The organism is Pseudomonas sp. NFR02, assembly GCF_900119375.1.
Lineage (GTDB): Bacteria > Pseudomonadota > Gammaproteobacteria > Pseudomonadales > Pseudomonadaceae > Aquipseudomonas > Aquipseudomonas paracarnis.
In genome coordinates this window covers 383,517-438,092 of record NZ_FPJJ01000005.1, presented here as the reverse complement: position 1 = coordinate 438,092, position 54,576 = coordinate 383,517, and the positions used below count along the sequence as shown (strand labels likewise).

60 protein-coding genes (2 of these 60 running past the window's edge) are annotated in these 54,576 nt (G+C 59.8%); 26 read left to right on the top strand and 34 right to left on the bottom strand.

Annotation, left to right across the window (positions count from 1 at the left end; translation table 11 throughout):
- Together BT199_RS17980 and BT199_RS17975 are read left to right on the top strand one after the other, a co-directional pair.
- Positions 1 to 816 carry the 3' portion of a diguanylate cyclase gene (locus BT199_RS17980; protein WP_072435200.1) on the top strand. Its footprint begins 243 nt before the window's first position, so the window shows 816 of its 1,059 coding nt (coding positions 244-1,059); its start codon lies off the left edge, out of view; the stop codon is at positions 814 to 816.
- A 263-nt stretch (positions 817 to 1,079) separates the two neighbouring features.
- Entirely contained in the window at positions 1,080 to 2,399 is a 1,320-nt protein-coding gene (locus BT199_RS17975; RefSeq protein WP_020303112.1) for a methyl-accepting chemotaxis protein, read from the top strand.
- Positions 2,400 to 2,424: 25 nt separating this feature from the next.
- Here the strand turns inward: BT199_RS17975 and BT199_RS17970 are convergent, their stop codons facing one another.
- Positions 2,425 to 3,309 (bottom strand): LysR family transcriptional regulator, encoded by an 885-nt coding sequence (locus BT199_RS17970; protein WP_014719618.1) that lies wholly within the window; start codon positions 3,307 to 3,309, stop codon positions 2,425 to 2,427.
- Between the two features lie 80 nt (positions 3,310 to 3,389).
- Here BT199_RS17970 and BT199_RS17965 point away from each other — a divergent pair, with 80 nt between their 5' ends.
- Entirely contained in the window at positions 3,390 to 4,097 is a 708-nt protein-coding gene (locus BT199_RS17965) for a CTP synthase C-terminal region-related (seleno)protein (RefSeq protein WP_014719619.1), read from the top strand.
- Entirely contained in the window at positions 4,094 to 4,414 is a 321-nt protein-coding gene (locus BT199_RS17960) for an antibiotic biosynthesis monooxygenase family protein (protein ID WP_019819298.1), read from the top strand. The genes BT199_RS17965 and BT199_RS17960 overlap by 4 nt, the downstream gene beginning before the upstream one ends.
- Before the next feature lie 130 nt (positions 4,415 to 4,544).
- Here the strand turns inward: BT199_RS17960 and BT199_RS17955 are convergent, their stop codons facing one another.
- A complete protein-coding gene (locus BT199_RS17955; RefSeq protein ID WP_014719621.1) occupies positions 4,545 to 4,868 on the bottom strand; it encodes a DUF2025 family protein in 324 nt (107 codons plus the stop codon).
- A gap of 232 nt (positions 4,869 to 5,100) precedes the next feature.
- On the opposite strand from BT199_RS17955, the gene BT199_RS17950 reads away from it, so the two are divergent.
- The 3 genes from BT199_RS17950 (at position 5,101) to BT199_RS17940 (ending at position 7,793) form a co-directional block, all read left to right on the top strand.
- Positions 5,101 to 6,228, top strand: a complete 1,128-nt coding sequence (locus BT199_RS17950; protein WP_014719622.1) for a glycerophosphodiester phosphodiesterase — start codon at positions 5,101 to 5,103, stop codon at positions 6,226 to 6,228.
- A 94-nt stretch (positions 6,229 to 6,322) separates the two neighbouring features.
- On the top strand, positions 6,323 to 6,628 hold the full coding sequence (locus BT199_RS17945) for a PepSY domain-containing protein (protein ID WP_014719623.1): 306 nt from the start codon (positions 6,323 to 6,325) through the stop codon (positions 6,626 to 6,628).
- Positions 6,629 to 6,773: 145 nt separating this feature from the next.
- On the top strand, positions 6,774 to 7,793 hold the full coding sequence (locus tag BT199_RS17940) for a transporter (protein WP_014719624.1): 1,020 nt from the start codon (positions 6,774 to 6,776) through the stop codon (positions 7,791 to 7,793).
- A 292-nt stretch (positions 7,794 to 8,085) separates the two neighbouring features.
- On the opposite strand, the gene BT199_RS17935 is transcribed toward BT199_RS17940, so the two are convergent.
- The 3 genes from BT199_RS17935 to BT199_RS17925 are packed head-to-tail and all read right to left on the bottom strand — an operon-like array spanning position 8,086 to position 10,750.
- A complete protein-coding gene (locus BT199_RS17935) occupies positions 8,086 to 9,060 on the bottom strand; it encodes a 5-oxoprolinase subunit C family protein (RefSeq protein ID WP_072435199.1) in 975 nt (324 codons plus the stop codon).
- Positions 9,057 to 9,935 carry a 5-oxoprolinase subunit B family protein gene (locus BT199_RS17930; RefSeq protein WP_072435198.1) on the bottom strand — a complete coding sequence of 293 codons (879 nt, stop codon included), beginning with the start codon at positions 9,933 to 9,935 and terminating at the stop codon, positions 9,057 to 9,059. The genes BT199_RS17935 and BT199_RS17930 overlap by 4 nt, the downstream gene beginning before the upstream one ends.
- Before the next feature lie 56 nt (positions 9,936 to 9,991).
- Complete coding sequence (locus BT199_RS17925; protein WP_072435197.1) at positions 9,992 to 10,750, bottom strand: 5-oxoprolinase subunit PxpA; 759 nt, start codon at positions 10,748 to 10,750, stop codon at positions 9,992 to 9,994.
- Positions 10,751 to 10,999: 249 nt separating this feature from the next.
- Here BT199_RS17925 and BT199_RS17920 point away from each other — a divergent pair, with 249 nt between their 5' ends.
- Complete coding sequence (locus tag BT199_RS17920; RefSeq protein WP_014719628.1) at positions 11,000 to 11,917, top strand: LysR family transcriptional regulator; 918 nt, start codon at positions 11,000 to 11,002, stop codon at positions 11,915 to 11,917.
- Here BT199_RS17920 and BT199_RS17915 read toward each other — a convergent pair.
- Positions 11,914 to 12,810, bottom strand: coding sequence for a LysR family transcriptional regulator (locus tag BT199_RS17915; protein WP_020303117.1), 897 nt, complete (start codon positions 12,808 to 12,810; stop codon positions 11,914 to 11,916). The genes BT199_RS17920 and BT199_RS17915 overlap by 4 nt on opposite strands.
- A gap of 106 nt (positions 12,811 to 12,916) precedes the next feature.
- Here BT199_RS17915 and BT199_RS17910 point away from each other — a divergent pair, with 106 nt between their 5' ends.
- A complete protein-coding gene (locus BT199_RS17910; protein WP_072435196.1) occupies positions 12,917 to 13,675 on the top strand; it encodes an SDR family NAD(P)-dependent oxidoreductase in 759 nt (252 codons plus the stop codon).
- Positions 13,676 to 13,686: 11 nt separating this feature from the next.
- On the opposite strand, the gene BT199_RS17905 is transcribed toward BT199_RS17910, so the two are convergent.
- Complete coding sequence (locus BT199_RS17905; protein WP_014719631.1) at positions 13,687 to 14,124, bottom strand: multidrug/biocide efflux PACE transporter; 438 nt, start codon at positions 14,122 to 14,124, stop codon at positions 13,687 to 13,689.
- Positions 14,125 to 14,212: 88 nt separating this feature from the next.
- Here BT199_RS17905 and BT199_RS17900 point away from each other — a divergent pair, with 88 nt between their 5' ends.
- Positions 14,213 to 15,067 (top strand): LysR family transcriptional regulator, encoded by an 855-nt coding sequence (locus tag BT199_RS17900; protein ID WP_072435195.1) that lies wholly within the window; start codon positions 14,213 to 14,215, stop codon positions 15,065 to 15,067.
- Positions 15,068 to 15,176: 109 nt separating this feature from the next.
- On the opposite strand, the gene BT199_RS17895 is transcribed toward BT199_RS17900, so the two are convergent.
- Genes BT199_RS17895 through BT199_RS17880 form a run of 4 tightly spaced genes read right to left on the bottom strand, consistent with a single transcriptional unit; the run spans position 15,177 to position 17,702 of the window.
- Entirely contained in the window at positions 15,177 to 16,388 is a 1,212-nt protein-coding gene (locus BT199_RS17895) for an RNA polymerase sigma factor (protein WP_072435194.1), read from the bottom strand.
- Positions 16,385 to 16,861, bottom strand: coding sequence for an SRPBCC family protein (locus BT199_RS17890; RefSeq protein WP_072435193.1), 477 nt, complete (start codon positions 16,859 to 16,861; stop codon positions 16,385 to 16,387). Before BT199_RS17890 ends, BT199_RS17895 begins: the two co-directional genes overlap by 4 nt.
- Before the next feature lie 25 nt (positions 16,862 to 16,886).
- Positions 16,887 to 17,240, bottom strand: coding sequence for a YciI family protein (locus BT199_RS17885; protein ID WP_072435192.1), 354 nt, complete (start codon positions 17,238 to 17,240; stop codon positions 16,887 to 16,889).
- 42 nt (positions 17,241 to 17,282) lie between these two features.
- On the bottom strand, positions 17,283 to 17,702 hold the full coding sequence (locus BT199_RS17880; protein WP_072435191.1) for a YybH family protein: 420 nt from the start codon (positions 17,700 to 17,702) through the stop codon (positions 17,283 to 17,285).
- A 145-nt stretch (positions 17,703 to 17,847) separates the two neighbouring features.
- Between BT199_RS17880 and BT199_RS17875 the strand changes: the two genes are divergently transcribed.
- Complete coding sequence (locus BT199_RS17875; RefSeq protein WP_014719637.1) at positions 17,848 to 18,339, top strand: GNAT family N-acetyltransferase; 492 nt, start codon at positions 17,848 to 17,850, stop codon at positions 18,337 to 18,339.
- Between the two features lie 66 nt (positions 18,340 to 18,405).
- On the opposite strand, the gene BT199_RS17870 is transcribed toward BT199_RS17875, so the two are convergent.
- Entirely contained in the window at positions 18,406 to 18,888 is a 483-nt protein-coding gene (locus tag BT199_RS17870; RefSeq protein WP_014719638.1) for a GyrI-like domain-containing protein, read from the bottom strand.
- 195 nt (positions 18,889 to 19,083) lie between these two features.
- Here BT199_RS17870 and alaC point away from each other — a divergent pair, with 195 nt between their 5' ends.
- Complete coding sequence (alaC, locus tag BT199_RS17865) at positions 19,084 to 20,295, top strand: alanine transaminase (RefSeq protein WP_032895593.1); 1,212 nt, start codon at positions 19,084 to 19,086, stop codon at positions 20,293 to 20,295.
- Between the two features lie 153 nt (positions 20,296 to 20,448).
- Here the strand turns inward: alaC and BT199_RS17860 are convergent, their stop codons facing one another.
- Both BT199_RS17860 and BT199_RS17855 read right to left on the bottom strand, forming a co-directional pair.
- Complete coding sequence (locus BT199_RS17860) at positions 20,449 to 21,801, bottom strand: GntP family permease (RefSeq protein ID WP_014719640.1); 1,353 nt, start codon at positions 21,799 to 21,801, stop codon at positions 20,449 to 20,451.
- A gap of 84 nt (positions 21,802 to 21,885) precedes the next feature.
- Positions 21,886 to 22,419, bottom strand: coding sequence for a gluconokinase (locus tag BT199_RS17855; protein WP_014719641.1), 534 nt, complete (start codon positions 22,417 to 22,419; stop codon positions 21,886 to 21,888).
- Positions 22,420 to 22,644: 225 nt separating this feature from the next.
- Here BT199_RS17855 and BT199_RS17850 point away from each other — a divergent pair, with 225 nt between their 5' ends.
- The 7 genes from BT199_RS17850 (at position 22,645) to BT199_RS17820 (ending at position 28,516) form a co-directional block, all read left to right on the top strand.
- Positions 22,645 to 23,676 (top strand): HTH-type transcriptional regulator GntR, encoded by a 1,032-nt coding sequence (locus BT199_RS17850; RefSeq protein ID WP_175556213.1) that lies wholly within the window; start codon positions 22,645 to 22,647, stop codon positions 23,674 to 23,676.
- 396 nt (positions 23,677 to 24,072) lie between these two features.
- Positions 24,073 to 24,306, top strand: a complete 234-nt coding sequence (locus BT199_RS17845) for a DUF6124 family protein (RefSeq protein ID WP_072435189.1) — start codon at positions 24,073 to 24,075, stop codon at positions 24,304 to 24,306.
- Between the two features lie 248 nt (positions 24,307 to 24,554).
- Positions 24,555 to 24,968 carry a hypothetical protein gene (locus tag BT199_RS17840; protein ID WP_072435188.1) on the top strand — a complete coding sequence of 138 codons (414 nt, stop codon included), beginning with the start codon at positions 24,555 to 24,557 and terminating at the stop codon, positions 24,966 to 24,968.
- A 142-nt stretch (positions 24,969 to 25,110) separates the two neighbouring features.
- A complete protein-coding gene (locus tag BT199_RS17835; protein ID WP_072435187.1) occupies positions 25,111 to 25,743 on the top strand; it encodes a glutathione S-transferase family protein in 633 nt (210 codons plus the stop codon).
- 196 nt (positions 25,744 to 25,939) lie between these two features.
- Complete coding sequence (locus BT199_RS17830; protein ID WP_072435185.1) at positions 25,940 to 26,380, top strand: hypothetical protein; 441 nt, start codon at positions 25,940 to 25,942, stop codon at positions 26,378 to 26,380.
- Between the two features lie 126 nt (positions 26,381 to 26,506).
- Positions 26,507 to 27,922 carry an MFS transporter gene (locus BT199_RS17825; RefSeq protein WP_072435183.1) on the top strand — a complete coding sequence of 472 codons (1,416 nt, stop codon included), beginning with the start codon at positions 26,507 to 26,509 and terminating at the stop codon, positions 27,920 to 27,922.
- Positions 27,923 to 28,054: 132 nt separating this feature from the next.
- The gene (locus tag BT199_RS17820; RefSeq protein ID WP_072435181.1) at positions 28,055 to 28,516 is read left to right on the top strand and encodes a hypothetical protein; all 462 of its coding nucleotides are present in this window, start codon (positions 28,055 to 28,057) and stop codon (positions 28,514 to 28,516) included.
- A gap of 112 nt (positions 28,517 to 28,628) precedes the next feature.
- Here the strand turns inward: BT199_RS17820 and BT199_RS17815 are convergent, their stop codons facing one another.
- The 4 genes from BT199_RS17815 to BT199_RS17800 form a co-directional block, all read right to left on the bottom strand.
- Complete coding sequence (locus tag BT199_RS17815; RefSeq protein WP_371914267.1) at positions 28,629 to 29,537, bottom strand: aliphatic sulfonate ABC transporter substrate-binding protein; 909 nt, start codon at positions 29,535 to 29,537, stop codon at positions 28,629 to 28,631.
- A complete protein-coding gene (locus tag BT199_RS17810; protein WP_371914265.1) occupies positions 29,443 to 30,114 on the bottom strand; it encodes a sigma-70 family RNA polymerase sigma factor in 672 nt (223 codons plus the stop codon). Before BT199_RS17810 ends, BT199_RS17815 begins: the two co-directional genes overlap by 95 nt.
- 108 nt (positions 30,115 to 30,222) lie before the next feature.
- Positions 30,223 to 31,014 carry a phosphate/phosphite/phosphonate ABC transporter substrate-binding protein gene (locus BT199_RS17805; RefSeq protein ID WP_014719651.1) on the bottom strand — a complete coding sequence of 264 codons (792 nt, stop codon included), beginning with the start codon at positions 31,012 to 31,014 and terminating at the stop codon, positions 30,223 to 30,225.
- Positions 31,015 to 31,023: 9 nt separating this feature from the next.
- A complete protein-coding gene (locus BT199_RS17800) occupies positions 31,024 to 31,953 on the bottom strand; it encodes a fatty acid desaturase (protein WP_072435179.1) in 930 nt (309 codons plus the stop codon).
- Positions 31,954 to 32,255: 302 nt separating this feature from the next.
- Here BT199_RS17800 and BT199_RS17795 point away from each other — a divergent pair, with 302 nt between their 5' ends.
- Positions 32,256 to 32,684 (top strand): GNAT family N-acetyltransferase, encoded by a 429-nt coding sequence (locus BT199_RS17795; RefSeq protein WP_019819336.1) that lies wholly within the window; start codon positions 32,256 to 32,258, stop codon positions 32,682 to 32,684.
- Positions 32,685 to 32,704: 20 nt separating this feature from the next.
- Here the strand turns inward: BT199_RS17795 and def are convergent, their stop codons facing one another.
- The 3 genes from def to BT199_RS17780 all read right to left on the bottom strand — a co-directional run bounded on the left by def (position 32,705) and on the right by BT199_RS17780 (position 34,557).
- On the bottom strand, positions 32,705 to 33,244 hold the full coding sequence (gene def / locus BT199_RS17790; RefSeq protein WP_014719654.1) for a peptide deformylase: 540 nt from the start codon (positions 33,242 to 33,244) through the stop codon (positions 32,705 to 32,707).
- The gene (locus BT199_RS17785; protein ID WP_014719655.1) at positions 33,241 to 34,191 is read right to left on the bottom strand and encodes a YihY/virulence factor BrkB family protein; all 951 of its coding nucleotides are present in this window, start codon (positions 34,189 to 34,191) and stop codon (positions 33,241 to 33,243) included. Before BT199_RS17785 ends, def begins: the two co-directional genes overlap by 4 nt.
- A gap of 180 nt (positions 34,192 to 34,371) precedes the next feature.
- Complete coding sequence (locus tag BT199_RS17780; RefSeq protein ID WP_003193737.1) at positions 34,372 to 34,557, bottom strand: CsbD family protein; 186 nt, start codon at positions 34,555 to 34,557, stop codon at positions 34,372 to 34,374.
- A gap of 201 nt (positions 34,558 to 34,758) precedes the next feature.
- Between BT199_RS17780 and BT199_RS17775 the strand changes: the two genes are divergently transcribed.
- A complete protein-coding gene (locus BT199_RS17775; RefSeq protein WP_034134348.1) occupies positions 34,759 to 35,136 on the top strand; it encodes a hypothetical protein in 378 nt (125 codons plus the stop codon).
- 162 nt (positions 35,137 to 35,298) lie between these two features.
- Here the strand turns inward: BT199_RS17775 and fadD1 are convergent, their stop codons facing one another.
- Complete coding sequence (gene fadD1 / locus BT199_RS17770) at positions 35,299 to 36,990, bottom strand: long-chain-fatty-acid--CoA ligase FadD1 (RefSeq protein ID WP_014719656.1); 1,692 nt, start codon at positions 36,988 to 36,990, stop codon at positions 35,299 to 35,301.
- A 381-nt stretch (positions 36,991 to 37,371) separates the two neighbouring features.
- The gene (gene fadD2 / locus BT199_RS17765; RefSeq protein ID WP_054918241.1) at positions 37,372 to 39,060 is read right to left on the bottom strand and encodes a long-chain-fatty-acid--CoA ligase FadD2; all 1,689 of its coding nucleotides are present in this window, start codon (positions 39,058 to 39,060) and stop codon (positions 37,372 to 37,374) included.
- Positions 39,061 to 39,279: 219 nt separating this feature from the next.
- On the opposite strand from fadD2, the gene BT199_RS17760 reads away from it, so the two are divergent.
- Both BT199_RS17760 and BT199_RS17755 read left to right on the top strand, forming a co-directional pair.
- On the top strand, positions 39,280 to 40,224 hold the full coding sequence (locus tag BT199_RS17760) for an alpha/beta hydrolase (protein ID WP_072435177.1): 945 nt from the start codon (positions 39,280 to 39,282) through the stop codon (positions 40,222 to 40,224).
- Positions 40,225 to 40,280: 56 nt separating this feature from the next.
- Positions 40,281 to 40,751, top strand: coding sequence for a MaoC family dehydratase (locus tag BT199_RS17755; RefSeq protein WP_003193747.1), 471 nt, complete (start codon positions 40,281 to 40,283; stop codon positions 40,749 to 40,751).
- Positions 40,752 to 40,886: 135 nt separating this feature from the next.
- Here BT199_RS17755 and BT199_RS17750 read toward each other — a convergent pair whose 3' ends face one another.
- Positions 40,887 to 41,354 (bottom strand): ferritin-like domain-containing protein, encoded by a 468-nt coding sequence (locus BT199_RS17750; RefSeq protein WP_014719659.1) that lies wholly within the window; start codon positions 41,352 to 41,354, stop codon positions 40,887 to 40,889.
- Positions 41,355 to 41,558: 204 nt separating this feature from the next.
- Between BT199_RS17750 and BT199_RS17745 the strand changes: the two genes are divergently transcribed.
- Positions 41,559 to 41,795: a DUF3820 family protein gene (locus BT199_RS17745; protein WP_003193750.1), complete on the top strand. Its 237-nt coding sequence runs from the start codon at positions 41,559 to 41,561 to the stop codon at positions 41,793 to 41,795.
- A 10-nt stretch (positions 41,796 to 41,805) separates the two neighbouring features.
- Complete coding sequence (locus BT199_RS17740) at positions 41,806 to 42,981, top strand: aminotransferase class V-fold PLP-dependent enzyme (protein ID WP_072435175.1); 1,176 nt, start codon at positions 41,806 to 41,808, stop codon at positions 42,979 to 42,981.
- 203 nt (positions 42,982 to 43,184) lie between these two features.
- Here BT199_RS17740 and BT199_RS17735 read toward each other — a convergent pair whose 3' ends face one another.
- From BT199_RS17735 to zwf, 3 genes are read right to left on the bottom strand one after another with little or no spacing between them, the layout of a single operon-like run.
- Entirely contained in the window at positions 43,185 to 43,850 is a 666-nt protein-coding gene (locus BT199_RS17735) for a bifunctional 4-hydroxy-2-oxoglutarate aldolase/2-dehydro-3-deoxy-phosphogluconate aldolase (protein WP_072435173.1), read from the bottom strand.
- Between the two features lie 17 nt (positions 43,851 to 43,867).
- Complete coding sequence (pgl, locus tag BT199_RS17730; RefSeq protein ID WP_019819352.1) at positions 43,868 to 44,581, bottom strand: 6-phosphogluconolactonase; 714 nt, start codon at positions 44,579 to 44,581, stop codon at positions 43,868 to 43,870.
- Positions 44,568 to 46,034: a glucose-6-phosphate dehydrogenase gene (gene zwf, locus BT199_RS17725; protein ID WP_014719663.1), complete on the bottom strand. Its 1,467-nt coding sequence runs from the start codon at positions 46,032 to 46,034 to the stop codon at positions 44,568 to 44,570. Before zwf ends, pgl begins: the two co-directional genes overlap by 14 nt.
- Positions 46,035 to 46,254: 220 nt before the next feature.
- Here zwf and BT199_RS17720 point away from each other — a divergent pair, with 220 nt between their 5' ends.
- Positions 46,255 to 47,115, top strand: a complete 861-nt coding sequence (locus BT199_RS17720) for a MurR/RpiR family transcriptional regulator (protein ID WP_169856377.1) — start codon at positions 46,255 to 46,257, stop codon at positions 47,113 to 47,115.
- Positions 47,116 to 47,228: 113 nt separating this feature from the next.
- Here the strand turns inward: BT199_RS17720 and BT199_RS17715 are convergent, their stop codons facing one another.
- From BT199_RS17715 to BT199_RS17685, 7 genes are all read right to left on the bottom strand, one after another.
- Entirely contained in the window at positions 47,229 to 48,074 is an 846-nt protein-coding gene (locus BT199_RS17715) for a D-hexose-6-phosphate mutarotase (protein ID WP_072435214.1), read from the bottom strand.
- Between the two features lie 97 nt (positions 48,075 to 48,171).
- Positions 48,172 to 49,518 (bottom strand): carbohydrate porin, encoded by a 1,347-nt coding sequence (locus BT199_RS17710; RefSeq protein WP_003193760.1) that lies wholly within the window; start codon positions 49,516 to 49,518, stop codon positions 48,172 to 48,174.
- 85 nt (positions 49,519 to 49,603) lie between these two features.
- Positions 49,604 to 50,764 (bottom strand): ABC transporter ATP-binding protein, encoded by a 1,161-nt coding sequence (locus BT199_RS17705; protein ID WP_072435172.1) that lies wholly within the window; start codon positions 50,762 to 50,764, stop codon positions 49,604 to 49,606.
- A gap of 2 nt (positions 50,765 to 50,766) precedes the next feature.
- A complete protein-coding gene (locus BT199_RS17700; protein WP_003193763.1) occupies positions 50,767 to 51,612 on the bottom strand; it encodes a carbohydrate ABC transporter permease in 846 nt (281 codons plus the stop codon).
- A complete protein-coding gene (locus tag BT199_RS17695) occupies positions 51,605 to 52,513 on the bottom strand; it encodes a carbohydrate ABC transporter permease (protein ID WP_003193765.1) in 909 nt (302 codons plus the stop codon). The genes BT199_RS17700 and BT199_RS17695 overlap by 8 nt, the downstream gene beginning before the upstream one ends.
- Before the next feature lie 181 nt (positions 52,514 to 52,694).
- Positions 52,695 to 53,981, bottom strand: coding sequence for an ABC transporter substrate-binding protein (locus tag BT199_RS17690; RefSeq protein ID WP_003193767.1), 1,287 nt, complete (start codon positions 53,979 to 53,981; stop codon positions 52,695 to 52,697).
- Between the two features lie 104 nt (positions 53,982 to 54,085).
- Positions 54,086 to 54,576, bottom strand: the 3' end of a protein-coding gene (locus BT199_RS17685) for a D-mannose isomerase (RefSeq protein WP_072435170.1). 769 nt of this gene lie beyond the right edge of the window; only the last 491 of its 1,260 coding nucleotides appear in the window; the start codon falls outside the window, past its right edge; the stop codon is at positions 54,086 to 54,088.

Sequence of the window (54,576 nt, the reverse complement as noted above, 5' to 3'; positions counted from 1 at the left end):
CTGGGCGGATTCTGGGCCGCGGCCACTCAGTTTTCGCCACTGACAGCGGTGACTATTCTGTCGATGATGGCCATGAACAACGTCGCAGCCGGTGGCAAACGCCTGTTCCTGCGCGGGTTGCTGGCACAGGCGGCCGGTATCGCGGTGGCCTGGGGCCTGTTCGGCATCAAGTTCGACCCCAGCGTCAGCCTCACCGAGGTCTACACCTGCCTGCCGATGCTGACGCTCTACCCGATGGCCATCGGCATGGTCTGTTACCAGTTGGCGATCAAACTGTCGCAACACAAACGCGCCCTCAGCGCCCTGAGCCGCATCGACAGCCTCACCGGCCTGCTCAACCATGGTTCCTGGAAAGACCTGCTGAACCTCAAGTTTCACAAGTGCCAACAGCAACACGGCCAAGCGACCATTGCTTTGATCGATATCGACCACTTCAAGCACATCAATGACGTTCATGGCCACACCGTGGGTGACGCGGTGCTGCGCCAGTTGAGCCAAGCGCTGCGCGAACACTTGCGCGAAGAAGACCTGGCCGGCCGCTATGGCGGCGATGAGTTCTGTGTGATTCTTCCGAAAATGCGCATGCAAGCCGCTGCGCAGGTAATGGAGCATCTACGCGAAACCTTCAGTCACTATCGGCATCCGCAAATCCCAGACCTGCGCGTCAGCCTGAGCATTGGCCTGGCGGATTTCCACCCGTCCTTCAAGGACGCGGTCATGTGGCTCGATGCTGCGGATCGCGCGTTGTACACCGCCAAAAACAGCGGCCGCAACCGCGTCAAGATCAGCGAATGCACGGTCGTTCATTCAGCCTGAGTTGTCTGATGACACCTCGTCCGAATCTTGCTCCGCCCACCTGCTGCAATAGCATAATGCCGCCATTGGTCGCCTGGCCAAAATAGTCCTGCCTGACGAGCGAACTTCCAGGCCGATTGATCACTCTGAGACCGTTGTTCTACCCCCCTCTGTCAGCACCAGGAAGCTGGCAATGAGCAAGTCAACCGTAAGGCCAGGGGCCCTACGGGGTCAGGCGCAAATACATGGACCCCGCATACGCTTGCATGCCCGAGCCCTCCACCATGCTATTTCACGCTCACAAGAAAACCATCAGTACCCTGCAACACAGCCTTGCCCAACAGACCAGCCTGCTGGACGCCATCGAGCGCTCCATGGCCGTGATCGAATTCGACTTGCAAGGTACCGTGCTGCGCGCCAATGACAACTTCTTCAAGACCATGGGCTACCGCGCCGAACAGATCCTGGGGCAGCCCCATCGGATGTTCTGTACCCCGGCGTTCGCCCGCAGCGCGGACTACAACCAGTTATGGACGCACCTGCGCAACGGCCAATTCCAGTCGGGCACCTTTGAACGAGTAGGCGGCAACGGCGCCTCGGTGTGGCTGGAAGCCAGCTATAACCCGGTACGGGATGAAGCGGGGAATGTAATCAAAGTGGTGAAATACGCCATGGACGTCACCCCGCGCCTGCAAGCCGAGAGCGAAGCCAACGCCAAGCTTGCAGCCATCGACCGCGCCATGGCGATGATCGAGTTCAACCTCGACGGCACCATCATCACCGCCAACGGCAATTTCCTGCAGCGCATGGGCTACAGCCTGGCGCAGATCCAGGGCAAGCATCACCGCCTGTTTTGCACGGCCGAACTGGCCAACAGTGCGGCCTACAGCGAGTTCTGGAAGCGCTTGAACCAGGGCGAGCTGTTCAATGGCCAGTTCGAGCGGGTGGATAAACACGGCCAAGTCGTGTGGCTGGAAGCCAACTACAACCCGGTGTACGACGCCAGCGGGCGCTTGTGCAAAGTGGTGAAGTTCGCCTCGGACGTCACCGCCCGCGTGCTACAGCATGCCGCTGACGCACAGAGCGCCGCCCAGGCTTATCACCTGTCGTTGAACACCCAGGAGATGGCGGAAAAAGGCGCTGAGGTGATTCAGAAGACCGCCAGCGGCATGCGTGAAATTGCCGTGGATATCGACACCTCTTCGCAACTGATCGCCAAGCTGGGCGAACGCTCGCAACAGATCACCGCCATCGTCAACACCATTCGCGGCATTGCCGACCAGACCAACCTGCTGGCCCTCAACGCCGCCATCGAAGCCGCCCGCGCCGGCGAGCAGGGACGTGGCTTTGCCGTGGTGGCCGATGAAGTGCGGCAACTGGCCGCGCGCACCAGCGGCTCCACCGCGGAAATCTCCGGCATGATCGCCATGATCCAGGACGAAACCCGCCAAGCCATCGACAGCATGGACGCCACCCGCGACCGCGCTGCCCAGGGTGTGGAACTGGCCAACCAGGCCGGCACGGTGATCCTGCAGATTCGCGAAGGTACCGGCGAGGCGGTACAAGCGGTAAGCGCGTTTGCCAATGAGCGGGGCAATCGCTGAACCCTTGGCGCTGGCTGTCTGAGGGTTAACTTCGCAGCCAGCGCACATGCCGCCCCAACTCATCAAACAGCGTCACCACCGAGCGCAACGCCCGACAATCAGGCCGCGTCAACAACCACAACGCCGTATCGTGCCCTGCCAGCGCAGGGCCCAGCGGTTGCACGCCATTCCCGACTAGAAAATCCGGCAGCGCCGCTACGCCCAACCCTGCGCGCACTAATTCGGCCACCGACTGCATGCTGTTGCACCGATAACGGAGACGCACGCCCGGCAAATACTCACGGCGCCAGGCGACGGTGGGGTGATCGGGTAAAAAATCGTCCGGCGCGATCCAGGCCAGATCGGCCCACTCATGGTCTGGGTGCAGGCGCGCATAGTCGGCACTGGCACACACCTGATACGCCACCGCCCCCAGGCAACGTCCGACAAGATGCTCCGGCGGCGCCGTGGTCAGGCGCAGGGCGATATCCGCATCGCGGCGGCTGAGGTTGGCGAAGTCATTGGAGGTGCTCAGTTCCAGGGTCAACGCCGGGTAGGCCGGCATGAACTGCGCGAGGGCCGGCAACAGCAAGCCTTGCAACACTGAGTCGGTGCAGGTCAGGCGCACGGTGCCGCTGATCACTTCACCGCCCTGTTCCACGCCAATACGCGCCGCCTCCAGCGCCTGCTCGGCACGCTCGGCCTGTTGGGCCAGGTTGCTCGCCAGGCTGGTGGGCAAATAACCGGCACGGCTTTTTTCAAACAGGGTTTGGCCCAGCGCCGCCTCCAGCCGCCGCACCGCACGGAACACCGTGGATACATCGACCCGCAGCAGCGCCGCCGCCCGCGCCAGGGTACCGCCGCGCACCAGGGCCAGGACCAATGACAGGTCGGCGTAGTCGATTTGATAGTGCGTAGCTGCATTGAACATATGGGCAAACGCCAATATTGATTGCGTGAACGCCAATCTATAGTGGGTATCAACCCACCACAAGCCATGGGACGTACACGATGCCAACCCCCGCGCTGCACCTTGCCCTGATCGGTGACTACAACCCTGATGTGACCGCCCACCAAGCCATTCCCATGGCCCTGCAACAGGCCGCCGACGCTCTGGGCCTGAGCGTCCACGTGCAATGGCTGGCCACCGACACCCTTACCTCCACTTCTGCCCTGAGCGACTTCGACGGCTTCTGGTGCGTGCCCGGCAGCCCCTATCGCGACGTCGACGGCGCCCTGCGCGCGATACGTTTTGCCCGCGAACAAGGTCGCCCTTTCCTCGGTACCTGCGGCGGTTTTCAACATGCCGTGCTGGAATATGCCCGCCATGTGCTCGGCTGGGCCGATGCCCAGCACGGCGAATTAATGCCCGATGCTGAGCGCGCTGTCATCACGCCGCTGGACTGCTCCCTGGTGGAAGTGAACGACACCGTGCGCCTGGCCGCGTACACGCGCATTGCCCAGGCCTACGGCAGCCTGGACATCCACGAGGGTTACCGTTGCCGCTACGGCATCAACCCCACCTTTGCCGACGCCCTGCTGGACGCCAACCTGATTCCCACCGGCCACGATTCGGCGGGCGATCTGCGCGCGGTGGAACTGCTCGACCACCCGTTCTTCGTCGCCACCCTGTTCCAGCCCGAACGCGCCGCACTCAAGGGCATCACGCCACCGCTGGTGATTGCGCTGCTCAAGGCCTGCCAGGAGGTATCGGCATGATTGCCAAAACACCCGCCCCACCTTATTACGCGGTAATTTTCAGCTCGCTGCGCACCGACGCCGACCGGGGTTATGGCGAGGCCGCCACGCGCATGCTGGAACTGGCCAGGCAACAACCGGGGTTTCTTGGGGTGGAATCGGCGCGGGAGGATGGGCTGGGGATCACCGTGTCCTACTGGGCCAGCGAGGCGGCGATCCTGGCCTGGAAACAACAGGCTGAGCATCGGCAGGTGCGCGAGCAAGGGCGGGCCACTTGGTATGCGGCGTTTCACACGCGGGTGTGCAAGGTAGAGCGGGCCTACACCTTCTCCACTTGAATCACCGAACCCGGTGGGAGCTGGCTTGCCTGCGATGCAGACACCTCGGTGATGCAGTGAAACCGCAGTGAGACTATCGCAGGCAAGCCAGCTCCCACATTTGCTCGTCATCGTTAGCAATCGCGGACGCTCAGCTCACCAAACTACGCAACGCGCTGATCTGCGGGATCTCTACCCGGCGCATATACACACGCAGCGGCTCGGTGATGTTGATGCGCTCGTCGATATTCTGGTCGAGCAACAACTGCAGGCGCGCTCGGCACAGGGTCATGGTGTGGTCGGCGGCCGGCAGCCAGACGAACTCGGCCGTGGGGATGATGCCGTCATCGGCCACGTCCATGCCGAATGAGTCTTCGCTGAATCGTACGATGTACTGGCCGGTCTTGCGGTTGAGGCCGACAAAACCCTGGAGTTGGTCGGCGGCCTGGCAGATAAGCTCGGAAGTGATGCGCATGGTAAACCTCACTGAAAAGTCCCACAGGGACTGGAAAGATGGTTTACACGCGTGGCAGAAAATACCGCCCTCTGGCGGGGCAGCTACCCGTAAGAATACTGCAACACCCTGCAAAAAAGTCGACAAAATTGGCCGGTGCGCACGTTAATGTCGGTTTGGTGATAGCGCCGTTCGCAATCAATTGTTAAAAAGGACACCTTCTCAAAGTTACCTCCACGAAAGGACTTCGCATATGCCTGTCACGTTTTCCAAAAGCGCCTTGCTGCTGGCGTTGATGCTCGGCCTTGGCCAGGCACAGGCTGCCGAGCCGGTCAGCCCGGCCGAATTGGCGACAAACGAAGGCATTCCCTACCCTGCCGTGATCGCTCACCGTGGTGCTTCCTACGATGCGCCTGAATCCACCGCCGCTGCCTACAAGGTTGCACGCGACCTGGGCGCCGACTACCTGGAACTGGACCTGCAACGTAGCAAGGACGGCGTGCTGTTCGCCCTGCACGACAACAACCTGCAGCGCACCACCGACGTCGCCACCAAGTTTCCCGAGCGCAAAGACGCACCCGCCAACGAGTTCACTTGGAAAGAGCTGCAAACCCTCGACGCCGGCAGCTGGTTCAACGCCGCCTACCCGGACCGCGCGCGCCCTGGTTTCGTTGGCCTGAAAATCCTGAGCCTGGACGACATCATCAAGATCGCCGAAGGCAACCCCTCGCACAAACCCGGCCTGTACATCGAGACCAAGGAGCCCAAGCAGTTCCCCGGTATCGAAGCCGACCTGAAAAACAAGCTGCTCGACAAAGGCTGGCTGAGCTCCGCCGGCTCCAAACTGGGCAAGAGCAATACCGGTGTCGGCCAAGGCAAGGGCCGCGTGGTGCTGCAAACCTTCGAAACCGCCAGCCTCAAAGAGCTGCAGAAGGAAATGCCCAACACTCCGAAAATCCTGCTGTTGTGGGTGGGTGAAGGCAGCATCGAGCCCAAATCCAAAGTGACCTTCGCCGAGTCTGGCGAATCCACCAAGGCCGCCTACTACGCCAAGCAAGAGCCTAAAGACGCTGCCGAATTCGAAAAATGGGTTGATGAAGCCAAAAGCCTCGGCGCCATCGGCACCGGCCCGTCGGCCGAGCTGACCGACCACGGCGACCAGAGCTACACCGACCTGGTGAAGCCTGAAATGAACAAGCTGACCCACGACAAGGGCCTGCTGGTGCATGTGTATACGGTGGATGAGCCGGTGGACTTCGAGAAAGTGATGAAGGCCGGCGTCGATGGCATTTTCACCAACCGCGCCGCCGAGCTGTTGAAGTTCTACAAGCGCTGGCCGTCGTCCAGCGTGCAAGACCTGCTCAACGACCATAAGTACTAAAAGCGTTAGTGTCAGTGAGCCATTAAGGATGAGTTAAGTTGCGCCGGTTAATCTGGCGCCACTTAAACAGCTCAACCTAAGAAGGACACACACCATGAAAACCTTGACTGCCCTGTTCGCTGCTACTGCCCTGACCTTGACTGCCGGCCTGGCCCAGGCTGATGTCCGTCCGGACCAGATTCCTAGCCTGCTCAAGTCCGGTGAAGTGATGGCGTTCGAAAAGCTTAACGCCGCCGCCGTCGCCCAACATGCCGGCGCGACCATCAACGATACCGAGTTGGATCACGAAGCTGGCAAGCTGGTCTACGAAGTGGACCTGACCGACACCACCGGCAAGAAATGGGATGTGAAGCTCGACGCCAAGACCGGTGCCGTGCTGGAAAACAAGCAAGACACCTGAGTTGAACCTTGAAAAAACGCGCCACCTTCGGGTGGCGCGTTTTTTTATGCGCGCCTCAAACGGTCACATAACCGTCATACCGCCTTGCAATGATTCGCTCAGGAACCTGTGAAACGTCCTACAGGCCCTTTCTCTGCGAGTCGCCATGAACCACAGCATCGACCACGGCCATCAAGATTCCGATCTGTTTGGCCTGCTTTACGGTTTTCGTTTTCGCCCCGGCGAGAAAGGCCAACAAATTGATTCCGCCACCGCCCTCGCCGCCTTACAGCACCCGCCAGACCCGGACGAATTCCTGTGGCTGCACCTGAACCTGGCGCACGCCGCCTGCGAGCGCTGGATGCAGGCGCATTTGTCGCTGCCGGAAGAGTTTTTTGAAGCCTTGCATGAGGGCTCACGCTCCACGCGCATCGAGCATGTGGACTCGGCCTTGTTGGCAGTGGTCAACGATGTGGTGTTCAACTTCAGCAGCATGGTGTCGTCGGATATTTCCACGCTATGGGTGTGCGCTCGCAGCCGCTTGCTGGTGAGCGCGCGCCTGCAGCCTTTGCACTCGGTGGATAAATTGCGCTCGTCGGTGAAGGCCGGCGAACACTTTCGCTCCCCCTTGGAGCTGTTGGTGCACCTGCTGCGCGACCAGGGCGAAGTGCTGACGCAGATCGTGCGCAAGACCAGTATCAGCGTCGACCATATCGAAGATCAGCTGTTGTCTTCGCGCCTGTCCACCAACCGCGCCGAACTGGGTGCCGCCCGCCGCGTGCTGGTGCGCCTGCAACGCCTGCTGGCGCTGGAACCGGGCTCGCTGCTGCGCCTGCTCAATCGCCCGCCGCAATGGCTGCAAAAGGAAGACGTGAAGGAGTTACGCAAATCCACCGAGGAGTTTGCGCTGATCATCAACGACCTGACCGCCTTGGGCGAACGCATCAAGCTGTTGCAGGAAGAGATCGCCGCCAACCTCAATGAACAGAGCAACCGCACGCTGTTTACCCTCACGGTGGTGACGGTGCTGGCGCTGCCGATCAATATCATTGCCGGCTTTTTTGGCATGAATGTGGGTGGGGTGCCGCTTTCCCAGGATCCGGAAGGCTTCTGGATACTGGTGGCCTTGGTCGCAACCTTCACCCTGATCGCTGGACGGTGGGCATTCCGCAAATTCTCAAATTGAAATAAGCCCCAACTGTGGGAGCTGGCTTGCCTGCGATTGCGGTGTATCAGCCAAGACAATGCAAGCTGACCCACCGCTATCGCAGGCAAGCCAGCTCCCACAGGGTTTTGCGTTTATTCAGTGTTTGAAGCGTCCAGCCACTGATCGCCGGGCATTGCGCAAATTCTCAAATTGAAATAAGCCCCAATTGTGGGAGCTGGCTTGCCTGCGATTGCGGTGTATCAGCCAACACAATGCAAGCTGGCCCACCGCTATCGCAGGCAAGCCAGCTCCCACAGCAGTTTGCGTTTATTCAGTGATTGAAGAGTCCCGACATCGCTTTGAGCCGCTTCTTGTACACCCGCCGCGCCTCCAAAGCCTCCTCGAGGCTCACCGCCACAAACCCCGCTCGCTGGTTGGGCTGCATCTGCCCGATCAAGTCCAGGTCGGCGCTGATCACCGTGCCAATCATCGCGTAGCCACCGCCCGACACCGCATCGCGGTGCAACACAATCGGCTCCAGCCCCGCCGGTACTTGAATCGAGCCAATCGGGTAGCAACTGTCCACGATGTTGGAAGGATCGGAGCCCGCGCCAAACGGCTGTTCCCGTGGCTGGAAGCTCAACGCGCTGCCGCCCTTGAAGCGGTAGCCGATGCGATCGGCCTCGGAGCCCACCGTCCACGGCTCGGCAAAAAAGCTGCTTTTGGCCTCGTCAGTCAAGCGCTCGTAATACAGCCCCGGCACTACCCGCAACGTCACATCGCCGCCGACCGAACGCCGCAACGCCATCGGCAAGCTGTTGCCCGCACGCCCCATACCGCTGGCGGTACCGATCGGCAATTGATCGCCCTCCTGCAAGCGTCGGCCGTTAAACCCGCCGAGGGCGCCGAGTGTGTAGGTGGAGCGGCTGCCGAGCACCAACGGCACGTCGATACCGCCGGCGACGGCGAGGTAGGTGCGTGCGCCGGCCTTGGGAAACTCGAACCGCAGCACCTGCCCGGCGCGCACGGCAAAGGCGGTGTCCTGGTGCACCACTTCACCGTCCAGGCGCGGCGACATCAAGGCGCCGCTCAAGGCCACCAGCGCGTCCTGCTGGAACTCCAGCTCCGGCCCGATCAGCGTGCATTCCAGGCCCGCCGCGCCCACAGGATTGCCCACCAAGTGGTTGGCCGCACTCAACGCGTATTGGTCCAGCGCCCCCGACGGCGGGATGCCCAAGTGGTAATAACCTTCGCGGCCCAGGTCCTGCACGGAGGTGGCGAGGCCAGGTTTGAGGACCTTGATCATGCCAGCGCCTCCTGCAGGGTTTTCGGGTAGCCGATGGGGTCAGCAAGAAAGGCATCCAGGGAAAACTCCACCGGGCGGATGCGCAAGTCGAAACGACCGGCGTCCACCTCGGCGACCGCCAGGTCATAAGCCTCGCGGTCCATCGGCTTGAACTGCACGATATCGCCAGGGCGGAAGAACACCATGTGCTCCTTGAGGTACGCCAACTGCTGCGCCGGGTCGTAGATCGGTGCCGGGGTAACGCCGAACATCTGGTAACCGCCCGCGCCACGCACCGAGTAGATACACCCAAAGCAGCCGCCATGGCCCAGGGTCAGTTTCGGCGTGTCGGTGCGTGGGCGCAGGTATTTGGGCACCTGCAATTGCCGCTCGCGTTCGACCATCTGGAACATGAACGGCAAGCCCGCGACAAAGCCGACCATCGACACAAACCACGGCGCGCCACTGTGGGCGGCGATGAACGCGTCCACGTCGGCCAGGCCATTGATGCGTGCCGCGTATTCCAGGTCTGTGCCGCTGGGGTCTTGGTGGCGGTCACGAAAACGCATCAGGGTTTCGCGGGTCCAGGGGTCGTTATAGAGCACCGGGATTTCGATGATGCGCGTGCGCAAGGTGCGTTCGGCCACGGCCTGGGCTTCGGCGCTTTGCACGGCGTCGAGCAGCGCCTGAGGGGCGATGCGGTCAGGGTCGAAGCGAATCTGGAACGATGCGTTGGCCAGGCAGACATCCAATACGCCTTCCAGTGCCAGGCGCTCCACGGCGCGGGTCACCGCCATGCCCTTGAAAAAAGCCTCCAGGGACATGCTGTTGCTGACCTCGGCAAACAGGTGTTCATCACCGCCGAAGCTGTAGCGGATGGGGGACGTTTCAGCCATGTCTGTTCCTCTTGGAATCATTGTAGAAAGGCAGGCAAAAAAGTAAGGGGGGGATCTTATCGGGGTGTTCTGACGTCGATACCCGCCTGGTCCAGGGCTTCACGGGTGGCCCCCACCAGCTCCAGGGCGCCAGGGGTGTCGCTGTGCAGGCAGATGGAATCGAATTCGATCGCCAGGTCTTCGCCTTCGACGGTACGTACCAGGCCGGTCTGACACGCACGCAAGACGCGCGCGGCCACTGTGGCGGGGTCCAGCGCCCGCACATTGCGGGTAAACACGATGGAACCGCTGAGGTCGTATTCACGGTCGGCATAAAACTCGCGCACCACCGGCTGCCCCAGTTCCTTGGCAATGCGCCAGATCACCGAGTTGGGCATGCAGTACAGCATCAGCGTGGGCTCGATGATTTGCAGGTTTTGCACCAACAGCCGGGCGGCCTCTTCATCGCGGGCCAGGTGCATGTAGAGCGCGCCGTGAGGCTTGATATGTTGCAAGGTCACGCCTTGGGCGCGGGCCATTTCACGCAAGGCACCGAGCTGGTAGAGCATGTCGTCCACCAGTTCCTGGGCCGGTGCGTTGATATGCCGACGACCGAAACCCACCAGGTCACGAAAGCCTGGGTGTGCGCCGATGGCCACACCCAGTTGCTTGGCGCGCTCGACGGTGCGGCGCATGGTGCCGGGGTCGCCTGCGTGAAAGCCGGTGGCGATATTGGCCGAACTGATATAGGCCATCAGCTCTGCGTCGACGCCGTCGCCGATGGTCCAGGGGCCAAAGCCTTCGCCCATGTCTGAATTGAAATCCACTGCCTGCATCAAGGTCGCTCCGCCAAAGGTGATGCCCGCAAAGTAGGCCGTGGCTTGACCCCTTGGGAAGATCTATTATCAGATGGCCCATCTTCTGAAAATCAGATAGCTTTTTATCCTCGACCCCCGATCGTTCCCACGCTCTGCGTGGGAATGCAGCCATGGACGCTCTGCGTCCGCACTTGAGACCGTGACGCCGAGCGTCACAAGAGGCATTCCCACGCAGAGCGTGGGAACGATCAATAAGCAGAGTGCGATATGTCTTTAACCTTGCGCCAGGTTCGCTATTTCGTCGCCACTGCGGAAATCGGCCAGATTTCCCAGGCAGCAATTCACCTGAATATTTCCCAATCGGCGGTGACCACAGCGATCAAGGAGCTGGAAGCCATGCTCGGCGTGCAGTTGTTCGTGCGCTCGGCCCAAGGCATGAACCTCACCGACGCGGGGCGGCATTTTCTCAACCGTGCCTATGTGATTGTGCGCAGCGTGGAGGATGCCCTCAACAGCCCGTTGCCGGACTACCGCGCCAGCGGCGTGCTGCGGGTGGCGGCCAGCTACACCGTGCTGGGTTATTTCCTGCCGCACCATTTACAGCGCATGGAGCATTGGCATCCGGACGTGACCATCGAGGTGTTCGAACAGGAGCGCCAGGCCATCGAACAGGGCCTGCTCGACGGCCAGTTCGACATGGCTGTGGTGCTCACTGCCAACCTCACCCACGCGGATATCGTCTCGGAAATTCTATTCAACTCCGAACGCCGCCTGTGGCTGCCCAGCCATCACCCATTGTGCGAACGCGGTGCCGTGAGCCTGGCCGACGTGGCCCAAGAACCCTACATCTTGCTCACCGTCGATGAAGCCGAACACAGCGCCATGCGCTACTGGGAACAGGCCGGGCAAACGCCCAAGGTGCGGCTGCGCACCAGCTCGGTGGAGGCGGTGCGCAGCATGGTTGCCAATGGCAGCGGCGTGGCGATCCTGTCAGACCTGGTGCACCGGCCCTGGTCCTTGGAAGGCAAACGCATCGAAACCCTGACCGTGACCGACCCGGTCACCCCCATGAGCGTCGGCCTGGCCTGGCACCGCGAGCGCGCGTTTACCCCCGCGATGCAAGCGTTCCGGGATTACTTCCACGACGCGTTCCTGGCGCCCCAGCAGTTGTCGGCACGCCGTTAAAGATGAGCTTGCAGGGTGGCGGTCAACCAGTCCATGAACACCCGCACCCGCAACGGCAGATGCCGCTGGCCGGCGTACAGCAACGACACATCCAAGGGCGGCGCCTGGTAGTCGGGCAGCACCGCCACCAACTCGCCGCTGGCCAACAAGTCGTGTATCCCGAGTTGCGGCACCTGGGTAATGCCAAACCCGCCCAGGCACGCCGATTGATAGGCGTCGGTGCTGTTGACCGTCACCCGGCCTGCCATCGGCAGCCGCTGCACCTTGTTGCCCACCAGGTATTCGAACCCGGCCGAGCGTGCGCCCAGCGGCCGCACGTAATGCACCAACTGATGATGCGCCAGGTCTGCCAGGGTGTCGGGCACGCCATACCGTTGCAGGTACGCCGCGCTCGCGCAGTTGACCATCGGCATGCTGCACACCCGCCGCGCTACCACAGTTTGATCGGGCTGGGCGCCGACGCGCACCACGCAATCAAAACCTTCGGCGATCAGGTCCACCTGGCGGTCCGAACAGCTGATTTCCATGTCGATCAGCGGATGGCGCGCCATGAACGTGGGCAAGTTCGGCAAGATCACGCCCCGCGCCATGACATTGGGCATGTCCACCCGTATGCGTCCGGCCAATTGGGTTTCGTCCTGACGGAACAAACCTTCCAACTCTTCCATGTGCGCCAGCAGATCCTTGCTGCGCTCATACAACACACGACCATCCTGGGTCGCCTGCACCTTGCGCGTGGTGCGTTGCAACAGCCGAGCGCCGAGCAACTCCTCCAACGCCTGCACATGCTCGGAGACCGTAGAGCGCGGCAAGCCCAGGCTTTGGCCGGCCTGGGTAAAGCTCGACAACTCAGTAACGCGTACGAAGGTGCGCAGCAGCTCAAGCTTGTTCATTAGATTGTTCGCCTTATCCGGCCAGTGATTTCGATATCAGCCTGTTTATCACTTTATGGCCGGACAAATACACTCAGTCCCACTCACCCCATTCGAGGACTGCACCATGACCCGTAAAATCGCACTCATCACCGGCGCCAGCCGTGGCCTGGGCAAAAGCGCCGCCCTACACCTGGCTGCGCAAGGCATCGACATCATCGGCACTTACCACAGCGCAGCGGCCGAAGCCCAAGCCGTGGTTGCCCAGGTAGAGGCCTTGGGCGGTCGCGCCGCCATGCTGCAACTGGACGTCAGCCAGAGCGCAACCTTCGATGCATTCGTTGGCCAGATCGGCGCACTGCTCAAGGATGTGTTCGCCCAGGAGCATTTCAACTTCCTGATCAACAACGCCGGGGTTGGCACCTACGCAAGCTTTGCCGAAACCACCGAAGCCCAGTTCGACCAGTTGGTGGCGATCCATGTGAAGGCACCGTTTTTCCTCACGCAGAAACTGCTGCCGCTGATCAGCAATGGCGGGCGCATCATCAATATCTCCAGCGGCCTGGCGCGCTTCAGCCTGCCGGGGTATGCCGCCTACGCATCTATGAAAGGCGCGGTGGAAGTCTTGTCGCGCTACCAGGCTAAAGAACTGGGCCCACGGGGTATTACCGTGAACACCCTGGCACCGGGCGCGATTGCCACCGACTTCGGCGGCGGCGCGGTGCGCGATAACACCGATGTGAATGCGATGGTTGCCAATAACACCGCCCTGGGCCGCGTAGGCTTGCCGGACGACATTGGCGGGGCGATTTCGACCTTGCTGGCCGATGGCAGTCATTGGATCACCGGCCAGCGGATCGAGGCGTCGGGCGGGATGTTCCTATAAGCGACGCACGCCTACGGGGTAACTGGGGTTTTACCGGCGAATTTCTCGCGCAGCACGTCATAACCCCAGTGGTACACGTAGGTGTACGGCAGGAAGAACAACAACACGCCAATGTCGAGGATGAAGGCTTCCAACAGGCTGATCTTCATCAAGGCGGCAATCAACGGCACTGCCAAGAGGATCAGGCCGCCTTCAAACAGCAGCGCATGCAGCACACGGGTCCAACCACCGTTGGCCAGTTGCAGGCGATTTTTAAGGCGGTCGAACAGGCTGTTGAACACCACGTTCCAGCTCAGTGCCAACAGGCTGATGCCCAGGGTCACTGCGCCCATCTCCAGCGCTGGCCGGCCGGTGATCCACACCAACAGCGGCGTGCAAATCAATAAGGCCAACCCCTCGAAACCAAGGGCTTGAAAAACGCGTTCAGTAAGGGATTTGGTAGGGGTCATGGCCCGGCTCCGTGAGTGACGATGGTTGCCATGATCAGGCTTTGTCTCGATACTTCATAACCAATAACCATCGATCAAGGCGATAGTCATGGCCTCCCATGAAGTGCTTCAGGCGTTTGTCCAGGCTGCCACCCAAGGCTCGTTTTCCGCGGCGGCGCGCAAGCTGGGCAAAAGCCAGTCCACCGTGAGCGCGGCAGTGGCCAGCCTTGAGATTGACCTGAACGTGGTGCTGTTTGACCGCAGCAGCCGCAAGCCGACCCTCACACCGGCGGGGCAAGTGTTGCTGCAACGGGCTGAGCAAGTGCTGGAAGCCAGTAGCCGCCTGGAGCTGGCGGCCAGTCAGTTATCGCAAGGCCTGGAGCCGAAGTTGAGTCTCGCCATGTCCGATACTTATCAGTCTGATCGATTCGAGGTCGCTCTCAGCGCCTTCGAACAACGCTACCCAGACCTTGAGCTGGAATGCCTGATCGCGGAATGCGAAGACTTGATCGCACTGGTGCAAAGTGGCCGGGCGCAGATCGCGTTTATCGAGAAACAAGAAGCCTACCCGCCGGACCTGACGTTCTCCCCCGTGGAAGAGCGCACGGAGATCGCGCTGTTCGTCTCGCCCAGACACCCATTGGCAACCCTGGACAAGGTTCACTCGCACACCTTGCAACAACACCGGGAGTTGCGCTTGGCGAGCATCATCAGCCCCAATGAAAACCGCGGCACGCAGCGAGTATGGTCGGCGCCGAGTTACCTGATGCTGATGGAAATGGCACAGCTGGGGTTTGGCTGGGCACCGATTCCACGCTGGCTGGTGGAGCGCTTTGGCGGCAACCAGTTGGTTGAACTCAAGGTGCGCAGTTGGCCGCGTTCGGTGGCGGTGGATGCGCTGTGGTCCCGGCACCAGCCGCCGGGGCCTGCGGGGAGCTGGTTGCTGAGCAAGATGCTGGAATGAACGAAGTGCGATGTAGAGGGGGCCGTTAGGGAGACGTTGGCTGTCAGGCCGTTATCGCAGGCAAGCCAGCTCCCACATTGGATCGCAGGGCGTCATAACATGGTTTTGGCTATTTGAGTTCGGCGAGGCGTCGCGTGATGAAGCGTTTTTCTGGCGCCTGTTGCGTCAGCGACAGCGCTTTTTCGTACGCGCTGCGAGCTTCGTCAAACCGCCCCAACTGCCGGCAAAACTCCCCACGCGCCGAATGCGCCAAGTGGTAGTCCTGCAACTCACCGCGCTGCAAAAGGTTGTCTACCAGCACCAACCCCGCCAACGGCCCCTGCTCCATCGCCACCGCTACCGCACGGTTCAACTCGATCACCGGCGACGGCACAGACCTGAGCAATACATCATAGAGCCCGACAATCTGCCGCCAATCGGTTTCCCCTGCGCTGGGCGCCTCGGCGTGCACGGCGGCAATCGCAGCCTGCAAGCAATACGGCCCGAAGCGTGGAGTCATCAGCGCCTGCTCCACCAATGCGCAGCCTTCAGCGATCAAGGCCCTGTCCCAAAGCGTACGATCCTGAGCGTCCAACAGCACCAGTTCGCCGCTGGCAGAAGTGCGGGCAGGCCGACGCGACTCGTGCAGCAACATTAACGCCAGCAAGCCCATGACTTCCGGCTCGGGCAGCAACTCCAGCAGCAAACGCCCCAGGCGAATGGCCTCCAAGGTCAGGTCCTCGCGGGTGAGGTCGGCACCCGCTGAGGCCGAATAGCCCTCGTTGAACACCAGGTAAATCACCCGCAGCACACTGTCCAATCGTTCGGGCAATTCGGCGCGGGACGGCACTTGATAGGGAATTCTCGCCTCACGGATCTTGCCCTTGGCGCGCACGATGCGTTGGGCAATGGTGGTGGGCGTGGCTAGAAAAGCGTGAGCGATGGCCTCGGTGCTCAGGTCGCAGATCTCGCGCAAGGTCAGCGCAACCTGGGCATCGGCTGCCAACGCTGGGTGGCAGCAAGTGAACATCAGGCGCAGGCGGTCGTCTTCCACGTCTTCATCACTCCAAGGCGCGGCCTCCAACGCCTCGGCCTGCTCTTCCAATAACGGGGTAAAACGCGACTGCCGACGCAGGCGGTCGATGGCTTTGAAGCGACCGGTGGACACCAGCCACGCCCGTGGATTATCCGGCACGCCATCCTCGGGCCAGCGCTGCAGGGCGACGAAAAATGCTTCGTACAGCGCCTCCTCGGCCAAGTCGAAATCCCCCAGCACACGAATCAACGTCGCGAGCACGCGGCGTGATTCGCGGCGGTAAATAGCGTCGATCTGCTGGGTCAATCGACCATGTCCTCGGTCACCAACTTCACCAGGCGGTCCAGGCTCTGGCCCCAGCCGTCATGAAAGCCCATGGCTTCGTGGGCCTGCTTGTCCTCGGCACTCCAGTGCATGGCGCGGGCGGTATAGAGGGTCTTTTCGCCGACCTCCTCAAAGGTGACTTCGGCGCTCATGAACGGCTTGCCCGAAGGCACCCAACCCGGCATGAACGCGTCGGTAAACACCAGGCGGTTGGGCGCGTCGATCTCCAGGAACACGCCTTGGGTCGGGTACTCGCTGCCATCCGGGGCGCGCATCAAGGTGCGGAACAAGCCGCCGACCCACAGGTTCATCTCGCATTCAGGGGTGGTCATGCCGTGGGGGCCCCACCATTGTTGCAGCAGGGTTGGCTCGGTCCAGGCGCGAAACACCCGGCGGCGCGGCGCATCGATCAAGCGGCTGACGGACAGTTCAAATTCGGCGGGTTGAATGTTCACGGGGCAACCTCCTCAAGTCTTTTGATTATTGTGTTGAGAGATTCAATTGGCGCACGGGGCGCACTTCCACACTGCCGACCCGGGCTGCCGGAATGCCGCCAGCCACCTGGAGCGCTTCATTGAGGTCCTTGGCGTCGATCAGGTAGAACCCGGCGAGCTGCTCCTTGGTTTCGGCAAAAGGCCCGTCGGTGATCGACAGCTTGCCGTTGCGCATGCGCACGGTGGTGGCGGTGGTCACTGACTCCAGCGGCTCGGCGGCCAGCATGCGCCCGCTGGCCTGGACGGCCTCGGCGTAGGCCAGACATTCCGAGTCGTGGGGGCTGTCGGGCGAGGTGTGCAACGCCTGTTCATCGCTGTAGATCAGGCACAGGTATTTCATGGCGTTCTCCGTTTTCGGACTACTGACTATAGTTCGCGGTGCTCAAGGTTTCAGGTCGAACAACGCCGTGCCGCTTTGCATATCAAACGGCGCCGACCAGTGCTCGTGCACCACCTTCCATTGGCCATCGATGCGCTGGTAGCCGGCGGTGACACGCATCCAGCAAGCCTTCACCTCACCGTCCGGCCCGGCACCGCCGCAGTGGGCCAGCCAGTGGGCGAATGCGCTGTCTGGCGCTTCGACGACATGCAATTCATGAAACTCGAAGATGCCGGGGCCGGGGCAGTGCTCCATGCACGCCTCCCAATGCGCGCGGTAGGCCGCCTTGCCCTTGAATTGCAGAGCGGTTACGGCGTCGAACGAGACGATATCGTCGGCGTAAAAGCTGACAATCTGGTCGATATCACGACTGACGACGGCGTCTTTCCATTGCTCGATCAGGCTCTTGATTGCAGTGCTCATGGCGATGACTCCTTGGGGTGGAAAATCACGGAAGACACCCTTAGTCGAATGGCCCCGAGGGAAATCGACATCCCCCTGAAAAATAATTTCCCGTGGCTCAAACCCGATAAACTGCCACTTCTCTTGCAGCCGTTCGGACAGCCCCATGCCAACCCGCCTCGTTGCTTACGAGGCGCTGAACGCTGTGCAACAACAGCAAGTCGGCGCCATCGAAGTTCACCCTGAACAACTGCCGTTTTGCGGCGATATGTATTGCGCCCTCAATACCCTGCTCGCCAACCCGAGCCCTGGGGTCAAGGGCTTTGCGCTGTTGGTCGACGACCTTCCTGTGGCGTTCTTGCTGCTCAAGCGACCACCGTGCCTGCCTCATTGGGCCGATGAACACAGCGCCACACTCCACGCGCTACAGGTAGACCGGCATCAACAGGGGCGTGGATACGGCAAGATGTGTTTGCAGGCGTTGCCCGCCGTGGCGCGCGAGGCCTGGCCGCAGATCAAGGGGTTGGAGTTGTCGGTGGATGCCCACAACCTGGCGGCAATGGGGTTGTATCTGGGGGCAGGATGGGTGGATCGCGGTGAGGCGTACAAGGGTCGCGTAGGGTATGAGCGCCGGTTGAGCTTCAGGTTTAATCCATAGCGGCAATGTCACGTAAACATGACTTTTAAGCGTGCATGTCGTGTTTACGTGACATCGGGTGCAGTGTCAGCCCCGCTCCCCGATCGGCAGCCAGATTTCCACCGTCCCCGTGCCCTTCCTGGCATCGAAGTCCGCGCTATAGCGCTCGAAATCCGCGCCCATGACTTTGTAGCCCGAGTGCGGCAGCCATTCGAACATGATGCGCTCGTAGGTTTGCTCAAGCGCCTGCACCGGCCCGTAGTGGGGGAACACGGCATAGTTGAGTGGCGGAATTTCGATCACCTCGAAATTGCTTGGCACGTCTTTCCTGGCCGGGACTTCAACACCTGCCAGGTAATCGAATTCGCCGTGATGCGGGTTATGGCACACCCCGTAGGTCACACCGCCGACGCGCTTCTTGATGTCCTTGATACAGGTATCGAACAACTCCCACAGCCGTGGGATATCGCCCACGGTGGCCTTCGAATATCGCCCTTGCACCCCGGCGATCACCAGGGCCTTACCGGCTTCCAGGCGTGGCTCCAACGGTTGTTTTGTCTGCTGATCCATACGAACAGTCTCCTTCTTATGAGGGAACAAACCCGCATCGAGTATAGGGGCATACCCGCGCCGTACTCCATGTAGAAATTTTTCCTACACATCTGGACAACTTGCCATCATCGCTCGTATTGTCTGCCTCGCAGGCCACCGCAGTGGCCGACGTCGCTCGGACGGTTCCGGGCGCTTACGTACCTCGAGGCAACAATGGCAGACCAAGGTTCGCCGCGCCGCTTTGCGCGCATAGATCGACTCCCCCCTTACGTTTTCAATATCACTGCCGAGCTGAAGATGGCTGCGCGTCGGCGCGGCGAAGACATCATCGACTTGAGCATGGGTAACCCTGACGGCGCCACGCCTCCTCACATCGTGGAGAAAATGGTCACCGTCGCCCAGCGTGAAGACACCCACGGCTACTCCACCTCCAAAGGCATTCCGCGCCTGCGCCGGGCGATTTCGCGCTGGTACAAGGACCGTTACGCGGTGGATATCGACCCTGAGTCCGAAGCCATCGTGACCATCGGTTCCAAGGAAGGCCTGGCGCACTTGATGCTGGCCACCCTGGACCAGGGCGATACCGTGCTGGTGCCCAACCCCAGCTACCCGATTCATATCTACGGCGCAGTGATTGCAGGTGCCCAGGTACGTTCGGTGCCGCTGATACCGGGCGTGGATTTCTTCGCTGAGCTGGAGCGCGCGATTCGCGGCTCGATCCCCAAGCCGAAGATGATGATCCTCGGCTTCCCGTCCAACCCCACCGCGCAGTGTGTGGAACTGGACTTCTTCGAACGGGTGATCGCCCTGGCCAAGCAGTACGACGTGCTGGTGGTGCACGACCTGGCCTACGCCGACATCGTCTACGACGGCTGGAAAGCCCCCTCGATCATGCAAGTGCCCGGCGCCAAGGACATTGCGGTGGAGTTTTTCACCCTGTCCAAGAGCTACAACATGGCCGGCTGGCGCATCGGCTTCATGGTAGGCAACCCGGAACTGGTCAACGCCCTGGCACGCATCAAGAGCTACCACGACTACGGCACCTTCACCCCGCTGCAAGTGGCGGCGATTGCAGCGCTGGAAGGCGACCAACAGTGCGTGAAGGACATCGCTGAACAGTACCGCCAGCGTCGCAATGTGCTGGTCAAAGGCCTGCATGAGCTGGGCTGGATGGTGGAGAACCCGAAGGCGTCGATGTACGTCTGGGCCAAGATTCCCGAGCAGTATGCCGCCATGGGCTCGCTGGAGTTTGCCAAGAAACTGTTATTGGAAGCGAAGGTGTGTGTGTCGCCGGGGATCGGTTTTGGTGAGTATGGCGATGATCATGTGCGCTTTGCGCTGATCGAAAACCAGGACCGGATTCGCCAGGCGGTGCGAGGCATTCGGGGGATGTTCAGGGCGGATGGGTTGGTCAGCAAAGCCTGACCTGATTTACCTGAAGAAACCCAATTAATGTGGGAGCTGGCTTGCCTGCGATGCAGACACCTCAGTGTTTCAGATGTACCGAGGTGATGCTATCGCAGGCAAGCCAGCTCCCACATTTTGATCGAGTTGCCGCCACTGCTTTTGTGGTGTGGCTTACACTACCAACGACAGCAACATGATGAAGATCAGCGCCACGATCGACAGAATGGTCTCCATCGCCGTCCAGGTCTTGAACGTCTCGGCCACGGTCATGTTGAAGTACTGCTTGACCAGCCAGAACCCCGCATCGTTGACGTGAGACAGGATCAACGAACCCGCGCCCGTCGCCAGTACCAGCAATTCGCGGTTAACCCCTGGGATCATGCCCACCACCGGCACCACAATGCCCGCGCCGGTAATGGTCGCAACCGTCGCCGAACCGGTGGCAATCCGAATCACCGCCGCCACCAGCCACGCCAGCAGGATCGGGTTGATCTGCGCGTTCACCGCCATATGGCCGATCACGTCGCCCACGCCGCTGGTCACCAGCATCTGCTTGAAGCCACCACCGGCACCGATGATCAGGATGATCGCGGCGGTGGGCGCAAGGCTGGCGTCGAGCAGCTTGAGGATCTGCTTGGAGTGGATGCCCTGGCGATGGCCAAAGGTGTACAGCGACAACAGCAAAGCCAGCAACAGTGCGGTGATCGGGTGGCCGATCATGTCCATCCAGTTACGCACCACGTTGCCTTCAGCGAACGCGATGTCGGCAAAGGTTTTGAGTAGCATCAGGAACACCGGCAGCAGCACGGTGACCAGGGTGATGCTGAAGCTTGGCAGCGACTTGTTATCGGTCTCGCGGGCCAGTTGGTCCACCAGTTCCTGGGACGGGTTGCCCGGGATGTACTTGGCGATGAACGTACCGAAAATCGGGCCGGCGATGATGGCGGTCGGCAGCGCAACGATCAGACCGTACAGGATGGTCTTGCCGATATCGGCACCGAACACGCCGATGGCCAGCAGCGGGCCCGGGTGCGGTGGCACCAGGCCGTGCACCGCCGACAAACCGGCCAGCAGCGGGATACCGATCTTGATCAACGACACGCCGGTACGCCGGGCGACAATAAACACCAGCGGGATCAGCAATACAAAGCCGATCTCGAAGAACAGCGGGATGCCCACCAGGAACGCGGCGAACATCATGGCCCACTGGACCTTCTCTTTGCCGAAGGCGCGGATCAGGGTCTGGGCGATCTGATCGGCACCGCCGGACTCGGCCATCATCTTGCCGAGCATCGTGCCCAGCGCGAGGATGATGCCGACAAAGCCGAGCACCCCGCCGAAGCCGTCCTGGAACGCCTTGATGATCTTGTCCACGGGCATACCCGAGGTCAGGCCGAGGAAACCGGCCGCGATGATCAGTGCAATGAACGGGTGCACCTTGAACTTGGTGATCAGTACGATCAACCCGATGATAGTGACTACTGCATCTAGCAGCAGGTAAGACTCGTGGGACATGCCAAACATGGGGGGTCTCTCCTGTTTGTTGTTGTTATTAAAGCGGGTGTTGAACTTCCTGCCGGGGATAGCGCTATCTTTTCCGGCAAAAAATTAATGAGTAGGTTCAAAGCCGTGCTTGCGCCACCATGTATTGGTCTGCTCGGCCAGCTCCTCGACGCTGTCTTCACTGGCGTTCAAGGCCAGGGTCAGCGGCTCGCCCTTGGGCGATTCAAGGGTGGCGAACTGGCTGTCGATCAGGCTTGCCGGCATGAAATGGCCGGGGCGGTGAGACACGCGGTCGGCAGCGACTTCGCGGGTCAGTTCCAGGAAGACAAAACCCAGGCCCGGCGCGGCTTCGCGCAAGTGGTCACGGTATTTTTTCTTCAGGGCCGAACAGGTCAGTACAGGATGCTCGCCCGCTTTCAACGCGCGGCGCAGTTCATCGCACAGGATGTCGAGCCAGCCGGCGCGGTCGTCGTCGTTGAGGGGGTGGCCGGCGCTCATCTTTTCGATGTTCGCGGCAGGGTGAAAGCTGTCGCCTTCAATGGCAGTGGCGCCGTTAAGGGCGCACAGGGCTTGGCTGACGCTGGACTTGCCACAGCCGGAAACACCCATGATGACCAGGGCGGTAACAGGTTGACTCATGAAACACCTCAGGACGCAGATAGCGCTACCTTTGCATAGCGTAAGGCTAGTGCAAAAACAGGCTTTTCCCGCGCCGACTTGTCATTTTTATGGAGTGACGCGTGCATCCGTTCCAACAGATTGACTTCAAGAGCTGGACAGGATCAGGCAACCCTTTATCCAAGAATTTGCAGCCCTTTGGAGACAGCGCTACCTTAGTGCCTCGATTTTTGTTTGGCAAGCTGCCTGATGACCTCTAAGAACGATAAAAATACCCGCAGGACGGGTCGCCCCACCTTGAACGAAGTCGCACGCCTGGCTGGCGTCAGTCCGATTACCGCCTCCCGTGCTTTGCGCGGTATCAGCACGGTCGCCACGGAGCTGGTAGAAAAGGTGCAACAGGCCGCCGCCGAACTGAGCTACGTGGTCAACCCCGCCGCCCGCGCCCTGGCCTCGGCGCAGAGTCATTCGGTGGTGGTGCTGGTGCCGTCACTGTCCAACCTGCTGTTTATCGAAACCCTGGAAGCTATTCATCAGGTACTGCGGCCCAAGGGCTTTGAAGTACTGATCGGCAACTCCCATTATTCGCGCGATGAAGAAGAAGACCTGCTGCGCAACTACATGGCCTATCAGCCGCGGGGATTGCTGCTGACCGGGTTTGACCGCACCGAAAGCGCGCGACGAATGGTCGAGGCCAGCAATGTGCCCTGTGTGTACATGATGGATCTGGACCCTAATGCCGGGGTGAACTGCGTGGGCTTCTCGCAACTGGCCGCTGGCGAGACCGCGGCGGCGCACTTGCTGTCCCGGGGGCGCAAGCGCCTGGCCTATATCGGCGCGCAGTTGGATCAGCGCACGTTGTTGCGCGGCGAAGGTTTCCGCCGCGCCTTGCAGCAGGCGGGCATGTACGACCCGGCGCTGGAGCTTTTGACACCACGTCCCTCCTCCGTGGGCCTGGGCGGCGAACTGTTCCTGCAATTGCTGGCAGCGCATCCGGATGTGGATGCGATCTTCTTCGGCAACGACGACCTGGCCCAGGGCGCCCTGCTCGAAGCCCTGCGCCATGGCATCAAGGTGCCTGAACGTGTGGCGGTGCTGGGCTTCAACGACCTACCCGCTTCCTCATTCATGGTGCCGCGCCTGAGTAGCATCAGCACGCCACGGGAAGCCATCGGGCGTCGGGCGGCGGAGCATTTGCTGACGATCATGGCGGGCAACAAGGTGGCCAAGCCAGTGGTGGATATGGGGTTTGAGTTGCAGGTGCGCGAGAGCACCTGAACGTCGAGCTGAACGCACACAATGTGGGAGCAGGCAAGCCAGCTCCCACCTTTTTCTACCGTGCCCACTTGATAGGTAGGACAGCCGTAGGAAGCGGCTTACATTGCAGTAAGCGCCTTGCTCCGCTGCCTACGCTTACGTCAGAATCCGCCGGCTTGTGCGCCTCGGTGACGGTCTCTAAGGTTTGCCGGTCGCTGAATTTCTCGGTGATCGGGTTTAGTAGCCTGAGCTTCCTCACACAAGATGCATGAGCCTATCGATGCTTGATGGTGGCTGTGCGCAGGGCGCCTTCGGGTGCGCCGGGTTTGTGTGGGATACCGGTCTACTAACCTGCGTACAGCTGCCACCCTTCGTTTAGTAGCGATGAGGTATCAGCCCAAAACAGGTACTTCAACAATGCAAAGCATCCATCCCACGCATACGCTTTTCACCGTCATCCCTGATACTTCCCTCGAATCTTTACTGACCAACAGCTACGAAACCGTCTGCTCCGTCAGTACCCTACTGCTCGACCTGTCCGATGACCTCACCGGCAAACAGCGTGATGTAGCCCTGGCCATTCATCAATTGAGCGAGTTGAGCGTATTGCTGGTGGGCAAAGCCATGGACCAGCACGTACCGCTGGCCTAGTAGCAAGGGGAGGCTCGGGCCAATAAGCACATCAGTCTGATGTAAGGCAGTCTCCCGTATCTGTCGACATGGGGTCAGATGAGAGTCGACCAAATCGCCATCTCCTTTCAACAGGCGGTTGTCAATGTAAGCAACCGTTCATCGACCGACACAGAAAACTGTCATAAATGACAGTAGATCACACTGTATATGTGGCCTAAATATTAGGCGCAGCCCCCGCATGCTCATTATTCTCAAGGAGACTCATCATGAATTCGTCCAACAAAATCACTGGTTTCCTAAAAGAGGCTAACCAGAACTTTGATTCTCACAACATTCTCCACTTGAACACCTTCCCAGGCACAAAAAACACCACACTGGCTTTCATACAGGACAGCCATTTTATTGCATTTGAAATAGATAAAAACTTCGCAGCAGGCACCTATAAACTTTCCCATTCAAAAAAGGAGGAACATGTTCAAGTTATTTATAACAAGCCCAATCCTAATGGGGGTTTGTATCAATATCCGGCCATCTCGGGAACGTTTGAAATCGTCAACAACGAAAACAATATCCTTGATGCAAAATTCGCCTTCATAGCCGCCAAAGACGATGATCCAACCGACATTATTACCGTCGAAAGTGGCGTCTACTACATTATTGATTTCAATGCTCCTGAATAACCCCTTACACACCCCTCCACTTGAAGGCAGCACTGCGCCTAGTCAGGCAAGTGCTTGCCTTTTCTGATCTCTGCCCAACCTCGCTATAGCTCCCAAACGTCTGGTAAATTGCCCCTGTCACTCATGATCGCAGGGAAGCTCAATGGCACACTCACTGAAAATCCTGGGCCGCACGTCCTCCATCAACGTGCGCAAAGTACTATGGACCTGCCAGGAATTGGGCATCGACTACGTGCGCGAAGACTGGGGCATCGGTTTCAAACCTACCCAATCCCCCGATTTCCTCACCTTGAACCCCAACGCTCAGGTGCCGGTGCTGATCGACGACCATGGCGTGCTGTGGGAGTCCAATACCATCTGTCGCTACCTGGTCGGCCTCTATCAGCGCCATGACCTTCTCCCCATCGAGCCGGCTCCACGGGCTCGCGTCGAGCAATGGATAGACTGGCAAGCCGTCGAACTCAACCGTGCCTGGGGCGACGCCTTCACCGCGCTGGTGCGTAACAATCCCGATGGCCTGGACACGGCGCAGATTGCCGCCGCTGTGCAGCTGTGGAACAACAAGATGGGCATTCTCGAACAACAGTTGTCCAAGACCGCCGCTTACGTGGCCGGCGATGAGTTCACCCTCGCCGATATATTGATCGGTCTCTCCGTGCACCGCTGGCAGGTGACCCCCATGGAGCGTCCGCCCTACCCCGCCATTGCTGCCTATTATCAGCGACTCAGCCAGCATGCCGGCTTCAAGGTTTTCGCCCTTGACGGGCACAACTGAGCATAAAGACGATAACGTGAAAGGGCTCCACGTACCGCTCGCGGGAGCCCATGAATAAATCTGCAGGCCGTTTCTCAAGGCAACATTGAGGTGCCCGTCGGTCGGATAGAGCAGCGCACCTGTCAGAGTTGACAGTACCCAACACCCCCGGCACGTCGTTAGATGCCTGCATCTTCCTGTTGAAAGTACATGCATCATGTCTACCAAACGAGGCTCACCCCTTACCAGCAAGGTAAGCGCGACAATCGCCGTAGCCCCCCACAACCCGTGCTACCCCAACGATTTCAGCTCCGAGTATGCCCACAGTCTTGGGCCCGATATTCTGGCAGGAATGCGTTTTGGCCCAAACCAGCGATACCTATTGCTTTATTTTCATCTACCCGACGATCTCCAACTGCGCACATACGAGATCGGTGACCCTCCCCATCTCAAGGTCGACCTTTCTGTGCCTGCCCCCTGGGGCGAATACACCCACCACGCGCACAGCGGCATCCTCTCAGTCACCCAGCTCGCAAACCAGCAGATATACGCAACGTTCAACTTCGAAACCGAGATTAAAACACCTGACGAGACGCTCACCTTCAGCTTCACCGCAGGCATCATCAGCTTGGAGTATTACCCCACACCGCCGCCATAACGACTCGGGAACCGGGCATTTGGGCAATAAATCAGCGAATCAGATGGCAACCCCCTTAATGATCGCAATCACTGACTTCCGTTAGCACGCTAAGCTTCCAGGTCACCACCTCCAGGAAGCTGCACCATGTTCGCACTGACTGCCTCGCCCCCAGACGGAGCCGCCCCCCACCGCGCCGCCCACATCAGCGCCCGCATCGACCGCCTGCCCGCCGTCGCCACTATTTGGCGCCTAGTGGCGTTGCTTTCCATCGGCGGTTTTTTCGAGCTGTATGACCTGTTCCAAACCGCCTATATCAGCCCCGGCCTGATCAGCGACGGGATTTTTCATACCGGCAGCGAAGGTGTGTTCGGCTTCTCGGACCAGGCCGCTTTCGCCTCGGCCACATTCCTGGGCCTGTTCCTCGGCGCCAGCCTGCTCAGCCCCATCGCCGACCGCTTCGGGCGCCGGGCGATCTTTACCTTTGCGTTGGTCTGGTACACGGTGGCAACGGTGCTGATGGGCATTCAGACCTCGGCCGTGGGCATTATCTGCATGCGCTTTCTGGTGGGCATTGGCCTTGGCATCGAACTGGTGACCATCGATGCCTATCTCTCGGAACTGGTACCTAAGCGCATGCGCAGTTCGGCGTTTGCCTTTGCATTTTTTATCCAGTTTCTGTCGGTACCGGCTGTGGCCTTGATGTCGTGGTGGCTGGTGCCACAGGCGCCGTTCGGTATCGCGGGCTGGCGCTGGGTGGTGCTCTCAAGTGCAGTGTTTGCGCTGTTTATCTGGCAACTGCGCAAGCGCCTGCCGGAGTCACCGCGCTGGCTTGCACAAAAGGGACGCTTCGAAGAGGCCGACACGATCCTGAACAACCTGGAGGCACGCTGCCAAAAGGATCATGGCAAGCCGCTGGACGAACCGGACCCCGAAGCCATCAGCGTGCAGGGCAATGGCCGTTTCGCCGATATCTGGCAGCCGCCCTACCGGCGACGCGCCTTGATGCTGATCGTGTTCCATGTATTCCAGGCCATCGGCTTCTTCGGCTTTGGCAACTGGCTGCCGGCCTTGCTCTCGGGCCAGGGTGTCAGCGTGACCCACAGCCTGCTCTACGCCTTTATCATCACCCTCGCCTACCCGCTCGGCCCGCTGCTGTTCGTCAAGGTGGCCAACCGCTTTGAGAACAAATGGCAAATTGTCGGCTCGGCCATGGGTGCAGTGATCTTCGGCAGCCTGTTTGCCCTGCAAACCACAGCGTTAGGGCTGATTTTCTGCGGGGTGATGATCACCTTCTGCAATGCCTGGCTGAGCTTCAGTTATCACTCCTATCAGAGCGAATTGTTCCCCACCAATATCCGTGCGCGAGCGGTCGGGTTCTGTTATTCGTTCAGCCGTTTGTCCACGGTGTTCAGTAGCCTGTTGATCGGCTTTATCCTCGAGCACCTTGGCACGCCGGGGGTGTTGGCGTTTATCGCCAGCAGCATGTTGATCGTGATGATTACCATCAGTTGGTTCGGGCCGCGTACGCGCAACCTGGCGCTGGAGAACATCGCTCACTGACGGCAACGGTTGGCCGCACAAGGAGAAGGCTTGCCGCGCCGACGACTCCCGCCCCAGTAAACACTGGGGTACGGCACCCGGCACAGTATTTGCTCCAGCTGTCGCACCGTCTGTTTTCATAGGTGACCGATCATGCTGGTTAACAACACTCAAGCGGCGTCGAACGTGCAACAGATCACGCGACCCGACATGGACCCCGCCAACGCCGCCGCCAGTGCGCTGTACAGCGGCGCTTTGCAGGCTGCGCAACACAGCGTCACAGTGCCGGCCGCGCAGAGGGAATTGGACAAGGCCAGCGATCGCATCGACGAAGCCTTCGCCAAGACCCGCGTGCAGTTACAGGCCACGACTAACGGGGCACGTACCGAGTTCACCGAATACATGAGCAAATCCCCGGCCGAACGTATTCGTGAACAGCTGCTCAAGGAACAAGGGCTGACCGAAGAGCAAGTGCAGGCGCTGCCCCAGGAAAAACAAGACGCCATCGCCAAACAAGTGGCCGAGCGCTTGAAAGAGCAGCAACAGCAGCAGGTTGCGGCGAAGGCCACTGCTTCGCCAGCCGAGACAGTGAAAGAAACCCTGGCCGCGATCTGAACCTGTGGGAGCTGGCTTGCCTGCGATAGCATCACCTCGGTTCATCTGATACACCGAGGTGTCTGAATCGCAGGCAAGCCAGCTCCCACACTGATCGGTCTAGCGGTCTGGCTCATGGAAGGTCAAGGGGCTTGAAGACAGCCTGCTGCACGTCGACTTTTTTCGGGATCAGGCCGTTGGCAAAAAACAGGTCGGCGGTGCGTTGCTGGTTGGCAATGTCGATGGCCGCCAAGGGGCGGATCGGCTCAGGCGAGCGATGTTCGAAGTAGCTTTTGACCACCGCCGGTTGCAGGCCCAGGGTGCCGGCCATCAGCGTGATGCTCGCGGCAGGCTCATCAAGCGACAGGCGCTGCGCCTTGCCAAGCGTCTGGATAATCGTGGCGATGGCCTCTGGGTGCTGCTTGGCAAACGGGTGGTTGACCACGAAGAAACTGCCCGCAGGGTTCAACCCTTGCCCGTCCCGCAGCACACGTGCCGAGCCGTCGATCACGGCGGCCGAGTAGTACGGGTCCCACACTACCCATGCGTCCACCTTGCCTTGTTCGAACGCGGCGCGGCCGTCGGAAGGCGACAGGTACACCACATTCACATCCTTCCACTGCAACCCGGCGTGCAGCAGGCTTTTGAGGAACAGGTTGTGTGCACTGGAGCCCTTGAGCAATGCCACGCGCTTGCCCTTGAGTTCGGCCACGTTCTGCACGGTGCTGGCCTTGGGCACCAGCACTGCTTCGGCCTTGCCCTCGTTGGGCTCGACGGCAAAATACTGCAAGTCGATCCCGGCCGCCTGGGCGAAGATCGGCGGGATATCACCAATATTGCCGATGTCCAGGCTGCCTGCGTTGAGCGCTTCGATCAGCGGCGGGCCACCGAGGAATTCGGTCCACTGCACCTGTGTACCGGGCAGTGCGGCTTCGAAGAGCTTGTGCTCACGGGCGAGCACCATGCTGACCGAGCTTTTCTGGTAGCCGATGCGCAGCGTGGAAGGTTCGGCCGCCGAGGTGGGTTGCGCCAGTACCGCCAATGCCAGCAGCGAACTGCCCAGCAGGTGTTTGATTGCTTTCATAAGTTGCCTCTTGGTGGTTCGATTCAGAGTCAAAGTGAGCACCGTCAGTGTGGGATTCGAGGCCGGTAACAGCGCGGGCCATGTAGTCACTGACCGAGCGCTGGGAAATCCCCAGTTCGGCGGCGATCTGGGGGTACGTCAGGCCGTTGACGCGGGACAGCAGGAACGTCGCCTTGACCTTGGCCGGCAAGCGGTCGAGCGTCTGCTCGACGGCCTGCAGCGCTTCGAGCACTCGGGCCCTGCCCTCCGCGCAGGCCGCATCGTTATCCAGCGCAGCGAGGTAGGCACGCTCCAGGTCACGTCGACGCCACACCTGGTACACCAGGCGCTGGGCAATGGTGGTAAGCAATGCGCGGGGCTGTCGTATCGGCGCTACCTGAGGTGCACTCAAGAGCTGGACAAACGCGTCGACGGCGATGTCTTCGGCGTGGGCACGGGAGTTGAGGTAGCGGTGCAAACGGCTGCACAGCCAAGGGTAATGAATGCGAAACAGGGAGCCCACATAGTCGCTGTGAGCACGATCGGCGCCGGACATAGGGGCTCCTTCTGAGTAGGTTGCGCGGTATGTCCGGTGTTCCGGTGAAGCAATCCTAGCAAGGCTCCTTATGCTTTAATAATACTTAAAACGCATTCTTATATAACCTTATTGAAGTACCGAATAGCCGATGCTGGCGGCTTTGCGCTGGTAATCCAACACCACCTGATAGTCATCTTCGCTGGCAGGAAGCACAGCTCGCACACCGAGGGTTTGCGCCACCTGCGGCAGGTCCTGCAACGCCAGGTTCATCGCCTCACGAATCTGCGCCACCTGCCCATCGCTCAAGCCCAGCGCGCCTATGTAAGGCAAAGTCGGGCTCGGCGCGCTGCGGGTGATGACGCGCAGGCCCGCGACCTCTTCGGGGGCGAATCGGGCGAGGTAGTCGTAGGTGACGCTATCGATGGCGGCGAGGTCGGCGCGGCCTTCACGCAGCCAGCGCAAGCTCTCGCGGTGGGCGCCGCTGATGCCGACGCTGGCGAAGAACCGCCCGTCGCGCTGCAACGGCGCCAGACAGTGACGCAGCAGGTTCATGCCGCTGTTGGAGTCGTGGCCGTTGATCACGCCGCGGCTCTGGTAGAACTGCGTCAGGCGGGTACGCGGGTTGTCCGCGCGGGTCAACAGCAGGCTGCAATGTTCGCCGTGGCTGCTGTGGGCCAACTCGTAACGGGGGCGCCCAATGATGCGCACCTGGCCGCGCAGTTGGGTCATCAGCGGGTAGCCGCAGGTTTGGCTGACGAGCAATTGTGGCGCCAGCCACAGGCCGCGCAAGTCGAGGTGGTCGGCGTTAAGACGATGCAGCTTCAAGCGCTCAAGGATGCGCGCCAGCCAGTGTTGATTGGCCTGCTGGATGGGTTCGGGCGCAACGTACATGCGCAGGTCGGCGTAGTACTCACTCATGGTCGCCTCTCAGGCAAACGGGTGCCGGGGACTGTCGATGGCCTTGAGGCCGTGACGGCTGATCAACTGGCCGTAGCCTTGCACCAGGAAGCCACCGCTGCGCACCAGCCACTGCTCGCGCCGGGCACGGTACACCCTGGGCAGCAGGTACCACGGCAACTTTGGCAGATCGTGGTGCACCAGGTGCAGATTGTTGTTGAGAAACAGCCAGGCCCAGGGCCAGGACGCTTCGTTGAGCACTGTGCGGTGTTCCGGCCGCAGATGGGGGCGGTGCTCATAGTAGGAGCGGATCGAAGCCAGGGACAACGCTGGCACGCTGACCAGCAGCAGGTAATGCCACACCGCAAGCGCGCTGTAGGAGGCAATGAAACTCAGCATCAGCACAGTAACGGCGCCGTGAGCCAGCCACATCGGCCATACCTGGGGCAGGCGTTGAAGCTCGTGACGGGCCAACCGGCCAATGGCCAACGGCGCAGCCAGCAGGAAGCGGCCAAGCACGGTCTTGGTCAGCCAATGCACGCCACGTTCGAACAGCGAGCTGTCGTCCCATTGCTGCTGATTGAGGTAGCGGCTTTCCGGGTCGATGCCCGGTAGGGTCAGGTTGTCGTCGTTGTGGTGCAACAGGTGGCTGTCGCGGTACAGCGTATAGGGATACCACACCGCGAAAGGCGCATAGCCGAGGAGTTTATTGAGCAACAACGAACGGGTCGGGTGGCCGTGGAGCAATTCGTGCTGCACCGATAGCCACAGAGTCACCAGCGGAATCAGCAGCAACATGCTCAGCCACAGGCCCAGCCACCGGCTGCCAAGGATCACCGCGGACCAGCCGGCATATACGCCGATCAACAGTAGCCAGGTCGGCCATTCGGTTCTTGCCACGAAGGTCGTCGCCAGGGCTTCGATTTCCCGGCGTTGGGTCGGATCAAGGTAATTGGCCATCGGCAGCTCAGAGCAGGTGTTTCCTGCTCTGTGCAATGAGGCGGGGAAATCTTGCAGATCGTTTAGTTCTAAGCGTGTAACTCAGTGACCGAACAGGCCTGCTTCGGATTTTTTGGTCTTCTTGTCCGCGCGTTTTTCATCCGCGGTCTTTGCCGGTTTTTTCTTGGCGGCTTTCTTTGAATCCATACCTTTGGCCATGATGCATGCTCCACTAACAGGGGATGTAGCACTGGGTATACCACCTATTGCCCGGCAGAAGGCGCTTATAATCCCCGGCCCTGGATAATGCTTGTCTGAACCCCATGCCCCCATTGCACATCGAACCGCTGGCAGAGCCTCTGTGGCCACTGCTGAACAAGTTTTATCGCAACCACAATTCGTCGATGAAGGCACTCAAGGGCGGCCGCTTGTGGGTGGCGCGCGATAGCGACATCGTGGCGGGCTTGTGCTTGAGCCCGGTGGTGGGTGGGCAGTGGCTGACGGGGGTGTTTGTGGCGCCGACTTATCGTGGCCAGGGGCTCGCGGCGCGACTGGTTGAAGAGGCCGTGGCGGGTTGTGAGGGGACGGTCTGGTTGCTGTGCCATCCGGACCTGGAAGGGTTGTATCGGGGCATGGGGTTCAGCCAGGACACCGTTTTGCCGCAATCGCTGAGTGAACGGCTGGTGCGTTACAAGCGCAATAAGCCGATGATTGCGATGGGGCTCAATGCCCCAGTCCTGAATAAACACTGATCCCACAGTTGAACTGTGGGCTATTCGTCAGCCGTTGGGTCCAGCTCCGGGAACATCACTTCAATAAACCCGAATTTGCTGAAATCGGTAATCCGCGATGGGTACAACCGGCCGATCAAATGGTCGCACTCATGCTGCACCACCCGCGCATGGAAGCCGTCGGCAAAACGCACAATCGGCTCGCCCTTGGGGTCGAAACCTTCGTAGCGGATCTGCTGGTAACGGTTCACGGCGCCGCGCAGGCCGGGCACTGACAGGCAACCTTCATAGCCCTCTTCCAGTACCGGGCTAAGCGGTGTGATCAGCGGGTTGATCAGAATGGTCTGGGGTACCGGCGGCGCCTCCGGGTAGCGTTCGCTGGCCTCGAAACCAAAGATCACCAGTTGCAGGTCGACACCAATCTGCGGTGCAGCCAGGCCAACACCGCCTACGTGTTCCATGGTCTGGAACATATCGTCGATCAGTTGCCACAACTCGGGGCTGTCGAACATCTCCGGCGGTACCGGCGGGGCGATACGCAGCAGGCGCTCGTCGCCCATTTTCAGGATTTCACGGATCATTGTTCAGGCTCGGTAATGGGCTTGGAGTGGTCCCGGCCTAAGCCAGAGACGTGCTGTTTTTCAGTCGGGGCCGGTTCGCCGATTTCCTTCTGCCCGGGGTCCTTGCCTTCGGCAGACATGTGTTCGATCACGGCATTCATCTCCGCGCCGAGCAACAGCACGGCAGCGGAGATATAGAAATACAGGAGCAGGACAATAATCGCACCGATACTGCCATACATGGCGTTGTAGTCGGCGAAGGTTTTGACGTAGTAGCCAAAGCCGAGGGAGGCGACGATCCACACCACCACCGCCAATACCGAACCTGGGGTGATAAAGCGAAACTCCTGCTCGACATCCGGCATCACGTAATACATGAGTGCCACGGCGAACATCAGCAGGATCACGATCAATGGCCAGCGCAGGATAGTCCACAGGGTGACGACGAATTCCTGCATGCCGATCTGCCCGGCCAGCCACTCCATGACCTGCGGGCCGAGCACCATCAGCGCGGCAGCAGCCAGCAGCATGCCGGCGATGCCGACGGTGTAGAAAATCGACAGTGGAAAACGCTTCCAGATCGGCCGGCCCTCAACCACGTCGTAGGCGGCGTTCATGGCGCTCATCATAAGGCGCACGCCCGCGGAGGCCGTCCACAAGGCAATCACGATACCGACCGAGAGCAGCCCCCCCTTGGACTGCTGCAGTTGGTCGATCACCGGGTTGACTTGCTCTAGCGCCTGGGGCGGCAACACCAGTTCCGACTGCAGGCGCAGCCAGGTGAAGAAGTCAGGCAGGTGCAGGAAACCGATCAGGGCGATCAGGAACAGCAGAAAGGGGAACAACGAGAACAGCATCTGGTAGGCCAGTGCCGAGGCGTAAGTCGGCATCTCGTCATCGAGAAATTCAGTGACGGTGCGCATCAGCACCTTGTGCAGCTTGAGACCATCGAGTACCGGAAAAATCATAGCGTCTCCTTTCGCCGCAAAGAGATTGAGTTCATGGGCGACTCAGGGGCCGTTTTCTACATCAAAGTAGCCCATTTGGCGACTTTGAAACAATTTCGAAAGTTTAGTTGCAACACCGGATACAAAAACGGCCATCCGTGGATGGCCGTCGGGCTGCTGGGGGCTGCCCGCCAGGACGTGTTACTCAGTGGCTTTTTTCACTGCGTCCTTGGTCTTGCCCACTGCTTGCTGAGCTTCGCCTTTTTTCTCTTGGATCACGCCTTCAGCACGCAGTTTGTCATTGTCTGTGACTTTACCGACGCCTTGCTTGATGTTACCGACAGCTTCGTTCGCCAAGCCCTTTACCTTATCGGAAGTGCTGCTCATGGTATTACTCCTGATAACAATCAAATGGTTTTTGGTCACTACGTAGCGGTTGACCTGAAGCGCAACGGCAGAGTTTCAATTATTTTTGTACGAGCATTTCATCGAAAGCGGCAGGTTTGGCTTTATGTTTTATGCCCAACCCACGAGAATGCCCGGCACATTCAGGCTGCAACGCTGAATAACAGATCCCGTAGGAAGGTTATGAAACTCAATAAAGCACAGGCCATTGCCCGCAGAAACCAGGAACTGGGCGGTGCCGTACTCGGCGTCAACAACTGCCACTTCACCGACCTGGACCGCAAACGCAACATCTGGTGGTTCGACCTGCCGGTGGGGCGTATTGCCGTGGGCCAGTACGAGTGGATCCATCTGTTGATGCACAACGCCGACACTGACCAGTTGTTGCACCTGAAGGTGCCGACCGTGTTCCTGCGTGAAAAACTCGAGGGGCTGGTGGTGCGCAATGCGGGCAAGCGCAAGCCGGAGATTACCCTGGAGTTGAGCGCCGACAAGGATTCGTTCTTGAAGGACGTACGCCCCGCCGGTGCGGGTGTGAGCTTTGCGCAGTTCGTGCTGTAACCCGGTAACCCTGTGGGAGCTGGCTTGCCCGCGATAGCAGTGAGTCAGGCGATACAGCAGTGGCTGGTGTAGCGCTATCGCAGGCAAGCCCGCCCCCATAGGGGGTAAGTGTTTCGCCAGCGCCCTCATAAAAAACCCCGCATCAGCGGGGTTTTTTATGGGTTACTTTTTAAGACCGAGTTTCTTCAGTTCTTCATCACGCAATTCACGCCGCAGGATCTTGCCCACGTTGGTGGTCGGCAACGCATCACGGAACTCCACGGCCTTGGGCACCTTGTAGCCGGTGACGTTGGCGCGCATGTGTTCCATCACCTGGTCCTTGGTCAGGGTGGCCCCTGGCTTGACCACGATGAACAACTTGATGTGCTCGCCGGATTTTTCATCCGGTACGCCGATGGCCGCACACTGCAGCACGCCCGGCAGGCCCGCCAGCACGTCTTCGAGCTCGTTGGGGTAGACGTTGAAGCCGGAGACCAGAATCATGTCCTTCTTGCGGTCGACGATACGCATGTAGCCGTCTGGCTGGATGATCGCGATGTCGCCGGTCTTCAGCCAGCCCTCGCTGTCGAGCATCTCGTCGGTGGCATCCTGGCGCTGCCAGTAGCCCTTCATCACTTGCGGACCTTTTACACACAGCTCGCCGGTTTCGCCCAGCGCCAGCTCGGTACCGTCGTCGGCGATGACTTTACACGCGGTGGAAGGCACCGGAATGCCAATGGTGCCGATCTGGATGTTCTGGATCGGGTTGACCGTGGCCACCGGGCTGGTTTCAGTCATGCCGTAGCCTTCGCAGATCGCGCAGCCGGTCACGGCCTTCCAACGCTCCGCCGCAGCCAGTTGCAACGCCATGCCGCCCGATAGGGTGACCTTCAGCGCAGAGAAGTCCAGCTTGCGGAAACCTTCGTTGTTGCACAGTGCCACGAACAGGGTGTTGAGGCCGACGAAGCCGCTGAACTTCCACTTCGACAGTTCCTTGACCATCGCCGGCAGGTCGCGCGGGTTGCTGATCAGGATGTTGTGGTTGCCGATCAGCATCATCGCCATGCAATGAAAGGTGAAGGCATAGATGTGGTAGAGCGGCAGCGGTGTGATCAGGATCTCGCAGCCTTCATTGAGGTTGGAGCCCATCAGCGCCTTGCATTGCAACATGTTGGCGACGAGGTTGCGGTGGGTCAGCATCGCGCCCTTGGCCACGCCGGTGGTACCGCCGGTGTATTGCAACACGGCCACATCGCCGCTGGCCGGGCTGGCATCGTTGACCGGCTGGCCATGGCCCTTGGCGAGTACGTCGTTGAACTTGATGGCCTGGGGCAGATGATAGGCCGGGACCATTTTCTTCACGTACTTGATCACGCTGTTGATCAGCACGCGCTTGAACGGCGAGAGCAGGTCGGCAACTTCGGTGACGATCACGTGCTTGACGGCGGTCTTGGGCACGACTTTTTCAGCCAGGTGCGCCATGTTGGCCAGGCAAACCAGGGCCTTGGCCCCCGAATCATTGAATTGGTGTTCCATCTCCCGCGCGGTGTACAGCGGGTTGGTGTTGACCACGATCAGGCCGGCGCGGATCGCACCGAATACAGCGACGGGGTATTGCAGAACGTTGGGCAGTTGCACGGCGATTCGATCGCCGGGCTTCAAATCGGTATGCTGTTGCAGATACGCGGCGAATGCGCCGGACAATTCGTACAGTTCACCGTAAGTGATTGTCTTGCCCAGGTTGCTGAAAGCCGGTTTGTTGGCGAAGCGCTGGCAGGACTGCTTCAGTACCGCCTGAATATTCGGATACTCGTCTGGATTGATCTGTGCAGCAATCCCGGCGGGGTACTTATCCTTCCAAAAGTCTTCATTCATGGAAGCCCACTCCTCAGCGACGCGAATTCATCATCGCATTTGATGCGATTATTATTGGTGTATGTTTTTAGGTGAGTCTGGCGCTTTCAAGCAGGCCTAGAAGTCACAAAGCGCGCCGAGAGTAGCAGCTTTGCCAAGGGCCGCCTAGAGCCAAAAGAGGGCCCTACAGTCATAAACATGACTCAAGAACATTCAATGGTCACTTTTAGAGCAAAAAGTCTATAACACCAGAAATGGCTCTAGAACAGGCTCTCAAGGGCGTAAAATACAGTGTGGGAGCTGGCTTGCCTGCGATAGCGGTGGATCAGTCAATTCAACAGGCGACTGAAACACTGCTATCGCGGGCAAAGCAGCTCCCACATTTTTGTACCCTATTTCAATTCAAGCGATGTCGCGCAGCTCCCGGCGCAGAATTTTCCCCACCGGCGTCATCGGCAACGACTCTCTCAACACAATATGCTTGGGCACCTTGTACCCCGTGAAGTTGGCCTTGCAGTACGCCTTCAGTTCCTCGAGGCTCACTCCCTGGGCCCGTGCCACCACGAACAGCTTCACCGCCTCTCCCGTGCGCTCGTCCGGCACGCCGATCACGGCGCAGTTGGCCACGGCCGGGTGGGCCATGATCACGTCTTCGATTTCGTTGGGGTACACGTTGAAACCCGAGACGATGATCAAATCCTTCTTGCGATCCACAATACTGATGTAGCCATCGGTGTCGATCACCGCAATGTCACCGGTCTTCAACCAGCCATCGGCGTCCAGGGTTTCGGCGGTGGCGGCCGGTTGCTGCCAGTAGCCCTTCATCACTTGCGGGCCCTGGATGCACAGCTCGCCGCGCTCGCCCAACGGCAGTTCTTGCCCCAGGTCATCCACGACCTTCATCGCCGTACCCGGCACCGGGATGCCCACGGTACCCAGGCGTGACAGGCCGCCGTAGGGGTTGGTACTGGCCACTGGCGAGGTTTCGGTGAGGCCGTAGCCTTCGCCGATGGCGCAGCCGGTCACCGCTTTCCAGCGTTCCGCCGTGGCCTTGACCAGGGCGGTGCCGCCGGAGTTGGTAATCTTCAGGTGGGAGAAATCCAGGGTCTTGAAATCCGGGTGGTCCATCAGCGCCACAAACAGTGTGTTGAGCCCCAACAGGCCGGAGAACTGCCACTGTTTGAGCTCCTTGATAAACCCGCCGATGTCCCGTGGGTTGGTGATCAGCACGTTGTGGTTACCGGAGACCATCATGCACATGCAATTGGCCGTGAATGCATAGATGTGGTACAGCGGCAGCGGTGCAATCATCACCTCCTGCCCTTCCTTGATCAGCGGATGGCCGTCGTCGCCCAGTTGCGACATGCACGCCCGCACTTGCTGCATGTTCGCCACCAGGTTGCCGTGAGTGAGCATCGCGCCCTTGGCCAGCCCAGTGGTGCCGCCGGTGTATTGCAGCACGGCGACGTCGTCCAGGGTCACCGGATGGCGCGTCACTCCAAGGCCCGCGCCCATGCGCAGGGCGCGCTTGAACGAAACCGCCCGCGGCAGGTGGTAGGCCGGGACCATCTTCTTGACTTTGTCGACCACGGTGTTGACCAGCCAGCCTTTGGCGGCGGGCATGAAATCGCCCATCCTGGCTTCGATCAGGTAGTCGATCTCCGTGTCGGTGCACACCTCCTGCACACGTGAACCGAACAGGTTGAGGTAGACCAGCGCCCGCACACCGGCATCCTTGAACTGATGGCGCATCTCGCGCGGCGTATAAAGCGGGTTGGTGTTGACCACGATCAGCCCGGCGCGCAGTGCGCCGAACACCGCAACCGGGTAATGCAGCACGTTGGGCAGCTGCACCGCGATGCGCTCGCCGGGCTTGAGGTCGGTGTGCTGCTGCAGGTAACCGGCAAACGCCGCACTCTGGCGCTCAAGCTCGGCGTAGGTGAGGGTAATGCCCATGCTGCTGAATGCCGGACGGTCGGCAAAGGTCTTGCAGGAACGCTCGAAGACCTCGATCACCGACTTGTAGGTGCTGAGGTCGATGGCATTGGGGACTCCCGCCGCGCGTTTGTCATTCCAGAAATCAGGTTGCATTATTCTTGTCCTCTTTACCTGAGTGTGTCCGGCCGCTGCCATGCAGATGTGCAGCAATAAGAAGCGGAGCTTTGGGGAAGTTAGCAGCTATGGCCAAACAGGCAAGACGCTGAACTGTGTCATTGATTGTATGAATCTTGTACCTAAGGCGTAGGCAGATACCCCGCCCCACGCCGGATGAGCTATACAATGCAACCACCCTGAGCAAAGGAAGCCGCCATGAACCACAGCACCTTCTGGCTGACCGCGAACGACCACACCCGTCTGTACGTCAACCAATGGATGCCCGACGGCCCGCCCAGGGCCGTGGTGATGATTTCCCATGGCATGGCCGAGCACGGCGGTCGCTATGCGCGCCTGGCGCAAGCGTTGTGTGGCGCAGGGTATGGCGTATATGCGCTGGACCAGCGTGGGCATGGCCGTACCGCCGAGGCCGGCACCGTTGGGCTATATGCTGAAACGGATGGCTGGAACAAAGTCGTGGGCGATCTGGCCAGCCTTAATCAGCACATCGGCCAACAGCATGCCGGGCTGCCGATCATCTTGCTGGGCCACAGCATGGGCAGCTATATCTCCCAGGCGTACTTACTGCATCACAGCGCCAGCTTGCATGGCGCAATACTCAGCGGCTCGAATTTCCAGCCGGTGGCCCTCTACCGTGCAGCGCAAATCATTGCGCGCATCGAACGTGCACGCCAAGGCCTGCGAGGGCGCAGTGCGTTGATCGACTTCTTGTCGTTCGGCTCATTCAACAAAGCCTTCAAACCCAATCGCACCGCGTTTGACTGGCTCAGCCGCGACCCGGTTGAAGTGGACAACTACATCAACGACCCACTCTGTGGCTTTCGTTGCACCAATCAACTGTGGATCGACCTGTTGGGCGGCTTGCAGCAGATCAGCAAAGTCTCCAACCTGGCGCAGATTGATCCCGGCCTGCCGATCCTGGTGATTGGCGGCGATCGTGATCCGGTGAGTGAAGGCAAGCGTCTCAAGCACCTGGCCCACGCCCTGCGTGAGGCCGGTTGCCAGGACGTGCAATTGACGCTTTACCCCCAGGCGCGCCATGAAGTATTCAACGAAACCAACCGTGATGAAGTCACCGCCGACCTATTGGCCTGGCTCGACCAGGCGCTGGCGTTGCGCAGGTCCACCCGCTGCGAATAGTTTTTGCTTTAAAATCAGCCGATTAATTACCGTTAAGCCACAGGATGCACCTTGAGATGACCCAGGTAACCAACACCCCGTACGAAGCGCTTGAAGTGGGCCAGACTGCCAGCTTCAGCAAAACCGTCGAAGAGCGCGATATCCAGCTGTTCGCCGCCATGTCGGGTGACCACAACCCGGTGCACCTGGACGCTGAATACGCCAAGGCGACCATGTTCAAGGAGCGGATTGCCCATGGCATGTTCAGCGGCGCGCTGATCAGCGCGGCAGTGGCCTGCGAGCTGCCTGGGCCGGGCACGATCTATATCGGCCAGCAAATGACCTTCCAGAAACCGGTGAAGATCGGCGACACCCTGACCGTGCGCTTGGAAATCCTCGAGAAACTGCCGAAGTTTCGCGTGCGCATTGCCACTCGGGTGTTCAACCAGCGTGATGAGTTGGTAGTCGATGGCGAGGCGGAGATTCTGGCGCCGCGCAAACAGCAAGTCGTGACCCTGACCGAGCTGCCGCCAATCAGCATCGGCTGATCTACATTCCAGCCTTTGCATAAAAAAATGTGGGAGCGGGCTCGCCCGCGAATGCGGTGTATCAGCCAATACAACCGTGACTGATCCACCGCTTTCGCGGGCAAGCCCGCTCCCACACTAAGCCCAGCGTAGGTCTTACGACTGAGCGCGGGCCTGGTTACGCAGGGCTTTTACCTGGTCGTGATTGCGCTGTACACCGTGGTACTGACGCTCAACCAAGTCACGAATGCCCACCAGGTTGTGTTTGTTGATCTTCTCGATCGCTTCACGGTAAGCCTTCAATGCGTGGTCTTCACCGCGCTCGGCTTCGTTCAATACGGCCTCTTCGTCCTTGCCAGTGACCATCGACTTCACGTCGACCCAGCCACGGTGCAGGGCGCCGGCCATGCTGCCGGAATCTTCAGGATCGCCACCCAAGGCACGCACAGCAGTTTTCAGTTCAGCAGCGGCTGTCGCGCAATCAGCGGAGCGTTTGGCAAACAGGGCCTTGAGTTCTGGATGCTTGATGTCTTCAGCGCACTCCTTGAAACCCTTTTGGCCGTCGATGCTGGTCTCGATCAGGTCGTTCAGTACGGAGATCGATTCTTTGTTGATATCAGTCATTTTTCAATTCCTTGTACGGGTTAGAAGGTTGCCTTGGTTATTGCAGCGCCCGTGCCAGGTTTTAAAAAATTATTTTTACGTTTTATTTCAATAGGTTACGAATTATTGAACCATCTGTATCTTGGTTATTTGCATGATCTGTCATTTGGCCTTCATGCAGAATGCCTGTATTTTCGAAAGCCTGGCCTCAACCCTGCGACGCTCATGAATCCCGAAAAACTCGAACTGCTCATCACCCGCCAAATGCCCTTCGGCAAATACAAAGGCCGGATCATTGCCGACTTGCCTGGGCCCTACCTGAATTGGTTCGCCCGCGAAGGTTTCCCCCACGGGGAGCTGGGCGGTTTGCTGGCCTTGATGCAGGAAATCGACCACAACGGTCTGTCCGAATTGCTTGAGCCACTGCGCGCCAAACACGGCAGACCCGCCCCCCGCCACTAGGAGACCCACCATGCCAAGGAATGCCGATAACGAAGCGCACTGGCAGGCCATCGCTCAGCGTTACGAGTGCGAGCCCGGCCCGATCAACCTGGAAAACGGCTACTTCGGGCGCATGAGCCGGGCGGTGCAGGCCCAATACCTTGAGCACATCAGCTTTATCAACCGCAGCAACGCTGTGCATGTGCGCCAGCGTTTTGAACAGGGTGAAAACAACGAGATACGCCGCCAGTTGGCCGGGTTGATTGCTGTCGACCCCGAGTCGGTCGCTTTCACCCGTAACGCCACCGAAGCCTTGCAGTCGCTGATCCGCAACTACAACCGCCTGCAACCGGGCGACCAGGTGCTGATCACTGATCTGGAATACGACACAGTCAAAGGCGCCATGCGCTGGCTGGCAGCGACTCGCGGCGTGGAAGTCATAGAGGTGGCCCACACCCACCCGGCCCGTTTCGACAGCTTGGTGCAGACTTATCACGATGCGTTTGTGCAGTACCCGCGCCTGAAATTAATGGCCTTGACCCATGTGACCCACCGTACGGGCCTGGTCATGCCGGTTGCGGCCATTGCCAAGGCAGCGCGCGAACGAGGAATCGACGTGATCCTCGACGGCGCCCACGCCTTGGGCCAGATCGAATTCAACCTGGCCGAACTGGGCATTCAGTTCGCAGGCTTCAACCTGCACAAGTGGATCGGCGCGCCGTTGACCCTGGGCTTTTTATACATCGCACCGGAGCGCCTGGCCGATATCGACCCGGATATGGGCGAGCTCCATTACCCAGCCACCGATGTGCGAGCGCGTACGTCCTACAGCACGCCGAACTTTCCGGCGCTGATGACCTTGCCTCTGGTGTTTGAAGAGCATCGACAATTGGGGGGCGCTGCAGCCAAGGGCGCACGCGTCAATTACCTGCGCAACCTGTGGGTGAACCAGGTGCGGCCGTTGACGGGGATCGAAGTGCTGACTTCGGATGACCCGCGACTGTATTGCGGGATCACCGCCTTCAAGTTTATCGGGCGTGATCAGCAGGCGATGGTGGACAGGTTGCTCAAGGAGCACGGCCTGTTCACCACTACGCGCACGGGGGCAGCGTTTGGCACCTGTATCCGGGTGACGCCGGGGCTGGTGACGTCGGCGGCGAACATCAATGCGCTAGTCCACGCGATCACCAAACTAAACACCGATTAAAACTGTGTGCGGGCTTGCCTGCGATAACGGTGTATCAGCCAAAGATGGGCTAACTGATAAATGGCTATCGCAGGCAAGCCAGCTCCCACCTTCAGAGCGGCGATGTGCTTGAGGTTTTTCTACAGGCAAAAAAAAGCGGCACACCGACCAAGTGCGCCGCAAAAATGCCGTTAAGCACAGCAACAACGATTCGATAAATCCGTTCAGTCCAGCAGCGCCAGCGCCTGGGCAGTGACTTCCTGGATACGCGCCCAGTCGCCGTTCTTGACCCACTCCGGATCCAGCATCCAGCTGCCCCCCACGCACATCACGTTTTTCAACGCCATGTAGTTCTTGATGTTGGCTGGGCCAACACCGCCAGTCGGGCAGAATTTGACTTCGCCGAACGGGCCGCCGAGCGCCTTGATGGCAGCAACACCACCGCTGACTTCAGCCGGGAACAGTTTGAAGCGGCGATAACCCAGGCCGTAGCCTTCCATGATGCCGGAGGCGTTGCTGATGCCCGGCAGCAGCGGGATCGGGCTGTGCACCGAGGCTTCCAGCAGGTCGCGGGTGATGCCAGGGGTGACGATAAATTGCGAGCCCGCCACTTCGGCCGCTTCGAGCATGTGACGATCGAGCACGGTACCGGCACCGGTGCACAGCTCAGGACGTTGCTCGCGCAAGACCTGAATGGCCTTGAGGCCGAACTCGGAACGCAGGGTCACTTCCAGCGCGGTCAAACCGCCAGCGGCCAGGGCGTCGGCCAACGGCAGGATGTCCTGTTCGCGGGCGATGGTGATCACCGGCAGGATCCGCGCCTTGGCGCAGAGGCTGTCGATCAAGGCAACTTTATCCGCCATGGACACGGTCGATTGGGGGCTTTTCATAGCGGCTGATCCTTGGCTCATGGGCACCAGTAAATCTCTAGAGTAGGTTGCAAAAACGCGCGAATCGGCATGGCAGCAACATCGTTGCTGGCCAGGGCGGCGCTCAAGGTAGTCAATTTCGAACTGCCGGAAATCGACAGCACGGTGTAGTTGGCCGTCGCCAACAGCGCGCGACTCATGGTCAGGCGCTGGTGCGGCACGGTCGGTGCCAGCATCGGCCAGCAACGGCGGGTACCGTCGGGCTTCAGGGCTTCAGCCAGGTTGGGACTGTTGGGGAACAGCGAGGCGGTGTGACCGTCATCGCCCATGCCCAGCACCAGCACATCAATGGCAGGCAGCTCGGCCAGCAGGCGATCGGCCTGCTCGGCAGCGTCTTCAAGGTTGGCGGCAGGGCTGTACAGGCTCAAGAACTTCGCCTTGGCCGCCGGGCCTTGCAGCAAGTGTTGCTTCAACAGGCCGGCATTGCTGTCGGCGTGTTCGACCGGCACCCAGCGCTCATCGGCCAGGGTGATGGTGACCTTGGACCAGTCCAGGCCCTGCTTGGCCAGGTTCTGGAAAAACGCCACGGGGCTGCGGCCACCGGACACCACCAACGTCGCCTCGCCACGGGCACTGATGGCCGCGCGCAGTTGTTCGGCCACGTCATTGGCCAGGCCATCGGCCAGCAGCGCAGGCGTACGGTACTCATGGGCAGTGACGCCCTGAGGCAGTTTCAATTCAGATATCGCCATACCACGACCTCCCATCCCGCGTAATCAGTGCAATGGAGCTCATCGGCCCCCAGGACCCCGCCGCATACGGCTTGGGCGCATCACCGGATTTTTTCCACCCGGCGATCAACTGGTCACACCACTTCCACGCGGCTTCGATTTCATCTTTGCGAACAAACAGGTTCTGATTGCCGCGCATCACTTCCAGCAACAATCGCTCGTAGGCATCGGGGATGCGTGCGCTGCGATAGGTGTCGGAAAAATTCAATTGCAGTGGCCCGCTGCGCAGTTGCATGCCTTTGTCCAGGCCCTGTTCCTTGGTCATCACACGCAAGGAAATACCTTCGTCCGGCTGCAGGCGGATGATCAGCTTGTTGCTGATCTGCAAACGCTGCTCGGGGGCGAAGATATAGTGGGACGGTTCCTTGAAATGGATGACGATCTGCGACAGCTTTTGCGGCATGCGCTTGCCGGTACGCAGGTAGAACGGCACCCCGGCCCAACGCCAGTTGCGGATATCGGCACGCAGGGCGACGAAGGTTTCGGTGTCGCTCTGGGTGTTGGAATTGTCTTCTTCCAGGTAACCCGGCACGGCTTTACCAGCGCTGTAGCCGGCGATGTACTGGCCACGGACTACTTGGGTGGTCAGGCCTTCGGGGCTGATCGGCGCCAGGGCCTTGAGCACCTTGACCTTCTCGTCACGGATGCTGTCGGCGGACAGGTCGGCCGGCGGGTCCATGGCAATCAGGCACAGCAACTGCAACAGGTGGTTCTGGATCATGTCGCGCAGCTGGCCGGCCTTGTCGAAGTAACCCCAACGGCCTTCGATGCCAACCTGCTCGGCCACGGTGATTTCCACGTGGGAGATGTAGTTCTGGTTCCACTGGGTTTCGAACAGGCTGTTGGCGAAACGCAGGGCGATCAGGTTCTGCACCGTCTCTTTGCCCAGGTAGTGGTCGATGCGGTAGGTGCGGTTTTCCGGGAAAAACTGCGCCACGGCGTCGTTGACCTTGCGCGATGACTCCAGGTCCGAACCGATGGGTTTTTCCAGCACTACGCGGGTATTTTCCGCCAGGCCAACCTTGGACAGGTTTTCGCAGATCGCGCCGTACACCGCCGCCGGGGTGGCGAAGTAGGCAATCAGGCGTTGATCGCTGCCGGCTTTTTCGGCCAGGGCAACGTAGTCGTCAGCCTTCATGAAGTCGACATGCACATACGAAAGGCGCGCGAGGAAACGCTGGGCCACGGCCTCGTCGAGTTCCTTGCCGACGTATTTACGCAATTCTTTTTCGATATGGGCCAAGTGTTGCTGCTCGGAGCCGGCTTCACGGGCCAGGGCCAGGATGCGTGTGTCGTCGTGCAGCAACCCGGCGCCATCGAGTTGATAAAGGGCAGGAAATAACTTGCGCAGCGCCAGATCACCCAAGGCGCCAAACAGGGCAAAGGTGCAGGGTTCCACGGTTATCGAAGGCATGATGTTTGTTCTTTTATCAAGTTAAGCTACAAATACCTTTTTTCAAGGCATCACTCAAGGAAAAATGTAGTAATAACCACAACATTTTCCCGAAATACGCATTGCGAGTGGTGGTGTTCAGCTACCCTCAGTAGGATAGGCCACCGCGAAAAGCCACTCATCGATTGGTTGCCGCCTTTTTATTTGCATCGTCGCCCGAAGGAAAGACTGAATGGACCGCGTGCGAAATCTTCTGGAACAGATCCGGAACCGCCTCGAAGAATTGAACAAGGCCGAGCGCAAAGTCGCTGAAGTGATCCTGCTCAACCCGCAGCAGGCCACACGCTTCTCGATCGCCGCCCTCGCCCAGGCCGCCTCGGTCAGTGAACCGACGGTCAACCGCTTCTGCCGTTCGTTCGGTGTCAGCGGTTACCCTGAACTCAAATTGCAGTTGGCGCAAAGCCTGGCCAGTGGCGCCGCGTATGTCAGCCGCGCCGTGGAGGCCGATGATAACCCCGAGGCCTACACCCAGAAGATCTTTGGCAGCGCCATTGCCTCCTTGGACAGTGCCTGCCAGGCCCTGGACCCGGCGCTGATCAGCAAGGCCGTGGACTTGTTGATCCAGGCACGGCAGATCCACTTCTTTGGCCTCGGCGCTTCAGCCCCGGTGGCCATGGATGCGTTGCACAAGTTCTTCCGCTTCAACCTGGCAGTGACCGCCCACGCCGACGTGCTGATGCAACGCATGATCGCCTCGGTGGCGCACACCGGTGAGTTGTTCGTGATCATTTCCTACACCGGTCGTACCCGCGAACTGGTGGAAGTGGCGCGTATCGCTCGGGAAAACGGTGCGTCAGTGCTGGGCGTGACCGCCGAAAACTCGCCGCTGGCCAAAGCCAGTACGGTGAGCCTGAACATCCCGCTGCCGGAAGACACGGATATCTACATGCCGATGACTTCTCGGATTATCCAGTTGACGGTGCTGGATGTGCTGGCGACCGGCATGACCTTGCGTCGCGGGGTGGATTTCCAGCCGCATTTGCGCAAGATCAAAGAGAGCTTGAATGACAGCCGGTATCCGGTGGGGGATGAATTCAACTAGCAGGCAGCTCTTCCAGCAGTACCGGCGCTATCGCAGGCAAGCCAGCTCCCACAGGGGAATGCATTCCAAAGGTGGGAGCTGGCTTGCCTGCGATAGCGGCATCAGCCACACCGCTAAACCCCTGCCCTGGCCTGCAAACTCAAATGCGCCCTCTCCCCCGGCGCCAGGCTCGACGCCGCCATCGCCGCCTCTACGCACACAAACCCCGACGCTTCGTTAAAGCTCACGCCCAACAGCGGCCGGCTGCCCGGGTGCCACACCACCGTGTCGGCGCTGTCGCCGGTGTCGATGCACAGTTCACGCTGCCAGGCGTGGTCCTTGAGCTGCAGTTCGCCCTCATGCTGGAACACCCGCTGGCATCCGCCATCGACCCGTAATTCGCCTTCCTGCTGGCAAACCTGGCGATTGAGCTGGTCATAACCCTGCGCCCCTTCGAGCCCAGACAGCGCTACCTCGTCAACGTGACCAATACGCCAGTAAGCGTGCAATGCATGGCTCAACTGGCACGGCAGCTCGTCGTGATGCTCGGTGCTCAGGCGTAGTTCCAGGGTTTCGCCCAAGTGTGCGTGCAAGTCCACCTGCCAGTCGCACAGTTGCAATTGCCAGTGCAGGCGCACGCCGTCATCGTCAGTGCTGCTGTGGAGCAGTTTCCAGTCGATCAAGCGGGCCCAACCGTGGGAAGGCCAGGCATTTTCGCTGGGGTGACGGCCATACCACGGCCAGCACACCGGTACGCCACCACGGATAGCCCCGACTTGCGGCCATTTGGCGGCACACCACAGCCACGGCTTTTGGCCGGTGGGTTGAAAGTGCAGCAATTGCGCACCCTGGCGACTGAACACCGCCTGGCACAGCGGATGGTCGATCACCAACACATCGCGCATCTGAAAGCGCTCCCAGGCGAACACCGGACGCTCGCGCAGGGATTTGAAAAAGCGTTGCAGCGGTTGCTCGTGCATGTGCCAGGTCCCGAATATCACAGTGCCACGCAAAAAAAAGCGGATAGCCATGGCTACCCGCAAATGCGCACAGAGAGAGGAGCTTATCGCAACAGCGTTAGAACGTAGACTGAATTTTCAGGCCCGCTACCAGCGCGTTGTCGACTTTATCCACGCCGCCAGGCTGGACAACGTACTGCAGGTTCGGACGCACAGTCAGCCAGTTGGTGACGTGGAAACCGTAGTTGAGTTCGACGTTGTACTCAGTCTCACGAATCGGCGTGTACAGCGGATTGTCGTAGTCGCTCACGCCCCTGGCGTCGTTGAGCAGCTCCGAGTTTTTCTTCACATCATTGTTGACATGCAGGCGAGCGACGCCAATGCCGACGTCATCTTTTGGACGCGCGTCGAATGGGCCTTTGTACACGAGCATCAACGACTGGTAGTTGTCGACCAGGTTGGTTTCCTTGTCATGGAAGGTCGCGTTGGCGGCAATGTTCAAACCACGGGAAGCGTCGCCGTTATGGGTGGTGAGTTGCTGTTGCGCAACGAACCAGTAGCCTTTCTTGCTGCTGCGGGTACGGAAGTCGGCGCCGCTGAGGACCGCATCGTTACCGTTGACGTCTTCACGTACATCCGGAGCATCGGCCGCACTTTTATAGAAGCCCACACGGTATTCGCCCGGCAGGTTATTAACCTTCGGCGACCAGACCAATTCCACCGGAATCACGGTGCCCTTGGTACCACTGCCGCTGAGTTTGAAGCCGTTGCCGTGCTCCAGCTGCGACGGGTTCTGGTTGTAGGCACCGATTTGCGCATACAGCTCAGGCGTGATGTTGTATTTCACGCGGATAGCGGCCTGGGCGACCGGCCAGTTGTACCAGGTATTGACGTAGTTACCGACCTGGGAGCCGCAGAACGACAGGTTCTGGAAGTCGCAAGGGAAGGTGTTGAAGTCTTCGCCTTCACCGAAGTAACCGAGCTTCACGTCCAGCTTGTTGTCGAACATCTGGTGCTGAATCCAGAACTGGGTCAAACGCACCATGTGGCCACGGCCATACACTTCTTGCGAGGAACTCAAGGTGCCGGCACGCGGGTCGCCAATGCGGTCATTGGAGATGTTCTGGCCATTACGGTTGGTCAACTGGATCTTGGCCTGGGTGTTATCCCAGCCCCACAGTTTTTGCAGGTCCAGTGCCACGCCCAGACCGAACTGGTCGGAGTAACGACCGGTCTTGTCGTCGTTGTAGCCGCCGTGGGCGTTGTAGCCCATCTCGCCCACGTAGTCGGCCTTGATGTCGATACCTTGCTCGATCAGCTTGGTACGCTCGCCGCCCCAATCGCCGGTCATCCACTTGGAATCAGCGCTGAATGCATCGGCCGCCATCGCATTGGCGGACAATACAAGGGCTGCTGCCGCTGACAATTGGCAGATCAGCCGGGTGTTGTTGTGTTGCTTTTTCATCCCTACATCCTCGTCTTTATTGTTATTAAACTGTTTTTATCTAACGCGGGTTACATTTTTTAATTAAAACAATCACTTATCTTGCTTAACGGCCCTTGAACTGGGTCACATTGTCGGCATGCCCCTGTGCCGGCAATGAAGCCACTGTGCCCAACCGCTCACCGGTCTTGGCGTCAAACAGCAATACCTTGGCCGGGTCGAACTGCAAGGTCAGGGTCTCGCCCACTTGCGGTGCCACGTCCGGCGCCAAACGGCAGCAGACCTTGGTGTCGTTGAGCTGCACAAACACCAGGGTGTCCGGGCCGGTCGGCTCGGTGACCTGGACTTCGGCACGAATGCTCGACGAGCCATTACCCTCGCCCGCTGCCAGCACGATCTGCTCCGGGCGCAGGCCCAGGATCACATCGCGGTCTTCCAGCCCGGCGTCATTCATGCCCAACGCCAACTCGCAACGGGCCTGGCCGCTGTCGAGCACCGCCACCAGATCACCGTTCTGGCGTTTTAGGCGCATGGGAACGAAGTTCATCGGTGGTGAACCGATAAAGCTTGCCACAAACAGGTTGGCAGGGTCGTTGTAAATTTCTTTTGGCGTGCCGAATTGCTGGATGATCCCGTCCTTCATCACCGCCACTTTGTCGCCCAGGGTCATCGCTTCGATCTGGTCGTGGGTCACGTAGACGGTGGTGGTTTTCAGACGCTGGTGCATCAGCTTCATTTCGGTACGCATCTCGACGCGCAGCTTGGCGTCGAGGTTGGACAGCGGTTCGTCGAACAGGTAGATCTTCGGCCGGCGCGCCAGGGCACGGCCCATGGCCACGCGCTGTTGCTGGCCACCGGACAACTGGCCCGGCTTGCGGTTGAGCAGGTGTTCGATCTGCAGCAACTTGGCCACGCGCGCCACTTCGGCGTCGATGTCGGCTTGCGGCATCTTGCGGATCTTGAGGCCGAACTCGATGTTCTCGCGCACGCTCATGGTCGGGTACAGCGCGTAGGACTGGAACACCATGGCGATGTCACGGTCCTTGGGGCTCATGCCGCTCACGTCTTGATCACCGATCATGATCGCGCCGCCGGTGATGGTCTCAAGGCCAGCGATGCAGTTCATCAGCGTGGATTTACCACAGCCCGACGGGCCGACCAGGATGAGGAACTCGCCTTCCTTGATCGACAGTTCGATGTTCTTCAAGGTGTCGGGCAGGCCGGCGCCATAGGTCTTGTTTACATTGCGAAGTTCAAGCGTAGCCATGATTACCCCTTGACCGCGCCAGCCGTAAGGCCGCGCACGAAATACTTGCCTGCGATCACATAGACCAGCAGGGTCGGCAGCCCGGCGATCATCGCCGCCGCCATATCCACGTTATATTCCTTGGCCCCGGTACTGGTGTTGACCAGGTTGTTCAGCGCCACCGTGATGGGCTGGGAGTCGCCACTGGAGAACACCACGCCGAACAGGAAGTCGTTCCAGATCTGGGTGAACTGCCAGATCAGGCAGACCATGATGATCGGCGTCGACATCGGCAGGATGATCCGGCGGAAGATGGTGAAGAACCCCGCTCCGTCCAGGCGTGCGGCCTTGATCAGCGCATCCGGGATGCTCACGTAGTAGTTACGGAAGAACAGCGTGGTGAACGCCAGGCCGTAGACCACGTGGATAAACACCAGGCCGGTGGTGGTGCTGGCCAGGCCCATCTTGCCGAGGGTGAACGACGCGGGCAGCAACACGGTCTGGAACGGCAGGAAGCAGCCGAACAGCAACAGGCCAAAGAACAGCTGCGAACCGCGGAAGCGCCAGAACGACAGCACGTAGCCGTTCAAGGCGCCGATAGCGGTAGAGATCAGCACAGCAGGAACGGTGATCTTGATCGAGTTCCAGAAGTAGCCATCCACGGTGGCCCAGGCTTTCACCCAGCCGATGCCGCTGACCACGGTGGGCCAGCTCAGCAGGTTACCGGTGCTGATGTCTTCCGGGGTCTTGAAGCTGGTGAGCAGCATCACCACCAGCGGCACCAGGTACAGCAGCACCGCCAGGATCAGCACCGCGTAGATCGCGATGCGGCTCAGGCTGATGGCAGGTTTGGCGGCGAGACTAGTCATTACGCTTGGTCCTCAGCTCGGAATACAGGTACGGCACGATGATCGCGAGGATCGCACCGAGCATCAGGATTGCACTGGCCGAGCCCATGCCCATCTGGCCGCGACTGAAGGTGAACGAGTACATGAACATCGCCGGCAGGTCGGACGAATAGCCCGGGCCACCTGCGGTCATTGCCGCCACCAGGTCGAAGCTCTTGATCGCAATGTGCGCCAGGATCATCACCGCACTGAAGAACACCGGACGCAGGCTGGGCAGCACCACGCTCCAGTAGATACGCGGCAGGCTCGCGCCGTCGATCTGCGCAGCGCGGATGATCGACTGATCAACACCGCGCAGGCCGGCGAGGAACATCGCCATGATAAAGCCGGAGGCTTGCCACACAGCGGCAATCACCAGGCAGTAGACCACGCGGTCCGGGTCGATCAGCCAATCGAGACGGAAGCCTTCCCAGCCCCAGTCCCGCAGGAGTTTGTCCAGGCCCATGCCCGGGTTGAGCAACCATTTCCAGGCGGTACCGGTGACGATCATGGAGAGCGCCATCGGGTACAGGTAAATGGTGCGGATAAAGCCTTCGCGGCGGATTTTCTGGTCGAGGAAAATCGCCAACAGCACGCCGATCACCAGGGTGATACCGATGAACATGCCGCCGAACACGGCCAGGTTCTTGCTCGCCACCCACCAGCGGTCGTTGTCGAACAGCCGCTGATACTGCGCCAGGCCCGCCCATTTGTAGCTGGGCAGGAAGGTCGAGGTGGTGAACGACAGCACGAACGTCCACAGGATGTAGCCATAAAAGCCCACCAGCACGATGAACATGCTCGGCGCCAGCACCAGTTTAGGGAGCCAGCGCTGCAGCACATCGAATGGCGAGGCCTTGCTGAACACAGCAACAGAACTCATGGGAAAATCCAGTACAGGGAAAAAGGACTACAAGGTGAGTCTCTTGTCGAACGCGGTTTGTGTGGGAGCTGGCTTGTCGAATCGTCGCACCGCTGCGATGGCATCACCTCGGTGTAACCGGCACACCAAGTTGCCTGCATCGCGGGCAAGCCCGGCTCCCACAAAAATCCGCTACCAAGTCTTACTTGGCTGACTTGATCGCAGCACCCAGCTTCTTGGCGGTATCGGCCGGGTCGGCTTTCGGGTCGTTGATGAAGTTGGTCACGACATCAAAGAACGCACCCTGTACCGCCAGGGTCGTGGCCATGTTGTGCGCCATGCTTGGCTGCAGGCCGCCAGTCTTGGCGTCGGCCAGGAAGTCTTTGGCGGCGGTCTGGGCGCAGGAATCAAAGCCGTAGGATTCCATCTTGGTCAGCATGTCGTTACGCACAGGGATCGAGCCCTTGTTGATGCTGAACACCTTCTGGAAGTTTTCACCCAGCACGACTTTGGCGATGTCCTGCTGGCCCGCGGCAGTGCCTTTGTCTTTCTGCTTGAACACCGCCAGGGAGTCGATGTTGTAGGTGAAGGCTTTATCAGTGCCCGGGAACGCTACGCACTCATAATCCTTGCCGGCGACTTTCTTGGCCGCAGTCCATTCGGACTTGGCCCAGTCACCCATGATCTGCATGCCGGCCTTGCCGTTGATGACCTTGCCAGCCTCCAGGTTCCAGTCCTGGCCCTTGCCGTCGACGTCCATGTAGGTCGCGACTTTCTTCAGTTCAGTGAGGGCCTTGACCATTTCCGGGCCGGTCAATGCGCCGTTATCCAGGTCGACCAGGGCTTTCTTGTAGCCATCGGCGCCCATCACCGAGAGCACCACCGCTTCGAACACGGTGCTGTCCTGCCAAGGCTGGCCGCCGTGGGCGAGCGCAATGAAGCCTGCAGCCTTGAGCTTGTCGCCCGCTGCATAGAATTCTTCGAGGGTGGTTGGGTTCTTGGTGATGCCGGCTTTCTTGAAGACTTCCGGGTTGATCCACAGCCAGTTCACGCGGTGGATATTCACCGGCACGGCCACGTAGTCACCGTCGTATTTCACGGTGTCGGAGACTTTCTTGTCGAGCAGCGAATCCCATTTTTCTTCTTTGGCGACGTCTTTGAGCACGTCGGTGTCGAGCAGGCCAGTCGACGCCCATTCCTGGATGTCGGGGCCTTTGATCTGGGCAACGCCTGGCGGGTTACCAGCAACCGCGCGGCTTTTGAGCACGGTCATGGCAGTGGCGCCACCGCCGCCTGCTACAGCACCGTCTTTCCAGGTAAAGCCGTCTTTCTCAACTTGGGCCTTCAGGACATCCACAGCCGCTTTTTCACCGCCGGAGGTCCACCAATGCACCACTTCCACCGTACCTTTGGAGTCGGCGGCAAATGCACTGAGGGGGAACAACGAGGCAATGGAAATAGCGACGGCGAGGCGATTAATCGCGTTCATCTGAGTACCTTTTCTTGTTGTTATGCATGCAAGTCTAGAGCTTGCGCTGCACGGAGTTTAAACATGGATTTTCAGGGCGCAGGTAACAAAGGGACGCACAAATGTCACCACTTGGTGACATAGCATCCGCCGCCCAATGCACTGGCCAAGCTGGGTGCCAAGGGCAGTGCAGGCAGCACTACCGCTTGCCAGGCATGGTACAGGTCAGGTTTACCGCCCCAGATATTACTGCTGGGTTGGTTGTGCGGGCTGAGTTCGTGGTGCCAACTGCCCTGGAGCCGGTCGATGAAGTGGGTTTCGCAAAACTCCCAGAAACGTCGGTACCAGGTTTCGTAATGCAGCTCACCGGTACGTTTGAGCAGCGCCTGAGCAGCGGCGCTGGCTTCGGCATGGGTCCAGTGCAGGCGCTCGCGTACTACCGGGCGTTGGTTCCAATCCAAAGTGTAGACAAGGCCCGGCGCACCATCCACCGCCCAGGCGTACTCGCAGGCACTGGCGAACAGGCCTTTGGCGTCGCTCACCAGCCAGTCCGGCGTGGCCAGCTTGGCCTCAAGGCGCGCAGCTTCCAGGTGCAGCAGCAACCGCGCCCATTCAA

Bases quoted from the DNA above. Each gene is read 5' to 3' on its own strand.
- BT199_RS17975 (WP_020303112.1), top strand. From the start codon at position 1,080: ATGCTATTTCACGCTCACAAGAAAACCATCAGTACCCTGCAACACAGC.
- BT199_RS17970 (WP_014719618.1), bottom strand. From the start codon at position 3,309: ATGTTCAATGCAGCTACGCACTATCAAATCGACTACGCCGACCTGTCA.
- BT199_RS17965 (WP_014719619.1), top strand. From the start codon at position 3,390: ATGCCAACCCCCGCGCTGCACCTTGCCCTGATCGGTGACTACAACCCT.
- BT199_RS17960 (WP_019819298.1), top strand. From the start codon at position 4,094: ATGATTGCCAAAACACCCGCCCCACCTTATTACGCGGTAATTTTCAGC.
- BT199_RS17955 (WP_014719621.1), bottom strand. From the start codon at position 4,868: ATGCGCATCACTTCCGAGCTTATCTGCCAGGCCGCCGACCAACTCCAG.
- BT199_RS17950 (WP_014719622.1), top strand. From the start codon at position 5,101: ATGCCTGTCACGTTTTCCAAAAGCGCCTTGCTGCTGGCGTTGATGCTC.
- BT199_RS17945 (WP_014719623.1), top strand. From the start codon at position 6,323: ATGAAAACCTTGACTGCCCTGTTCGCTGCTACTGCCCTGACCTTGACT.
- BT199_RS17940 (WP_014719624.1), top strand. From the start codon at position 6,774: ATGAACCACAGCATCGACCACGGCCATCAAGATTCCGATCTGTTTGGC.
- BT199_RS17935 (WP_072435199.1), bottom strand. From the start codon at position 9,060: ATGATCAAGGTCCTCAAACCTGGCCTCGCCACCTCCGTGCAGGACCTG.
- BT199_RS17930 (WP_072435198.1), bottom strand. From the start codon at position 9,935: ATGGCTGAAACGTCCCCCATCCGCTACAGCTTCGGCGGTGATGAACAC.
- BT199_RS17925 (WP_072435197.1), bottom strand. From the start codon at position 10,750: ATGCAGGCAGTGGATTTCAATTCAGACATGGGCGAAGGCTTTGGCCCC.
- BT199_RS17920 (WP_014719628.1), top strand. From the start codon at position 11,000: ATGTCTTTAACCTTGCGCCAGGTTCGCTATTTCGTCGCCACTGCGGAA.
- BT199_RS17915 (WP_020303117.1), bottom strand. From the start codon at position 12,810: ATGAACAAGCTTGAGCTGCTGCGCACCTTCGTACGCGTTACTGAGTTG.
- BT199_RS17910 (WP_072435196.1), top strand. From the start codon at position 12,917: ATGACCCGTAAAATCGCACTCATCACCGGCGCCAGCCGTGGCCTGGGC.
- BT199_RS17905 (WP_014719631.1), bottom strand. From the start codon at position 14,124: ATGACCCCTACCAAATCCCTTACTGAACGCGTTTTTCAAGCCCTTGGT.
- BT199_RS17900 (WP_072435195.1), top strand. From the start codon at position 14,213: ATGGCCTCCCATGAAGTGCTTCAGGCGTTTGTCCAGGCTGCCACCCAA.
- BT199_RS17885 (WP_072435192.1), bottom strand. From the start codon at position 17,240: ATGAAATACCTGTGCCTGATCTACAGCGATGAACAGGCGTTGCACACC.
- BT199_RS17880 (WP_072435191.1), bottom strand. From the start codon at position 17,702: ATGAGCACTGCAATCAAGAGCCTGATCGAGCAATGGAAAGACGCCGTC.
- BT199_RS17875 (WP_014719637.1), top strand. From the start codon at position 17,848: ATGCCAACCCGCCTCGTTGCTTACGAGGCGCTGAACGCTGTGCAACAA.
- BT199_RS17870 (WP_014719638.1), bottom strand. From the start codon at position 18,888: ATGGATCAGCAGACAAAACAACCGTTGGAGCCACGCCTGGAAGCCGGT.
- alaC (WP_032895593.1), top strand. From the start codon at position 19,084: ATGGCAGACCAAGGTTCGCCGCGCCGCTTTGCGCGCATAGATCGACTC.
- BT199_RS17860 (WP_014719640.1), bottom strand. From the start codon at position 21,801: ATGTTTGGCATGTCCCACGAGTCTTACCTGCTGCTAGATGCAGTAGTC.
- BT199_RS17855 (WP_014719641.1), bottom strand. From the start codon at position 22,419: ATGAGTCAACCTGTTACCGCCCTGGTCATCATGGGTGTTTCCGGCTGT.
- BT199_RS17845 (WP_072435189.1), top strand. From the start codon at position 24,073: ATGCAAAGCATCCATCCCACGCATACGCTTTTCACCGTCATCCCTGAT.
- BT199_RS17840 (WP_072435188.1), top strand. From the start codon at position 24,555: ATGAATTCGTCCAACAAAATCACTGGTTTCCTAAAAGAGGCTAACCAG.
- BT199_RS17835 (WP_072435187.1), top strand. From the start codon at position 25,111: ATGGCACACTCACTGAAAATCCTGGGCCGCACGTCCTCCATCAACGTG.
- BT199_RS17830 (WP_072435185.1), top strand. From the start codon at position 25,940: ATGTCTACCAAACGAGGCTCACCCCTTACCAGCAAGGTAAGCGCGACA.
- BT199_RS17825 (WP_072435183.1), top strand. From the start codon at position 26,507: ATGTTCGCACTGACTGCCTCGCCCCCAGACGGAGCCGCCCCCCACCGC.
- BT199_RS17820 (WP_072435181.1), top strand. From the start codon at position 28,055: ATGCTGGTTAACAACACTCAAGCGGCGTCGAACGTGCAACAGATCACG.
- BT199_RS17810 (WP_371914265.1), bottom strand. From the start codon at position 30,114: ATGTCCGGCGCCGATCGTGCTCACAGCGACTATGTGGGCTCCCTGTTT.
- BT199_RS17805 (WP_014719651.1), bottom strand. From the start codon at position 31,014: ATGAGTGAGTACTACGCCGACCTGCGCATGTACGTTGCGCCCGAACCC.
- BT199_RS17800 (WP_072435179.1), bottom strand. From the start codon at position 31,953: ATGGCCAATTACCTTGATCCGACCCAACGCCGGGAAATCGAAGCCCTG.
- BT199_RS17795 (WP_019819336.1), top strand. From the start codon at position 32,256: ATGCCCCCATTGCACATCGAACCGCTGGCAGAGCCTCTGTGGCCACTG.
- def (WP_014719654.1), bottom strand. From the start codon at position 33,244: ATGATCCGTGAAATCCTGAAAATGGGCGACGAGCGCCTGCTGCGTATC.
- BT199_RS17785 (WP_014719655.1), bottom strand. From the start codon at position 34,191: ATGATTTTTCCGGTACTCGATGGTCTCAAGCTGCACAAGGTGCTGATG.
- BT199_RS17780 (WP_003193737.1), bottom strand. From the start codon at position 34,557: ATGAGCAGCACTTCCGATAAGGTAAAGGGCTTGGCGAACGAAGCTGTC.
- BT199_RS17775 (WP_034134348.1), top strand. From the start codon at position 34,759: ATGAAACTCAATAAAGCACAGGCCATTGCCCGCAGAAACCAGGAACTG.
- fadD1 (WP_014719656.1), bottom strand. From the start codon at position 36,990: ATGAATGAAGACTTTTGGAAGGATAAGTACCCCGCCGGGATTGCTGCA.
- fadD2 (WP_054918241.1), bottom strand. From the start codon at position 39,060: ATGCAACCTGATTTCTGGAATGACAAACGCGCGGCGGGAGTCCCCAAT.
- BT199_RS17760 (WP_072435177.1), top strand. From the start codon at position 39,280: ATGAACCACAGCACCTTCTGGCTGACCGCGAACGACCACACCCGTCTG.
- BT199_RS17755 (WP_003193747.1), top strand. From the start codon at position 40,281: ATGACCCAGGTAACCAACACCCCGTACGAAGCGCTTGAAGTGGGCCAG.
- BT199_RS17750 (WP_014719659.1), bottom strand. From the start codon at position 41,354: ATGACTGATATCAACAAAGAATCGATCTCCGTACTGAACGACCTGATC.
- BT199_RS17745 (WP_003193750.1), top strand. From the start codon at position 41,559: ATGAATCCCGAAAAACTCGAACTGCTCATCACCCGCCAAATGCCCTTC.
- BT199_RS17740 (WP_072435175.1), top strand. From the start codon at position 41,806: ATGCCAAGGAATGCCGATAACGAAGCGCACTGGCAGGCCATCGCTCAG.
- BT199_RS17735 (WP_072435173.1), bottom strand. From the start codon at position 43,850: ATGAAAAGCCCCCAATCGACCGTGTCCATGGCGGATAAAGTTGCCTTG.
- pgl (WP_019819352.1), bottom strand. From the start codon at position 44,581: ATGGCGATATCTGAATTGAAACTGCCTCAGGGCGTCACTGCCCATGAG.
- zwf (WP_014719663.1), bottom strand. From the start codon at position 46,034: ATGCCTTCGATAACCGTGGAACCCTGCACCTTTGCCCTGTTTGGCGCC.
- BT199_RS17715 (WP_072435214.1), bottom strand. From the start codon at position 48,074: ATGCACGAGCAACCGCTGCAACGCTTTTTCAAATCCCTGCGCGAGCGT.
- BT199_RS17710 (WP_003193760.1), bottom strand. From the start codon at position 49,518: ATGAAAAAGCAACACAACAACACCCGGCTGATCTGCCAATTGTCAGCG.
- BT199_RS17705 (WP_072435172.1), bottom strand. From the start codon at position 50,764: ATGGCTACGCTTGAACTTCGCAATGTAAACAAGACCTATGGCGCCGGC.
- BT199_RS17700 (WP_003193763.1), bottom strand. From the start codon at position 51,612: ATGACTAGTCTCGCCGCCAAACCTGCCATCAGCCTGAGCCGCATCGCG.
- BT199_RS17695 (WP_003193765.1), bottom strand. From the start codon at position 52,513: ATGAGTTCTGTTGCTGTGTTCAGCAAGGCCTCGCCATTCGATGTGCTG.
- BT199_RS17690 (WP_003193767.1), bottom strand. From the start codon at position 53,981: ATGAACGCGATTAATCGCCTCGCCGTCGCTATTTCCATTGCCTCGTTG.